The following is a 57671-nucleotide window of genomic DNA, read 5'->3' as shown; positions in this document are numbered from 1 at the left end:
TATTTGGTGAAATCGAAGTTGTCACCCACTGGGTTTTCTGAAAGTCGATTCACGATATTTACCCAGGTGTTCACACCGTTGTTTACGGTCGACGCAGCGTTACGGATAACAGAATGGACTCCTTGATCGTACTCCCGAGTGTACGGGATGCTTTTGCAGGACACGAGGAGGAGGGTGCCTTCAAACGAGCCAATTGCATCTATATCGGTCACGGCTTGGCCAGCGACTTTGAGCGTCCGTTGCCTAAGCTCGCGAATGTTGTCGTCGGCCCAGCGGGTTCGATCAATCCTTTGTTGAACGACATCTTCGAATTTTGTTGCCCGCTCGTTGGCGACTTTGCCTTGTGTCTTCGGGATGTTGAACCACGCCAAAAAACCCATAGAGGCCGCCCACATGTCGACACACATGTAGTCATTCGTTTTTCTGGCAGGAGCGCCATGAGCGGCAGGCCAAACTTCTCCCAAAAAGCTCAAGCAGCTAGAGCTGAATGCTTCGAAGCTTTCCGGCGCCTGGAACTGAGGTAGGTGCTGACGTACGTCATCGCAGACGGCGTCATACACTTTCTCCCCGAGCATGTTCCACTCGTTGAACGGCATGATGAAATAGCCGAGCTCCATAGTCCGCAGGATCGAGTAGCGGCTTCGCTGTAAGTAGCGTCCAGCGATCAAAAGTACCAAGAGGCAAAGCGAGGCGTTGGGCTCAATGGCTTGTTTTTCCAGTGCTGGCGCTCGATGCAGTTCAAAGATTCTCGCGAGATCAAGAGTGCTTGGGCGGAACCGAATCAAAACCTTTCCTGCGCTTCCGTAAGCAGCGGCTCGTGGGTGTCCTTTCAGGAACTCTTGGGGCGCAACCGCGATCTCGTCGCTTAATAGGCCCCAATACGCTTGTGCAAAATTCACCTCTGTATTGATGATCTTGTCAGCGGACTCATCATGGGCCAAGCCTGCCTGGTTCAAGGCGGCACCATGAAATGTACGACTATGGGAATCATGGCGCTGGTCATATATCCGAACCGCATTCTCCAATACCGGATCTGAAACGCGACTCGGGAGTCTCGTCGGTGCTGGGCTCGCCATCGGTCTGAAGGCGAGCGCTCCTTTTGTAAGCCTTCCGGGGGCGCGGTTACCTTCAGTTGGGAAGGTAAAGCTGTATTCCTTACTCGCTAACTTGAACCCAACCTGCAAGTCGTAAATGATGTTGATGAAGGCTATGAAGCGAGCAATATGCCTCAGTGTGCTTTCGTTGACAGGAAAGACAAAACCTTTGCTGCCGTACCCAGCTGACTCCAGCTTGACACTACGGTTTGCGTAGACCTCAGCTAATGCACGTGCATTAGGGCAGGTTGAAATCAAGTTTCCGGCGAAAACAGTGTTGGGTGTGCGTCGAAAGTAGTACATCCAGCGCATTGCTGAATAGGCGTTCAGATCGCGTGAATATGCCTCTTCCATGGCCTGGATCGCTTGAGTGAAGAACTCACCGCTCTCACGGGCGGTCAGCGTGCCCGCAGCTTTTGCAGATTGAAAGAATGGGAATTGCTTAATCCTGTCTTCAAGCTCAATTATAGAGCGAGTAATATCAGCCAAGAATTTTGGGTTGGTTGGGGCATGTTGAAGCAGGGTGCTCATAAAAACTCTGTCCTTAGAAAACCTTTAAGCCGTTGAAGTGTTGAAGCTGATGTGCCTTGCACTTGGCTGTTCTGAATCACATGCTTTTTTTCAGCGTTTCATACTCTTCGCTCGACATGTAGTCGTGTTCAATCATGTGATCTAGCATTGCGCGAACATAGCCGTCAAGCTCTCTAAAAAGATTCTCCCGTTCACTTCTGCTTTTGATCAGTTGCTCGAGCCGTGCCCCTATGTGAACAATATTGGTTCTGAGCCCAACCTCTTGCTTCGTCGTCTCGTCTTTCTTTCCAGTGAGCTCTCGAAATCTGTCCATTAATCGTTCGTGCTCCTTGGGACAGTTGGTCACATATTTTGAGACCACCTTTTTTATATCCTGAAATTTCATAAAATCATCTGGACATGCTAGGAACTCAATCAAGCTTAACGCTTGTACGAATTTTGACGTGGCTGATTGGGTCTGAAGCATTTGAGAATAGAGCGAAAGCCCATGAGCAGCGATCTTGCCGACCTCTCCGTACTGTGGGAACCGATCCCACTCCGGTTGACGTAAGTCGAGGCCAAGACCTTTCGTAGTTACATGTGTGAAGGCTGCGCCGGCCAGCAAAACGGAGTTCATCGCATCCGATTTCACCAAAAGCGCTGCCGACATCATTAAATTGGACATTAATTGTCCAGCATTTGCTGGCTTGGTTTCGCATGCAAGGTGTTCCAGCTTGCAGTTTTGGTAGTTGATTACGTCAAAACACAGACTGTCAGTTATTTCGGATATTCTGGCTATCATTTCCAGATGAGCGCTGTGACTGCCACGCTTAAGTTCCTCCCAAGAAAACTTTAGAGGTATCACAAGCAAAGGATGTTTATCCAGCTGTCCTAAACGCACATTGGATGCGCTTATCTGAGAATATGCAACCTTCGTTAACTGCTTGTTGTCAACGTGTATGCTCGCTAGATTTAATCTTCCTTGTGGATAGATCATAACTCCATATGGGAGAAATACTGAGCGATCAGTAACTAATCGAGAGAGTGGGAGTATTGCTAGATGGCAGTCTTCTTGGAAATATTTTTTGTATGCTTTACAAAGATCACCTTGGTCAATGCTTCTATATTTTTTTTCGTCATACCAGTGTTGATGAATTTCAGGGCAAGGGGTTTCCACCCCTATAGACTCGTTCGTTTCGGGAGGCGTATCTAGAGGCTCAGAAACACCAAGCCAGCATTCTAAGCAGTGCCGCTCGCAACCATTTTTGTAGTTGGTGGGTCTATAGAAGTAATGATCACGCCCCCCCGCATAATCTAATATGCTGTAGGCTCTGCTGCAGTCAGAGCAGATTCTAACAAGTTTCGTCTCGTAGGTGCTTAGTGTTAAGCCATCAATGCTAAGTTTCAAGTTGTTCTTCTCGATTAATTCACAGTGAGGTCACTGTTTCCTTCAGGGGACTGGTCTGCCGCGATTTTCTTCTGACTCTTGCGGGAAAGCATGCCGGATTCGGTGCGCGATCTCGAGACTAATGTTGCCACTAAGAATTTGAGTCGGAAAATTAATTGATTGCCCCCTGTTACAGATGATGGTGCTAGAGATAGCGTCTCGCCTCAGTCTGTGGCATATAGCCAGTAACATTGCGCTCGGCCAGGAAGCCAAGAGGCCAACAGACGCCAAGCTTAGGGAGAAGTGGATGTACCTTTCAGCGCTCTCGATCCGGAATTTCCGCCAGTTTGGCGATCTGACTCCAGGCTTTTTCATTCACTTCAATGAGGGCGTCACTGCGCTTGTAGGGGAGAATGATGCCGGCAAGACAGCGGTAATCGACGCCATCCGGCATGTCCTGCAGACCCGTGACTCCGACTTTCTGCGATTGGAGCTCGAAGACTTCCACGTCACGAGCAACGGCGAGCCTGCGACCGACATCACCTTGATTTGCACACTGTCGGGGCTATCCTCGTTAGAGCTCGGTGCCTTTGCTGAGTACGTAACATTCTCTCGCGGGGAAGGGGTGCTCCATGTGCACTGGTCAGCACGTCGACTCGCAATTCCGACAGCATCTCGTCGCTGGGTAGACATCCAAGTTCGTTGTGGCGAGCGCGGAGAAGGGCCCTTACTGGACGTCGGTGTGCGCCAGTTGCTGGCGACCGCTTACTTGAAGCCTTTGCGTGATGCTGAGCGGGAGATGTCACCGGGCCGTAACTCTCGATTGTCTCAAGTTCTGTCCAGCTTTCCGGGGATTGAAACCGGTGAGTCCTATGTCGATACCGCACCGCCGGCGTCAACAGCTGAGGCCTCTGATCTGAGTATTGCCGGCATGGGCGATTACATGCGTGAACTCGTTAGAGGACATGAAGCCATCAAGGTCGCCCAGGCGACGATCAATGACCGATACCTGGAGCCTCTCTCACTGGCTGGGCACCCGCTTCATAGCCATCTTGGCTTCGGCAATTCCGAAAGTGAGACCGCAAAGCTCAAGCTAATCCTTGAGCGGCTCGAATTGGGGCTGCTGGACAAGAGTTCAGGTCTTGCGAAGGGCAGTTATGGCCTGGGTTCAAACAATCTGCTGTTCATGGCCTGCGAGCTCCTCCTGCTTGGGAAGGAGCCGGACGGGCTGCCGCTACTGTTGATCGAAGAGCCTGAAGCGCATCTTCACCCGCAGCGCCAGCTCAGACTGATGGAGTTTCTGGTGAGCGCATCCCAGCCTGTAGCCCAGGCGCAGAGGCAACAGCAAGAGCCAGCGCAGACACGCCCCGTGCAGGTGATTCTTACCACGCACAGCCCCAACCTGAGCTCTAAGATTGCTCTGGAAAACCTGGTACTCATTCAAGGCCAGCGCGCGTTCTCCATGGCGCAGGAGCGCACCAAGCTCTCCGCTGATGACTATCGCTTCCTAAGCCGTTTTCTGGATGCCACAAAAGCCAGTCTGTTCTTTGCGAAGGGGCTGCTCATCGTAGAAGGGGATGCCGAGGCGATACTTATGCCGGCGTTGGCTCGGCTGCTAGAACGCGACCTGACAAAGCACGGCGTGTCGATCGTCAACGTGGGTGGAGTTGGCTTGCGTCGCTATGCGCACATCATGCAGCGCGCTGATATCTCCGAAGGCGAAATCCAGATTCCAACCGCCTGCATCACCGATATGGATGTAATGCCTGATTGCGCGCCGGCAATCATGGGACTGAACCCGAACAAGCTCACGGCTAGCGGCAAACGGGCCCCTCGTCGATGGCGGATGTTGAGCGACTTTGGTGCTACAGATGCGGAACGAGCGCGGAGGCTAGCGGCTCATAGAGAAAAACGTTCACGTGGTGATGGTCAGAATGTAAAAACCTTCGTGGCCACTCATTGGACGCTCGAATACGATCTGGCTGTCGAGGGACTCATGGAATGGGTGCATCGCGCTGCCACGTTGGCCGTACATGACGTGAAGCTGAATGAGCGCAAACTGACACGCGAGAAAGTCCTTGAGAAGGCGAGCAAGGCGCTGACGGTACTCAAGGATCGCTATCCCACCGATCAAGAGCGAGCCACTGAGATTTACCGTCTTGTGGATTCCGGCTCCAAGTCGATCACTGCTCAACACTTGGTCGACCTGCTGCAAATGGCATTTGATGAGGGTGAACTCGACCAGGCGAGCTTGCGTGCAGCGCTACCGATATACCTGGTTGAAGCGATAGAGTTTGCAACTGGAAGTCCAATTCTTTCTCAGACACCAGAACCACCTGCTGAGCCCGCCACTACGGCCCCTCCCCAGACAACTGAAGCGGGGGAATTTGTGTAATGCGGCTCCAAGATCTTGTTCCGCCAGTCACGGATGCAGACATCGAATGGGTGAGCGCCCTTATGTCGCTGCGCGACCTGGATGAGCGACGGAGGGAGTTTCTCAAGCGCCTCGATACGCTCGATGTGGCGGCATGCCCGGGTAGCGGCAAGACCACCTTGATAGTTGCCAAGCTCGCCATACTTGGGCGCCACTGGCGTAGTCGAACGCAGGGGATCTGCGTGCTGTCGCACACCAATGCGGCACGTGAGGAAATCGAGAGCCGGCTGGGCGCCACAGAGGTTGGCCAGAGACTATTGCGATACCCGCACTTCATCGACACCATCCATGGTTTTGTCATGCGGTTTCTCGCGTCGCCTTGGCTGCGCTCGAATGGCCACCCGTTGGTTATGATTGATGACGAGGCGACTGGACGTGCCAGGGGAAGGGCGTTGGGTGGTGAGCGAAGAAATATGGAGATCTTCCTTGGCAACAAGGACAAAACGCTTGCTGATCTTCGTCTTCAAACCGCTGACTTTTCTGATCCGCTTGGGGGCGCGCACTACATTTGTTCACCTAAAGCTCCGTCACACGGAAAGCTAGGCAGAGCCATGGGCGCTGCTGCGTCGGAAGGCTACTTTTGCTACGACGAGGTATTCACGCTCGGCCAGGCCATGATCGAGCAAGAACCGAATATTGCTCAGTCGCTGCAAGCTCGGTTCCCCTGCGTGCTCGTCGACGAGATGCAAGACACCGATGTGAAGCAGAGTCGCCTCTTGAACCACGTCTTTCCGCGCGATACTGCAAATACAGTCGTGGTGAGGGTGGGGGATCCCAATCAGCAGATCTTTGAGGGCGACGGCGAGTCCGATGGGGCCTTCCCTCATGGAGAGACGATTGATATCTCCACGAGCTTCCGATTCAACCAGGCCATTGCCTCTCAGGCGAACAGCTTTGCGGTAGCTCCAATTACCGGGGGGTTGATAGGTCGGGGCAGAACGGGAGTTGGCTGTCCAAACACAATATTTGTCTTCCCTGACGACAATGCAAGGGGTGTCCTCGGCGCATTTGCGAATTTGGTGTCCCGGTGTCTACCCGTTGCGGAGCGCAAGGATGGGGTGCATGCAATCGGCGCAGTGCATCGGCTGAAGGACTACAAGATCGAGCAATATCCAAAGGCCCTGGAGCATTATTGGAGCGCCTACCGCTCTGATGCTAGTACCTCTAGATACGCTCCTAAGACGTTCGTTGAAGGTGTTCGTAGGGCAAGGGCACACCTAGCCAATACCGGTCATGCTCACGAAAGCGTCGAGATGATTGCCAAGTGTCTGCTTCATCTCGCCGAACGTAGTGGGTTAAGAAAACCTGTCCAGATCAGGACGAGGCTTCACCGCTATATAGAGCGAAGCTTGGCGTCTAACACGAACCTTCTGAAAGCCTACCAACGATGTATCTACCTCTATTTGTTCTACTCGCATCCGCTAAGAGAGGAGCGGTGGGTTCATACGCATGTCGTGCTGCTTCGACGCCTGATCGCAGAACTGCATCCTGGGGAGGCCATATCAAACAGCTCCGAGGTAGAAGCCTACTTGGCGTGGACAGAACCAGGGGAAACGGTCGATGTCGAGTCCGAGGTACCACATAAAGCCATCAACACCTACCGATCCGAGGAGGGCGGAGACGACCCCGTCGACGTTCAGCTGGCGTCCATGCACTCTGTAAAGGGCAAGACTCATACGGCGACCCTGATTGTGGAAACATTCAGTGGACAGCGCTTCCTGGAAATGATGCTGCCCTGGCTGGAGGGTAAGCCTCTGGTGAAGAAAGAGCACAAAGTGACTTACCGGAAGAACAGGATGCTCATGTACGTAGGTATGACTAGGCCAACGCATCTGCTGTGCCTGGCTATTCGAAGCAGCGCGCTGGGCGAGAGGGAGGCGAGAGCTGTGCGAAAGGCAGCGCTGGAGGCGCAGGGGTGGGTGATCAATGAGCTCGATATGTAAGCGTAAGCTATCGGCAGATAGCCGAAGCGGTTTCCAAAGACCTGGGTGGAGCATCTTTCTCCAAGACTGAAGACATTTCTGCACTTGAAGAGCGAGTGATTGGACTGGCTCTAAAAAATTTTCAGCTCTCATCCCAACGGAAAATTGTTCTGCCCCTCACTCGTACGATCTTACTGAGGCTGCGCTCAACCTCGGTCACGTAAGCCCAAGCGCTTGACCGAGTGCGCACGCTCTTGATCATGTGAGTGGTAGTACGTGTTCTGAGTAGTACTGAGATTGCTATGACGCAGATCGACCTGCAGGTCTTTGGCATTCCGCAAGGGCGCGTCGAAGGTCGCAGAGGTATGGCGTAGCCAGTGCAGAGAAGCGACCTTTAAGCTTTCCATCTCGTGCACCGCACGACCCTCGATACGCATACTTTCAAGAGCCTTGTCGAAGACTACCTGGAGGAGGGCGCGTACCTGTCGATCCGACAGACCAGAACGTCCTCTGAGGGTCTTGATCAAAGGAGTGGTCTCGCCGATCTCAGGAAGTTCGGGCAGACCCAAGAACCGACGATAGCGCTTTAAATAGAGATTGATATATTCATCCCTGACGGCAATCTTTCCGATCTTGTTGCCTTTGCCTACGGCGTGATACCACCAGTTGCCCTCAGGGTCTTGGCGGAAGTCCCCCATAGAGGGCTTCCAGTTTTGTCGCCCGACAACATCAGACACGCGTAGATACATGGAAAACAATGTTGAAAGTATAAACAGTGTACGCTCATGCCGAGCAGGTTCGGACTCCGCCAGCTTTTCAGCCGTTTCAAGCACGTAGTTCCATTGCAGTGGCGTCAATGCACGCGTAACACCCTCGTCTTGAACATCATCGGTATAGCGACCTGACTTCTTGATCATTCGGAAGGGGTTTGCCGCCGCATAACCATCTTCAACCATAAATTCGAAAAAGCGACTGCAAATCGAGAAAACTTGATTTATGGTGCTGTTGGTTGCGCTGTATTTATTCTCGGTTATTCCTTGTTCTTGATCCTCGGAACCAATCAGCGGCTTCGACGATTTAATATTGAAAGGACGCCAGTTAGGATTAGGAATAACAGGGTCTACAAGCGCACTCTGCGCATCATTATTATTCAAAAAACGGCTACGAGTCACAGGCCCGATCCAGTCTCGAGGTGGATTACGGCAAAAAATCAAATAATCCTGGGCGTCCTGACGCTTAAGTTGATTCAGCGGCTTCTGGCTAATCATCAATGACCACAGCAGCAGCCGCTCAATATGAATGCGATACGAGCTGAAGGTCTGAGCATTATCGGAAAAAGCCCGCAGGAACGAGCGCACGGCCAGGTAGCCGCGCGGAGCCTCTAGCGCATGGGAAAATGAGGCAAGGTAAGCTTTGACGCATGGTGTAGTAGGCCCACTGCAACTGAAATCCTGATCAAGGAACGACTCGTATGTATTGAATAAGGGCTTCGGCGAGCGGGACATTCATGACCACCAGATACGTTAGTTAGTGCCATTAAGAGACTTCCAGTTATGACAGTAATCGGAAGTTGGAGACCTATTATCCATAATCAGTCTCCCTCTCATACAACTTTGGCTTAAGAAAGCCCGATGGTATCTCGCGCGCATCTATCGTGCAACTATGACTCATTACCTCCCAAACCTTCTGGGCTTATCTCAAGATTTCGTTAAATGGACAGTACTTGTCTCCCAATTATTCTTCAGGTATCGAGCCGGAGGCACTGATGTACGTATGAGCCCGCCATGCTGTCTCGTCATTACTGCGCGCACCTCCTGGTTATTCCTCGTAATTGCGTTAAAAAATTCGTTTTAGTCTCATAATTCCGTTCCCCGTCGTTGGCACGGGTAAATGTCGTGGAAACTTCACACTCACGCCGATACCCGGAATTTCTGGGTGGCGGGTAGCCAGGGGTGTAAGTCCACTGGTGATATCTCACGATTTCGTGCTGGGAAGCCAAAACCATAGCTCTAGGATGAGTCTAGTGCAGAGCAGTTCTCAGCCCAGTTTTTCCAAAAAATATTTTAGGAAAACTCGCGTCAGGCTTGATCTTCAACAATCCGAGCGGTGGATTGGCGCGGAATTCTGCCTATGCCGCCAGAGCGTTCGGGCCCAGAAGTGTCTCGTCAAATCTTCACCAAAAGCGCTGCGGGTTATGTCTCGCGATTTCTTCGAAATATAGCTAACTGATTGTTTTTATTGGAATTCATCTTAATTGCGCAAACGTGGATACGCGACGTTGTCTCACGATTGATTGATAGACTCTGAGCTAGTAACAAAATGATGGAATAGGCTGAAACCCTCGCAAATAAAGGCTTACAGGCCAACTGCCGGCTACACGGTAGTCTCATAATTACGTTGCTACAGTTGGTGAGGCCTGCACTACATTTTTCGTAATGCCCAGTAAAATCAATCTGTTAAGCGCTTTTTCGAAGCAACGTCTCTTTATTTCGCGATTGCCTCATCGTCCGCAGATTTGTGGAGTTGTATGACGGTTTGCGAAGTGGTGTGCGATGAACATATCCTTCATTTAACATAATATACATTATGCGAAGTGTCGTATGGGGAGCTTAGGGGCTCTGGAGGTCAGATTTGAAGACAGGCACTACCTTCTAATCAGCCCCCCAGGTCCAGCTTGCTGCCTTGCTATGTCACTGGCAATCCCAATGCCTCTTGTGCACCACGTTGCTGGTGATGATCCGCTACGTTGGCCAAAGACGATTTCAGTACCTTCATCAGCATCGCGTTGGATAGTTTCGCGCTGTTGGGCGCTCGTCAGTTCCAGCTGTGGCTGCTTTACCTTCCAGGCTGGTGAATTGGTTTATGGCGCTTACGTGCTTGGCCGTCGGCCTGGGTGTTCTGTTGTGTACGCAATGAAAACCTCCCGGGGTCTTACGATCGCCCTGGATCGCCGTGGTTACGGGTTCAACCATCCTGGGGCGTAGATCCGTCTTTGCCATCCGCAACGTCCAGCGTGTGTTGCCGTTCTGTGGCGGTCATGGCGCCGAGCCTGATTGATATGGACCTCGGTTCTTCGTACGAACGCTTATCCGTATTTGTTCTGCTGGTATGCACCTGAAGGCGCTGGAAGCCCTGTATTTCGGGCCTTTCGTGGTTTCGGCTGCTGTAGGAAATAGCAGTTTTTCGGCTTTTTTGACGATGTTGGCTATTTCCCTATTCCACAATTTCCGGGTTCGTTGTGCTGGTGATGATGGGGATTTACTGGATTTGCGCGTTATCGTTGATGTTCTTCGCGAGCGAGCTCGCTCATACATAATAGGGAGCATCTTCAGCGTTCATCCATTAAATGCGGGGTGTGCCCTGCCCTTGATATTCCTATAACTTATAACTCAACTAAAGGTCTATTTAGTTGAGTTATATATCAGTGGGCGTTGAGTCGCTTCCGATCACCCTACTCCACAGTTACTGATCTATGTCCGGTGCAGTTAGCGTTGTGCGGTTATCCTGACTACGCTTGAGTTCGGATCCCTATCGGAGTTTGGTTAATGAGCAAGAAGAAACAGGCGCTTGCGAAAGCGCAGCCTCCCGCGCCGCTCGGTCGCAAGGACTACGAGAAGCAACTTGCCGCCCTGCACGTCGAGCTGGTGAAGTTGCAGCAATGGGTGGTTGCCACGGGGGCCAAGGTGGTCATTGTGTTTGAAGGCCGTGATGGTGCGGGCAAAGGCGGCACGATCAAGGCGCTGACTGAGCGCGTGAGCCCGCGGATCTTTCGGGTGGTGGCCTTGCCTGCTCCGTCGGAGCGGGAAAAATCGCAGATGTACCTGCAGCGCTATATGCCGCACATGCCGTCCGCTGGCGAAGTGGTGATTTTCGACCGCAGTTGGTACAACCGCGCGGGTGTGGAACGGGTCATGGGGTTTTGCACCGAGGATCAGGCGCGCGGGTTCCTTGAGCTGACGCCGGGTTACGAGCGGCTGATGGTCAACTCCGGGATCCTGCTGTTCAAGTACTGGCTGGAGGTCAGTCCGGAGGAACAAAGCCGTCGCCTCAAGGAGCGCATCACCGACGGGCGCAAGACCTGGAAACTCTCGCCCATGGATATCAAGTCCTACAACCGTTGGGATGAATACACCCGTGCGCGCGACGAGATGTTCCAGGCTACCGATTCGGGGTGGGCGCCCTGGCATGTGGCCCGCTCGGAGAACAAGAAGTCGGTGCGGCTGAATGTGATCACTCACCTGCTGGAGCACATTCCCTACGAAGCTATCAAGCAACCGCGAGTCAGGCTGCCCAAGCGCAAGGTCGGCGAGTACAAGACTATCAACTATCCGTTCAAATACATCGCCGAACGGTTCTGAGCCCCAGGGCAAGTGATCCACCACAGGACCGGGCGCAGCTATGGGCAATGCGTGGAAATCGATGTGGTTGCTGGTGCTCGTCCTGTGCGGCTCGGTGTCCATTGCCGTAGCGGCAGACACCAGCCCAGCCAGCCTGGTGGCCAAGGCTGATCAGGCGACGTTCGTCGTTGCGCAGAATCAATTGCCGGGCTTGCAGGCCCGGCTCGACGGCCTCAAGCAGCAGGTGTCGCTGGCCGACACCCTGTCCGAACTGGTCAGCCTGCAGGATTTGATTCAGACCTACATCAACGACGTCGAGCGGCAGCAGTCGGCGCTGCTGCCGGTGCAGGCCCAGCTCCAGGCCCAATTGGGGGTGCTGGGCCCCGCCTCCGCTGACGAACAGGCGCCGGAAAATACCGACATTGCGATCCAGCGCATCCATATCATCGAGCAGAAAGACAAGCTCGACAGCAGTTTGAAAGCCCTGGCCGGGCTCAAGGCCAGTGCCACCGAGCTGACCACCCAGATTGCCGCCCTGCGCCGCAGTCTGCTGGAAAGCGAAGTGACGCAGCGTATCAACAGTATCCTCAGCCCGAATTTCTGGCGGCCGTTGATTGCTCCGCAAGCTACGGACCGGCAACGGCTCAGTGCGGTGTTGCAGGAGATTGGCGCCACCCTGGCCTCGGTGTGGCAGCCGGGCCAGCGCCTGGTCAGCAGTCTGTTGCTGCTGCTGGCACTGGCGGTCTGGACCCTGGGCCGCAGCGTCGCTGAGCGGGGGCTGTTCTGGGTGTGCATTCATCGCATGCCCGAAGGCCGGTTGCGCCGTAGTTCCCTGGCACTGGCGTCGATCCTGGCCACGTTGCTGACCGCTACCTGCGCCTTGCAGTTGCTGTTTTATGCGGTGACGCGGCAACTGCCATTGACCCCCATGCTGCAAAGCCTGGCCGAAGAAATCGAAAAGCTGGTGTACACCTGCGTGCTGATTACCGGCCTGAGCCGCGCCTTGCTTTCGACCCGCCATCCTTCCTGGCGACTGCCGGCGATTGCCGACCCTGTGGCCCTGGCGATGGAACACTTTCCGCAGATCCTGGCGGGCGTGCTGCTGGTCCTGGTGACGCTGTCGCAGATCGCCAACGTCAGCGGCATGAGCCCCCAGGCGGTGATTTTCGGGCGTGGGGTGACTGCGCTGATCGTGACCCTGATCCTTGCGATCCTGCTGTTGCGCACCAGCAAGATCCGCCGGGCCGTGGCCGCCAGCGGTGAGGCCCCGGAGGCCGGCACCACCCTGGCCGGGCTGATGTACGCGTTCGCCAGCCTGGCGATCGTGGTCTCCATGCTGGCGCTGTTGATTGGCTACATCTCGCTGGCTCGGTTCATCACCTATGAAATGGTCTGGATCTTCATTGTGTTCTCCGGTTTCTACCTGCTGATACAGCTGTTCAAGGACCTCTGCGAGTACCTGTTTTCCCCCAGGCAAGCCAGCGGCAAGGCGCTCAAGCAGTTGCTGGGGATTGGCGATGCACGCCTGGAGCAGGTTTCGACTGTGCTGTCGGGGGTTGGGCGCGCGAGCATGCTGTTGTTCGCCTTGATTGCGCTGCTGGTGGGCGGCGTTGGCACCACCTTCGGCCAACTGTTTGCCCAGGCCCTGGAGATTCTCGGCGGTGCGGGCTTGCGCAAACTGAACATCATTCCCGGGCACTTGCTCAACGCGGTGCTGGCGTTGTTGATTGGCATCTACCTGATCCGCTCACTGCGCCGCTGGCTGGACAACGAGTTCCTGCCCAAGACCGCGATGGACCCCGGCATGTGTGCGTCCCTGAGCACGCTGTTTGCCAATATCGGTTACGCCCTGGTGATTCTGCTCACCCTGTCATCGCTGGGCGTGCAGTGGACCAACCTGGCCTGGATCGTCAGCGCCTTGTCGGTGGGCATTGGTTTTGGTTTGCAGGAGATCGTCAAGAATTTCGTCTCCGGCTTGATCCTGCTGACCGAGCGCCCGGTCAAGGTCGGCGACCTGATCAGTATCAGTGGGGTCGAAGGCGACATTCGGCGGATCAATGTCAGGGCCACGGAAATCCAGCTCAGCGACCGCTCCATAGTGATCGTCCCCAATTCCCAGCTGATTTCCCAGAACCTGCGCAACGTGACCCTGGGCGGTAGCGCCCAGGGGGTGGCAACGCTGGAGCTGACCTTCGCGCTGGATATCGATCCCGAGCAGGTCAACGACCTGCTGTTCAACACCTACTGCGAGCACGAGAATATCCTCGACCACCCTGCCCCCTTCGTGCGCTTCAGCAAGTTGACGCCCGACGGCATCACCCTGACCGTCACCGGCTATGTCAGCAGCCCGAGAGTTGTCGGCAAGATCAAGAGCGACCTGCTGTTCGAGATCCTCAAGCGCCTGGGAGCCGCCGGCATCTCCCTGGCCAAACCGGCGGCAACGGAGTGACCACCGGCAGCGGCCACCCAGGTTTCAGCTGGTTGCTTGCTCGCGGATCAGCTTCTTGTTGATCTTGCCGACGCTGGTCTTGGGGATCTCGCTGACGAACTTGAATTGCTTGGGGATCGCCCACTTGTTGATCCGCCCAATGTCGACAAAGCTCTGCAAGTGCGCTTCGAGGATCTTGCGGTCGAGGTAATGCCCGGGCTCGCACACCACCAGGGCCATGGGCCGTTCACCCCACTGCTCGTCGACAATGCCCACCACTGCCACCGACATCACTGCCGTGTGCTCGCTGATCAGGCTTTCCAGTTCCAGGGAACTGATCCACTCCCCGCCCGTCTTGATCACATCCTTGATCCGGTCCTTGATTTCCACACCGCCCATGGCATCGATCGATGCCATGTCGCCAGTGTGCAGCCAACCGCCCTGCCACAGCTCGGCGCCCTTTTGCGGCTCCTTCAGATACCCCTGGGTCAACCAGGGTGCGCGCACCACGATTTCGCCCTGGGCTTCGCCGTCGTGGGGCACATCATTGCCTGCGGCATCGATGATTTTCAGGTCGACCATTGGCACCGGCACCCCGGTCTTGATGCGCGTGGCCAGTTGGTCCTGCATCGGTTGCTGCAGATCCTCGGTGCGCAGGTAGGTGGTGCAGAGCACCGGGCAGGTTTCCGACATGCCGTAGCCACTGTGCACCTGGATGCCCCTGGCGCTGGCTTCGCTGGCAATGCCCAGGGTCAGCGCACTGCCGCCGAGGAGCATCTTCCAGCCATCAAAACGACTGTGCTTGCCAGCCTCGCAGTTGAGGATCATCTGCAAAATGGTCGGCACACAGTGGGAAAACGTAACCTTTTCCTCACGGTACAACTGCACCAGGCGATTGGGCTCATAGCGCCCCGGGTACACCTGCTTGAGGCCCATGAGTGTGGCGACATAGGGCACGCCCCAGGCATGCACATGGAACATCGGGGTGATGGGCATGTACACATCATCGGAGCGCAATAGCGGCAGGCCTTGATAGACCCCCAGGGTGCCCACCGCATTGAGGGTGTGCAGCACCAGTTGGCGGTGGGTGAAATACACGCCTTTCGGGTCGCCGGTGGTGCCCGTGGTGTAGAACAGCGTCGCCACCGAGTTTTCATCGAAGTCGGGGAAGGCGTACTGGTCCGCGGCCTCGGCCAGCAGTTGCTCGTACTCCCCCACCACCGGCAGGCAGGTGTCGGCTGCCGTCTCGTCGGTCAGTTGCAGGTAACCTTTGACCGTCGTCAGTTGCCCTTGCAACTGTTCGACCAGGGGCAGGAAGTCGTCATGCACCAGCACCAGGTCATCCTCGGCGTGGTTCATGGTGAAGAGCACCTGCTCCGCCGACAGGCGAATGTTCACGGTGTGCAGTACCGCGCCGATCATCGGCACGGCAAAGAAACACTCCAGGTAGCGGTGGCTGTCCCAGTCGAGCAAGGCCACGGTGTCCCCGGCCTTGACGCCGGCGGCGGTCAAGGCGTTGGCCAGGCGGCGGATCCGCTTATTGAGGGTCTGGTAGCTGTAGCGCAGTTTGTCGGCGTAGACGATTTCCCGCCCTGGCTCGTAGCGCACCCCGGACAGCAGCAACTGCTTGATCAGCAGAGGATAGGCATAGGCGCCGGCGGCCGGAGGAATGATTTTTGTCGCGATCATGCTGGGGTTCCTTGTCCGTTCAATCAGAACTGCGCGGCTGGCAGTTCATACAGGCAGGCGCTACCAGCCCTGACCGAAGCGCTCAGTGAATGGATGCGCGGCAACAGGCGGGCGAAATAGAAACGCGCGGTGCAAAGCTTGCTGGCATAGAACTCGTCTTCATGGGCCTTGCCCATGGCCGCCTGGGCCATCAGCGCCCACATATAGGCGTAGGCGGTGTAGCCGAACACTTGCAGGTATTCCACCGAGGCCGCGCCGATTTCATTCGGGTTGTCCTGCGCCCGATCCAGCAGCCAGGCGGTCAGTTCATCGAGATTGTCGACGGCGGCGCCCAGCGGCTTGCAGAACTTGCCCATATCCGGCCCGGCATTGGCGATGAAGTGGCGTATTTCTGCAGCGAACAGGCGGTACAGCGCCCCGCCGCTGCCGACGATCTTGCGTCCGGCCAGATCCAGGGACTGAATGCCGTTGGTGCCTTCGTAGATCTGGGTGATCCGCACATCACGCACCAGTTGCTCCTGCCCCCACTCGCGGATGTAGCCGTGGCCGCCGAAGACCTGCTGGCCGTGCACCGTGGTTTCCAGGCCCATGTCGGTGAGGAACGCCTTGGCCACCGGCGTCAGCAAGGACACCAGCTCCTGGGCGCGAGTGCGGGTTGCCGAATCTTCGCTGTACTTGGCAGTGTCCAGTTGCAGCGCGACGTAGCTGGAAAAGGCCCGGCCACCCTCGTTGAGGGCTTTCATGGTCAGCAACATGCGTCGCACATCCGCATGCACGATGATCGGGTCGGCGACCTTGTCGGTAGCCTGCGGCCCCGTTGGTGCGCGGCTCTGCAAGCGATCGCGGGCATACTCGACCGCGTTCTGGTAGGAGCGTTCACCCAACGCCAGGCCCTGGATACCCACGCCTAGGCGCTCGTAGTTCATCATGGTGAACATCGCGGCCAGGCCCTTGTTCGGCGCATCGACTATCCAACCGGTGGCACCATCGAAGTTCATCACGCAGGTGGCGGAAGCCTTGATGCCCATCTTGTGCTCGATCGAGCCGCACGACAGCGCGTTGCTGGCGCCCAGTGAGCCGTCGTCGTTGACCAGCACCTTGGGCACCAGGAACAGGGAAATGCCCTTGGGCCCGGCGGGTGCATCCGGCAGTCGCGCCAGCACCAGGTGGATGATGTTCTCGGTCAGGTCGTGTTCACCGCCGGTGATGAAGATCTTGCTGCCGCTGATCCGGTAGCTGCCATCGGCTGCCGGCTCGGCGCGGGTGCGAATCAGCCCCAGGTCGGTGCCCGCATGGGCTTCGGTCAGGCACATCGAACCGGTCCAGGTGCCGGCGTACATGTTCGGCAGGTAGCGTTGCTTGAGCGCCTGGCTGGCATGGGCGTTGATCGACAGGCAAGCGCCGGCAGTCAGCATCGGGTACAGGCCAAACGACAGGCTGGCCGAGTTGACCATCTCCTCGACCTGGGCCGAAATCGCCTTGGGCATGCCCATGCCACCAAACTGCGGATCGCCGCCAACACCCACCCAGCCACCTTCGGCAAATGCCTGGTACGCCTCGGCGAACCCCTGGGGTGCAGTCACCTTGCCGTTGTCCCAGCCACAGCCTTGCTCGTCACTGCTGCGGTTGAGTGGCGCGATCACTTGCGCACTGATCTTGCCGGCCTCCTCGAGGATCGCTGCGGCTGTCTCTTGATCGATGACCTCGGCCAGGCCCGGCAATTGCGCCCATAACCTGGAGACCTGGAACACCTCATTGAGGACAAACTGCATGTCACGCAAAGGGGCTTTGTAATCAGACATAGTTGGCTTTCTCACAAGTTGTCAGTGCATCAGGTGTGCCCTGACGTTGGGATGTACCGGTTGCACCGGCGGGGGCCACGGGGTTTTCGGCTGCCAGCCGACGCTCCAGCGCCGGGTCTCGCAGCAGGAAGTACGACAGGGCCGGAATCAGGATCAGCGCACCCAGCATGTTCCACAGGAACATGAAGGTCAGCAGGATGCCCATGTCCGCCTGGAACTTGATCGGCGACCAGACCCAGCACACCACGCCGGCGGCCAGGGTGATGCCGACCAGGCCCACGACCCGGCCGGTGAACGACACGGCATTGCGGTAGGCCTGGGCCAATGGCAGGCCCTGGCGCTGGTACTGCAGTTGCACACTGAGCAGGTACAAGGCGTAGTCCACGCCGATCCCCACACCCAGGGCGATCACCGGCAGGGTCGCGACCTTGACGCCGATGCCCATGACCACCATCAGCGCTTCGCAAAGGATCGAGGTCAGTACCAAAGGCAGCAGCGCCACCAGGGTTGCCCGCCAACTGCGGAAGGTAATCAGGCAGAACAGCGTGACCGCCGCGTAGACATACAGCAGCATGCTGCGATTGGCTTCGCGTACCACGATATTGGTGGCCGCCTCGATCCCGGCGCTGCCGGCGGCCAGCAGGAACTGGCGATCTTCGCTGCTGTTGTCGCGGGCGAATTTATCGGCGATGGCCACCACCTCATCCAGGGTCTGGGCCTTGTGGTCCTTGAGGTAGGCAATCACCGGCATCAGCGAGCAATCGGTGTTGAACAACTCCGGGGAGTTGACCGAGGTCTGCTGGGCCGCATAGTTCAAGACGTCCTGGTTGCGCTGGATGCTGTTGAGCTTGGGGTTGCCCTCATAGGTGCCCGCAGTGATCTGGCGCACCGCATTGACCAGCGAGGTGGTCGCCTGCACGCCCGGTGACTGCTGCAGCTCCCAGGCCAGGCGGTCGGCGAGTACCAGGGTCTTGTAGTTCAGGCAGCCTTCGGGGGCGGTCTTGATCATCACTGCGAACTGGTCGCTGGACAGCGCGTAGTGCTGGGTGATGTAGGCGTTGTCGCGGTTGTAGCGAGAATCGGCGCGCAGCTCCGGGGCCCCGCTTTCCAGGTCGCCGATCTGCAGTTGCAGGCTGATCATGAAGCCGCCGATGCCCATCACCAGGGCCACCAGCACTGCGCCCGTGGCCCACTTGGCGCTGGTGAAACGGTCGAGCCAGTCCCACAGCTTGCCAAAACCCTTGTGGCCGTCGGCCCGGGTGTCGATCTTCAGGGCACGCTCGGCCGCCTTGCGGCCGACACCGACATAGGACAGCGCCACCGGCATCAACAACAAGGAGGTAAAGATCAACACCGCAACGCCAATGCTGGCGCTGATGGCCAGGTCCTTGATCACCGGGATGTCGATCAGCATCAGCACCGCGAACCCCACGGCGTCCGCCAGCAGTGCGGTGACCCCGGCAATGAACAGGCGGCGAAAGGTGTAGCGCGCGGCGATCAACTTGTGGGTGCCACGGGCGATGTCCTGCATGATCCCGTTCATTTTCTGCGCGGCATGGGACACGCCAATGGCGAAGATCAGGAACGGCACCAGCACTGAATAGGGGTCGATGGCATAACCCAGCCAGGCGACGATGCCCAGTTGCCAGACCACCGCGATCAGCGAGCAGCCAACCACCAGCAAGGTGCTGCGCACGCAACGGGTATAGAGGTAGATGATCAGCAGCGAGGTCACTACCGCCAGGCCGAAGAACATCATCACCTGGATCAGGCCATCGATCAGGTCGCCCATCAGCTTGGCGAAACCGATCACCCGGACCTTGTACGGGCCCTTGCCCTCCTCCCCGGACGCGTGGGCGGCCTTGTCGCCGGCATACTCGATCTTGTCGCGCAGTTGCTCTTCGAGCATCTGCGAGAACGCGTGGTAGTTGATCGGCTGGCCACCGGCGGCGGCCTTGTCCAGCAGCGGGATGATCAGCATGCTCGACTTGTAGTCACTGGCCACCAGGCTGCCGACGATGCCGGCCCGGGCGATGTTCTGGCGCAACTGCTCGATCTGCTCGGGCTTGCCCTCATAGGTATCGGGCATCACCGGACCACCCTGGAAGCCTTCCTCGGTGACTTCAGTCCAGCGCACGGCCGGGCTCCACAACGACTTCATCCAGGCGCGGTCGACGCCTTCGGTGAGGAACAACTGATCATTGACCTGCTTGAGCACGTCCAGGTAGGCCGGGTCGAAGATATCGCCCTCGGTGGTCTCGACCACCACCCGCACCGAATTGCCCAGGCCGCGCAGGGACTGGCGGTTCTCCAGGTAGTTCTGGATGTAGGGCTGGCTTTGCGGAATCATTTTTTCAAAGCTGGGGCGCAATTCCAGGCGCGTGGCGGCCATATAGCCCAGCACCAGGGTCGCCAGCGCCATCAACAACATGAACAGCGGCCGGTAGTTGAACACCAGGCGCTCCAGGCGGTTGCCGGAGCGTTGGTCGAAGTCACGCACGTCGCGGATGACCGGCATGGTGTCTTGCTTGATATTGCCCATGTCTGGGTTCTCGCTCTAAGGATTCGAGGTCTTATTCGGCGGCCAGCGCCCGTGCACCACGGCTGCCCACTACCACCAGCGCGCCGTTGACGGCCTGGGTGGCGCCGGTCACCGGTGTGGGTGCGGCTTGCGGCACCAGGTGCAACTGCGCGCCAGGCCCCTGGCTCAGCAGCACCTGCCCGCCCTGGGTGAACAAGTGGTACTGGCCCTTGCTGTCGAGCAGGCCGGCGGTGATGCTGGTGTGCAGGCCCGTGTCCAGCGGCGTCCAGCTCAGGCCGCCATCGACACTGCGCAGCACGTTGCCGCGCAAACCGTAGGCAAGCACCTCGCCGGGTTTGCCGAGCACCCCGAAAAAGCTGCCCTGGTAAGGCGTAGTCAAGGCCACGAAGCGTTGCCCGGCCTCATCCCAGCGCAGCATCAAGCCCTGCTCGCCGGCGATGTACAGCGCATCGCCGGTGGAGGCGATGGCGTTCAGGTGAAAGCCCTGGGGGTTGTCGGTGCGGTCCTGGAACGGCGTCCAGGTCAAGCCACCGTCCTCGGTGCGCAGGATCAGGTTGAACACGCCGACCACATAACCGAGTTGGTCGTTGGCGAACCAGACGTCGAGCAACGGCTTGTCGGCGCCCTGCTCCACCATGCGCTGGCCTTCGTCTGCCAGTTGCGCCCAGCGCTCGTCACCCGGCTCGGCCCTGGCCAGGTCGCCGTAATGTTTGACCAGCAAGGCGCCGATCTGGCGTCCGTCGAGTTGTCTGGTCCAGCTCGCCCCAGCATCGCTGCTGTGCAACACCACGCCGTCGTTACCCACCGCCCAGCCTTGCGCTGGCGATGGAAAACTCACCGCGTTGAGATCCGCGCTCACCGGCACCACGGCTTGTTGCCAGTGGGTGCCGCTGTCGTCGGAATACAGAATATGGCCACGCTGGCCGACCGCGATCAGTCGCTCGCCGGCCCGCGCCATGCCTGACAACGGGCTGCGCACCGCCAGCGGGCTGACCTTGGCTGGCAGGTCCAGGACATCGACGTAGCCAGCGGCCAATGTCAGGCCCTGGCCAACGGCAAGCACGGCGCCCAGCGCCCATTGCAGGTACTTTTTGTACGAACCCATACCGCGTCCTCTTCGAAAAACTGCGCCAGGCCACACAACCGTGTGGCCTGGCGTTGACACCTGGCGTCCTTGCCGATCAGCGAATGCCCGAACCTGCCAGGGACTCCGGCGACCACTGCGCCTTGGAGAGTGGCTCGATGTACTTGATGCCGCCGTACGGGCCGACCACACCGTTGATGTTGTAGGAGCCACCGACCAGGTCGTAGATCATGAAAGGCGTGGAATCCGGGATCTGCTTGTCATAGCTCTGGCTGAGAAACGCGAAGGAGCCGCGATACAGTTGGCCACGGGCGTCGTACTGGTCTGAGGCCAGAGCGGTCCAGCTGTCTTCATCGAGGTAGAAGCGGCGTTTCTGGTAGATGTGCCGGGCGCCGGCCTTGAGGTTGCCCTCGACCACCCACACCCGGTGTTTTTCCCAGCGTACATAGTCCGGGGCCAGGTGATTGGGGGTCGCCAGCGCCTTCGGATCCTGGGCGTAGGTCAGCTTGTAGGTGTTGTAGGGCACGATCATTTCCTGCTTGCCCACCAGCTTCCAGTCGTAGCGGTCCAGCGCCCCGTTGAACACGAACACATCGTCGTAGGTGCCCGCGCCGGCGGTACCTGGGTTCGGTGTGTCATAGGCCAGGTTCGGGGCCAGCTTGACGCGACGCTGGCCAGGCAGGTATTGCCAGGCGCGACGTGGTTGTTGCAGCGGGTTGGCGGCGTCCTTGAGCATGATCGCTTCGCCGGCCCGGCGTGCAGGACCGGTGTACGACAGCTTCATCTGGTAGTACACGTCGGCACTGCTGATGGGCTGCGCGAGGTTTTCGTAGATCGGGTAGGAAATCATTGCCTGGCCGGTGATCGCCAGGCTCGCCACGCCGGCGGAGTCGACGTTCCAGGAGTCGTACTTGGAGTTGATGTTGACCCCCTGGTAGCGCAGCAGGAAGTTCCACATCGCCTCATTGCCCGACTGCGGGATCGGGAACGGTACGCCGGGCAGCACGTTGTCGATGGCCAGGCCGCCGTCCAGGGACTTGGCGCCGGTGGCGTTCTTCAGGCCATTGTCCAGCACGGCCTTGGGCAAGGTGACGGTGCGGTGGGTTGGGTAGACGTTGACGTGAAAGGTCGGGAAACGCTTGGCCAGCTCCAGGGTGGTCGCCGTCAGCGCGCCCTTGTACTGCTCGGCATTCTTGCCGTCGATCACCAGCACCGGCTTCTCATCGGCAAAAGGGTCCGGACGCATGCTGTCGCCGGCCTTGAAGCTGGCCGGTGGCGTGGTCAGGCCGCCGCTGTAGGCGGGAATCGAGCCATCGGCATTGCCGGCCTTTTCTGCCCCGACCAGGGTCAGGCTGCTGCCCAGTTTGGCGGCTTCCTGGGCGGAGACGGCGGCTTGGGCCTGGCCGGCTATGACCAGGGCCAGTGAGGCGGCCAACACGGTGTGCACGAATTTCATCTTGTTATTCTCCTGCTGATTCGAGTCAGCGATTCGTGAGTTAAAACGTGGTTTTCATCGTCAGGTACAGGGCACCACGGTCTTGGGTAGTGGCTCCGCCACCGGAAAAGGCTGAGTAGCCCCCGCCATAGCAGGCGTAGTTTTCGTTACCGCTGAAGGCGTTCGGGGTCGAGCCGTCGCCGCTGCCGGCATTGGCTGCGCCGGTGCTCGAACCGCTGTTGTCACACTTGTCGGACTTGCCGAAGGAATCGACGTACTTGAGGTCGACAAAATATTTGTTGTACGCCACGGCGCCGAAGCCGACCGCGTAGTTGCCGGTGTCCTTGGCGCCCCCGCCGGAGACTGGCGAGACACCGTCCAGACCGACGTTGACCGACAGCGGCATGTTCAGGTCGACGCCCGGGAATACCTGGTACCAGGTCGGCGTGAAGTTGACGGCAATGCCCCAGTTGTCGCGGGTTGGCGCGTCGATCCCGCGATAGCTGCCGTTGCCCTTGTACAGCGCCTCGTTTTTGTCATCGAGCTTGAGCAGGTTGCTGTAGTACAGCTCGGCGAGCAGGTTGGCCGAGTCGTACAGCGGGGTTTTCGGCAGGCTCACCAGGCCGTTGAGGGTCCAGTGCAAGGTGTCGCCCGTGGCGCTCATGCTGTCGCCCCGGCTAGGGGTGTCATAGACCACACCGGTGGCGGCAGTACGGGCCGGCAACAGGCCAAGGCCGGCGCCCAGGCCCAGCGGCCCGGAAGAACTGACAATCGCCGGAATGCTCGCCAGCGGCATGTTGTGGCGGATGTTCAGGTCCGAGCCGACGCTCACCCCGCCGACGTCCTTGGACAGGCTCAGGCCAAACACCTGGATGTTGTCGGCATAGGCCAGTTGGTAGGTGCTGGTGCTCAACGAGTTGAGGGTGTTGATCACGGCCGGCACTTGCCCGGTCGGCGGGGTGCCGCTGGGGTTGGCCGAGCTCAGCCCGGTGGCGTTCAACCAGGCTTGCGGCAGGATGTCCGAGGTGTTGCGGTAGTAGACGCCGAGGGTGCCGTCCAGCCAGGCCGGAGACCATTTGGCCATCACGCCCCAATCACCGCTGCTGCCCGGCGTCAGGTCATGCCCACGACGCACGTTGGTCAAGCCGTTGCACGGTGCCAGGCCACAGCCCAGCGGGCTGCCCGGGACCACGGAGTTGGTGTTGCCGAGCAGGAAGGATTGCGCGCCGAAGCCCACGAGGTCGGAGCCGCCATAGTAGGTGCCGGCTTCCGGCAGGCGCGCGGCGTCCCAGTCGAGGAAGTACTGGGCGCCGACGGTCAGCTCCGGATTCACGGTGAACGACATCGACAGCTGGTTACGCGGAACGAACAGCTCCTTGGCTTCAGTGCCCGGCGACGCCGCCAGCTTGGCCAGGTCCAGGCCCGATTGGCCGTAGCTGACCGAGTGCACCGGGTTGAGCAGGGTTTCGCCCCAGAACACATTGTGCTGGCCGGCCTTGACGCTGAGCAACGACTCCTCGCCCACTTCGGTGCTGTAGAACACGAACGCGTCGAGGATTTCCCCGGACGGCCCGGTGTAGTAACGCTGGGCGTAGTTGCTCAGGTGCGGGCTGCCGTTGCCGACATTGTCGCCCGTGACACCCGCCAGGCGTGGGTCATTGGCCACCAGGCCGGAGCGCGCATCGTTGCCGTTGACGAACGGATTGGAGTTCGAGCCAGCGTTCTCATAGGCCTTGTCGTACCAGCTGGCGGCGCTGACCCGAAAGCCCATGCTGTTCTTGTAGACCACGTCCATCTCGGTCAACAGGTCGATACGGTTGCTGATGTTGGTACCGGCCTTGCGAAAGTTGTAGTCGCCATCGTTGTTGTTGGGTGTCGCCAACATGCGTTTGTCGGCGCTTTCAGTGCGTACCCCGTAGTTGTACTTGACGGTGTTGTCCAGGCGCGCGGTCCAGTCCGGATTCCCCGTGTCGAGTTCAAAACCGTGGGCCACCGGCATGCTGGCGGCGAGGATGGCCGAGGCCAGCAAGGTGTAACGCGATGGGGTGAAACCGTGACTCTTATTGTTGTGCATTAACGTGTCTCCGCCTTTTTGTAGTTGTTTTAAGCGCAGCCGCCCTCTCGTCACCCCTTGTTCCAGGGGTTGACGCTGATCAGCAATGAGGGCAATAGCCGGTTGACTCGGGGTCTTGCGGTGCCTGGACTAACGATCCAGTTCCTGGATCAGGGTGTAGGCCTGTGGCCAGGGGCCGAAGCCCGCGGCCGGGTTGAGATGACCGACCGCGCCGACGTTGCGCAGTTCGGCGCCCCAGCCCTGGGCCATGCGTTGCACGGCTTGTAGGCTGGCCAGGTGATCATTGGTGCTGGCGGCGACCAGGCTGCGGAACGGCAGAGGGCCATTGGGTAGCGGGTCCCAACCTTGGGTGCGCAAGGTTTCAGGGGATGGGTAGCCTTGCGGCCAGGCGGCATCGAGGTCGGGTGGCGCGGCCAACAGGGCGCCCTTGATCGCACGTGTGTGGCGGGCGGCCCAGTGCGCGACCATCAGCACACCGGCACTGTGGGCCACCAGGATCACCGGCCCGTCGATCTGCTCCAGCGCGTGCTGGATCGCCTCGACGCGCTTGGCGCAGTCCAGTTTGTCGGTGGTCAGTGGGGGAACGCTGCGCACCTTGCAAAGTTGCTCGGCCAGCAACGTTTGCCAATGCTCGGCAACGTGCTCGCGCAAGCCCGGTACGATCAGAACGGTTGCGGCAGTCTGCAATTTGTCCACTTCAACACCTACGCTTTCTCGATGACTCGACTGGCTCTATCGCCAGAAGCTTTTTGTAGTGCTGACATTAAAGAGCGCCTACCCCCGGTGCTTTTCATTAGACGTCAGTGACTTTTCTTTTGATGACAAATTTGCCGCCGGGGCGTTGGCACGACCGCTGGTCAAAAAACTCGACGGTTGCGCGCCAGCCCACTGTAATCAATGGGTGGACGCCGATGGCGGGTGTCAGCGTGCCTGCCCCGGAGCACAATCGGCGGCAGACTAGTGCTGACTTCACAACTGTTCAATTGATCAGGTGCTGGATATAGTCGCCCCGCTCGCTTCCATCGCAATCGGCTCAGGAAAGACTTCCGCATGACCAAGCTTGTTCGCGCCGCCGTCTTGACCAACTACCTGGAAGTCACCCAGTACCTGGGGTTCAACCCACGCGATGTGATGGCCGGGGTCGGCCTCAGCCGCGCCCAGTTGCTCGCCCCGGAACAGCGCATCCCGATCGATGCCGCCGTGCGCCTGCTGGAAGACTCGGCCCTGGCCAGTGGCTGCCAGACCTTCGGCCTGAGCATGGCCGAGTCGCGCCAACTCTCGGATTTCGGTGTGGTCAGCCTGTTGCTCAGCCACCAGCGGACCTTGCGCGATGCCTTGCAGGTGGTGGTGCACTACCGGCACCTGATGAACGATTCGCTGGCGATTTTCATCGAAGAAGCCGGCAAGATGGTGATCATTCGCGAAGAAGTGGTCACCGAGACGCCCATGTCCTCACGCCAGGCCACTGAGCTGGCAATCGGGGTGATGTTCCGCCTGTGCGCCGCCTTGCTCGGCAGCCATTGGCATCCTTACCGCGTGCATTTCACCCACCAGCCTCCCGACAACCTGCAACTGCATCGGCGGCTGTTTGGCTGCACCCTGGAGTTCGGCAGTGAGTTCAACGGCATTGTCTGTTCCGATGCCAGCCTGGACATGACCAACCCCCATGCCGACCCGGCCATGGCCCGCTATGCACAGAGCTACCTGGACTCGTTGCTGAGCCACGAGGGCGCCTCGATGTTGTTTGAGGTGCGCAAGGCCATCTATCTGTTGCTGCCCATGGGGCGCGCGACCATCGAGCAGATCGCCCAGACCCAGGGCATGAACGTGCGCACCCTGCAGCGCCGGCTCAAGGAAGATGGCTGCGCCTTCAACGACCTGGTCAACGAGGTCCGGCGCGACCTGGTGCTGCGCTACCTGGACAACCCCAACTACACCCTGGGACGCATCGCCGACATGCTTGGCTACTCCATGGCCAGCTCCTTTACCCGCTGGTTCATCACCCAGTTCGGCATGCCCCCGGCAGCCTGGCGCAGCGCGCAAAAGCAGGGCAGCAAACAGCCAATCGACCTGCCTCCCCTCCCCGGCGAACTGTAGGCGCCGATACGGGCTGAGTACGCTCTGGACCGTCATCGCGGGCAAGCCCGCTCCCACAGGTATGAGCCCCCGTGGAGCGGGCTTGCCCGCGATGGGCATAGGTATCTACACAAGGTTGTAGCGGCCTGTGGCGAGGGAGCTTGCTCGTGTGGCGGCCTCTGGGGGGTGGATTAGGCGGAGTACATATCCATTTCTTCGGTAACGGCCACCTATGGTTCCGCCTGACGGCGGCTCACTTTTGAACAGCGCAAAAGTAAGCAAAACGCTCTTTCCCCACCACTCGGTGCCTCGCTTAGGCTCGGCATGCCCGTACTCCGACATTGATTTGGGGGCCGCCGCAATGGGCCCTCCCTGGCCCAGTGCGGCTAAACCGGCGTCCTGCCGGTTTACCCCTCAAATCAATATCGAACTCCGGCCAGCGTGGTTAACGGGCGCCCAGGATCAAAAACAACGCGAGGCGGCCTAAAAGCCGACCTGATCGCTAGGGCATGCGCGGTGTAGCTTCTACTTCCTAAGACGCTGACGAAGTCAGCAATCTTTTGATCTCGCTCTGGCTCTGGCTCTGGCTCTGGCTTTGGCTTTTGATCCTGGGCGCCCCGTTAACCACGCTGGCCGAACGCAGGCTTGAAGCCGTGGGTAACCCGGCAGGACGCCGGGTTAGCCGCCCCGCGCCATGGATGGCGCGTGGCGGCCCACGGATTCAAGCCGGAGTGAGGGCACACCGAGCCCAAGCGAGGTGCCAAGTGGTGGGGCAAGAGCCTTTTGCTTACTTTTGCGCTCCACCAAAAGTGAGCCGCCGTCAGGCGGAACCATAGGAGGCCGTTACCGCAAAAATGGATATGTACTCGGTCTAATCCAACACCCTGGTGCAACGTCGCACCACAGTTGTGTAGATACCGATGCCGCGATGGGGCCAGCACAGCCAACATAGTTGGATATCTGGGCAAAAAAAAGCGGCAACTGCTGGCACAGTCACCGTGAAAAAGGCCGGCGCTTGTGGCACCGGCCGAGAGCTTTGTGGAGGGGTTACAGCCCCCAGTGCAGCAACAACAGCACCAGCACCACCAGGAATACTGTCTCCCCGACCATCAGCAGGATCGGCTTGATCCCCACCGCAGCCAGCTCCTTGAGCTGGGTCTTCATCCCCAGGGCGCTGATGGACACCACCAGGCACCAGCGTGACAGCTCGTTGACCGTGCCCTGCACCACCGGGGCGACCCAGCCGGTGCTGTTGATGCAGGCCAGCAGCAGGAAACCCACGGCAAACCAGGGCAGTAACGGCGGGCGCTTGCCCGTCGTATCGGCGCCCTGCATGCGCGTGACCATCGCCGCACAGACGATCACCGGCAGGAGCATGGCCACCCGCATCAACTTGATCACCGTGGCGGTATCCCCGGTCTCGGTCGACATGCTGTAGCCGGCCCCCACCACCTGGGCGACATCGTGGATGGTCGCGCCAAGGAACACCCCGGCCACTTGCGGCGACAACTCCAGCCAATTGGCGATCATCGGGTACAGGATCATCGCCAGGGTCGACAACGCCGAGACCCCGATCACCGTGAACAGCGTGGCCCGTTCTTTTTGCGGGTGGTTGGGCAAGGCCGCCGCCAGTGCGAGGGCCGCCGAGGCGCCACAGATCGCAGTGGCGCCACCGGTGAGCATGCCGAACAGGCGCTGGAACCCCAGGGCCTTGGCGGCAATCACCGAGACACCGATGGTCACCACTACCAGGATCACCACCAGGGCCACCGGCTTCCAGCCCAGCGCGGCAATCTGTTCCAGGGTGATGCGCATGCCCAGCAAGGCCACGCCAATGCGCAATACGGTGCGCGCCGTGAACTCGATGCCGGCCTTGCAGGTGCCTTCGCCGGCGAGGAAGTTCAGGGCCATGCCCAGCAGCAAGGCGAACAACATGACCGGCGCACCGTAGTGCTCGGACAAAAACGACGCCGCCGCCGCGACGATCAGGCTGACTACAAACCCCGGCGCCAGTTCGCGGGTGCGGCTATGAATACGGGTAAGAGCGATGGCGCTCATGGCGCGGACTCCTCGCAAGGGAAAACGATAAATGCCTGGTCGTCGATGACCTCGACCGGATACTGGGCAACCTTGAGTGCGGTGGAATTGAGCAGGTAGCCCGTGCGCAGATCGAAGCGCAGGCCGTGGGCGCAGCATTGAATCACTCGCCCCTCCAGGCGCCCGCCACACAACGACGAGCCCTGATGGGGACAGCTGTCGTCGATCACCAGCAGTTCGCCGTCGACGTTGAACAGCGCCAGGCTTTTACCTTCCAGATCCAGCAGTGCGCGACCGCCTGCCTGCGGGAGTTTTCCGGCAGGCACAGGGACCCGCCGGTTCATGCCGGTTGCCGCTCACGCTGGCTTTCCAGCAGGGCTTCGCGCATCGCGCTCAACAGGGCTTCGGCCGGCTGCGCGCCGACCACCGTCAGGCGTCGATCGAACTGAAAACACGGCACTCCGCTGGCGGCGCCAGCGCCATTGCCGACAAACTCCTGGCCATCGCCGCGCAGACAATCCTCCAGCGCCGCGACCTCGAACCCGCAGTCCTGGGCGATGGCCAGCAGGGTCTGCCGGCATCCCAGGTCCTCGCCCTGCTGGAAATAGGCACCATACAAACGTTCCAGCAAGGCATCACGCTGCTCTGGCGAGCCCAGTTGGTTGGCCCGCTCCAGCAAACGGTGGGCATCGGCGGTATTGGGCATGGTCGCGATGCGGCTGAAATCGATGCTCACCCCCACCGCGTTCGCCGCCTGCTGCACCTGGGACTGGCGTTGGCTGACGGCTTCGGCACTGCCCAGGCGGCGACTGTAGAACTCGGCGAAGGGCTGCCCGCCGACCGGCATGTGCGGCAACAACTGCACGCCGTGCCACTGGGTAATGATTTGCACCCCGGGTTGCTGGCTGAGCAGCAACGCCTGGGCCCGCTCCAGCTGGCGCTTGCCGATCAGGCACCAGGGGCAGATGAAATCGAAAAACACATCAATCTGTAAACGAGCACTCACACTTTCACCTCTACAACCGCGTGGCCAACCGAATCGTTGACCTGTTCGCCCTGAAGCCGGGCAATATCCTTGTGGTAGTGACACTTGGCGTAAAAGAACACCGCGGCCGCCGCGATGCTCACCAGTGGCACCAGTTGAAACGCCGCCTGCAGGCCGATCACATCCGACACCTTGCCGGTGATGAATGGGCCCGGGGCCAGGCCGAGCAAGTTGTTGGCCAGGGTCAATGTGGCAAAGGCCGTACCGTGCACCGAGTAGTGGGTCAGGTTGGCAACCATGGCCCCGGCAGGACCGGTCGTCCCTGCCGCAATCAGCATCCCCAGGCAAATCAGCAGCAACTGCGCAGGGCCTGGCGGCAAGGCGAACGCTGCCGACAGCAGTAGGCAACTGCCCAGGCAATAGGCGATTGCCAGGGACACCTTGCGCTGGGCCGATTGCCGACACAGGCGGTCGCTGAGGATGCCGCACAGAATCATCCCGGCGCCGCTGCACAACACGATGATCGCTGCGACGCCGCCGGCCTTGCCGGTGGCCATGTCGTAGTAACGGTTGAGGTAGCTGGGCATCCACACAATCACCGTGCCGCCCACGAACAACTGCAAGCCACTGCCGATATAGGCGGCAATCACCGAAGGGCTGGAACACAGGGTACGCAGCGGCCGCTTGACCGCCGCGGCGACCTTGTTCGCGGCCTGGCTGGCCCGCTGCGGAGCAATGCGAGCCTCCTTGACGATGATCGGGTACAGCACCGCCAGCAGCAGGCCAAACAACGCCATGCCGGCGAACGACCAGCGCCAGCCGAGCTTGGCCGCGATCGCGCCGCCCAGGGCCATGCCCAGCACGGAACCGAACATGCCGCCGGCCATGAACGCACTGGTCAGGGTGGCCCGCAGGTGCTTGGGAAACACCGAGATCACCACGGCAATACCCACGCTGCCGTAGGCGGCCTCGCCCACGCCCACCATGAAGCGGGCAATGAACATCTGCTGGTAATCCTGGGCCAGCGCGCAGCCCAGGGTGGCCAGGCTCCACAGCAGCGCCATCAACGCCAGGCTCTTGACCCGACCGAAGCGGTCCGCCAGCAACGACAAAGGGAAGGTCAGCAAGCCAACCATCAGCGCGACGATGCCGCTGAGCAGGCCCAACTGGCCGTCACTCAGCGCCCACTCGCCCTTGAGCATCGGAAAGACCGCGTTTAGCACCTGGCGCGACATGTAATCGGAAATCAACAGGCCGAACGTCAGGGCAAAGACGATCCAGGCATATTTGCGCGCAACACCGACACCACTGGCGTCATCATCGTCTGCGGCAATGGGGTGAAAGGCCATGCAGCCTCCTCGAAACATTGTTGTAATTGTTGTTATCGAGCTTGTAGCAACGCAGCGCGGGGGAAGCCTTGAACTTCCCCCGCGTCAGCGATCAGCCGCGTTGCGGCACACCTTTCTCGCCCACCTTGCGGTTGGGGGCCATACCATTGGCCAACAGGGTTTCTTCGATACTCTGGTACTGCACACCGATTCGGTAGATCTCGCGGGCTTCTTTGCCGCTGGCGATCTCGCGACCCAGTTCATGAGCGATGCGCACGGTTTGCTGGATCTGCGCAACCGAGCTGAACCGATCGCCCTTGTGATCAATGATAGTGTCTTCATTGCCCACGCGCGGGTGCATGCCCATGGCCATCGACATGGTGTTGAACGGCATGACGTTCTTGAGCAGCGATTCGGAGGTCAGGGTGCAACCGTTCGGCGCGCGGTGGATGAAGTTGAAGAAGTTGAACGGGTTCGGGCCGTCGAAGCCGCCGCCGATACCGATCCAGGTCAGGTTCAACGGGCCCATGTAGATACCCTTGCGCACCAGACGTTCGAGGGTTTCCAGGGCGTGCATGCCGGTCAGCTGGAAGTGCGGCTGCACACCGGCTGCGGTCAGGCGGCGCAAGTGCTCGGCGACCCAGGCCGGGCCGGCCGGCACGGTCATTTCGCTATACGCAGCCTGGATACCCGGGTTGGCCAGGGAAGTGCCCTCCAGATACTCCGGATACAGCAGCTCCATGATGTTCATCTGGGTGGTGTTGATTGCTACCGTGACCTGGTCTGGCGTGGGCTGCAGATCAGCCAGCATGTGCCGGGTGTCGTCCGACAGCCACTTGGCCGCTTCGCCATCACTTTCCGGGGCAAAGGAAATCGAGCCGCCGACCTGGATGATCATGTCTGGCACGGCTTCACGTACGCCGGCAATCAGTTCGTTGAACTTGGACAGGCGCTTGGAGCCCTTGCCGTCCAACTCGCGTACATGCAAGTGCAGGACCGTGGCACCTGCCTCATAACAATCGACCGCCTTTTGCACCTGTTCATCCATGGTCAGGGGGATGTCTTCCGGGAAGTCTTCGGGCATCCACTCCGGGCCGTAAGGGGCCACGGTGATGACCACCTTCTCCATGTTTTCCGGGTGCAGGGAATCGTCAAAGAATTGCATGAGTTACTCCTTTTATTATGGTTGTTCGCGCACCTGGGATCGTGCCCGGGCAGCGCTTGTACGAGTGCGAATGCCGTTGCGGTGTTTCAGTAGGTCTTGTCGCCGATGATCCCGGCCCGCTCCATCTTGCGATGGCACGGTGGGTAGTCCATGACGGCGTAATGCTGGGTGCTGCGGTTGTCCCAGATGGCGATGCTGTTGGGCTGCCAGCGCCAGCGCACCTGGTACTCGGGGATATAGGCCTGGCTGATCAGGTAGCGCAGCAGTTCGCTGGCGCCCGGATTGGCGTCCTGGCCGAAACGCACCCGCTCGGGGGTGTGGTAGTTGCTCAAGTGGGTGGTGAAGGCGTTGACGAACAACACCTTTTCGCCGGTTTCCGGGTGGGTCCGTACGACCGGGTGCTCGGCATCCGGGTACATGGCCTTGAGCGCCAGGCGTTTTTCGATCGGCATGGCGGCGCCGAAGCTGGCTTCGATGCTGTGGCGTGCACGCAGCTCGGCAATCTTCAGCTTCACGTCTTCCGGCAGTCGTGCGTAGGCCTCCACCATATTCGACCACATCGTGTCGCCACCCACTGGCGGGCACTCCACGCAGCGCAACACGCAGCCCATGGGCGGTGCTTCACGCCAGGTGGCGTCGGTGTGCCAGGCGTTTTCGTAACGGTCCATCGGCTGGTCGGGATTCTTGTAGATGCGCACCAGGCCCGGGTGGTCCGGGTCGCTGCCGGCCACCGGGTGATCCTCCAGCTCGCCGAAGCGGCGAGCGAAGGCCACATGCTCGGCGCGGCTGATGTCCTGGTTACGCAGGAACACCACCCGGTGCTTGAGCAACTGGGCACGAATCTCGGCAAAAAGACCGTCGTCGTGGACCGCATCGGCGAGGCTGACGCCGATCAGTTCCGCGCCGATGCTGCAGGTCAATTGTTCGACTCTCATGGCAGGCGGCTCCCTTAGATGACGAAAATCGACGAGCCCGTGGTCTTGCGTGACTCCAGGTCCCGATGGGCCTGGACGGCGTCCTGCAAGGCGTAGTGCTGGTTGATCTCGATCTTGATCTGGCCGCTGCCGACCAGCTCGAACAGTTCACCGGCCAGGGCGGCCTTCTCTGCCGGGTCCGAGATGTAGTCCGCCAGCGCCGGGCGGGTCATGAACAACGAGCCCTTCATCGCCAGCAGCACTGGGTCGAATGGCGGGATCGGACCGGAAGCGGTACCGACACACACCAGCAGGCCACGACGCTTGAGGGAATCGAGGGAGCCCATGAAGGTGTTTTTGCCAACGCTGTCGAACACCACGTTGACCCCTACCCCATCGGTCAATTCACGCACCCGCAGGGCAACGTCTTCGTGGCTGTAGTTGATCACGTGGTCGCAACCGTGGGCGCGGGCAACTTCGGCCTTGGCCTCGGTCGACACGGTGCCGATCACCGTCAGGCCCAGCAGCTTGGCCCATTGCGAAACGATCAGGCCCACGCCACCGGCGGCTGCGTGCAGCAGAATACTGTCACCGGGTTTGAAGTCATAGATGCGGCGCATCAGGTACGAGGCTGTCAGGCCACGCATGGTCATGGCGGCGGCGGTTTCGAAACTGATGGTTTCCGGCAGCTTGATCAGCGGCGCGGCCGGGATCAGGCGCTCGGTGCTGTAGGCCCCCAGGGTGTTGAGAAAGCCGGTGTAGGTGACACGGTCGCCAACCTGTACGTTGCTGACCCCTTCGCCAATGGCCTGGACCACCCCGGAAGCTTCCACGCCCATGCCGTTGGGCATTGGGATCGGGTAGGTGCCATTGCGAAAGTAGGTGTCGGCATAGTTCAGGCCGACCGCCACATGACGAAGACGAACCTGGCCGGGACCGGGTTCGCCGACTTCGACGTCTTCAAGGCGAAGGACATCGGGACCACCGGGTTCGTAAAAGCGGACGGCTTTGGCCATGTTTTCTTATTCTCCATTGCAAGATAGGCATGCGGCATCGAATTGTGCTGATTGGACTGTAGGACTCAGCCTGCGGCACCGCTTCTCATCAGACGACAATGGCTTTTCATTTCGTGACAATCGAGCGCGCCGGATCAACGGCTTCAAGGTCCCGTGGATGACTTATCCCAGGCCTCTGGGTAACCTTGGCCGCAAGCCACTTCAGCCCAACCCCAACCTCCTGTAGACGAGCGTGCAATGAAATCCCCCTCTGGCTTGCTGCTGTCGGGCATCGTGCTGGACCGCACCAGCTCCATACCGCTGTACCGCCAGCTGTATTTGCAGATTCGCAAGCAGATCCTCAACGGCCGGATCCAGGGCGGTGTGCGGCTGCCGTCGACCCGCACGTTGAGCAAAGAACTGGGACTGTCGCGCATTACCCTGCTCAACGCGTTTGACCAACTGCTGGCCGAGGGTTTCCTGGCCTCGCGCACCGGGGCGGGCACCTACGTCGGCACCGAGTGGGAAAACCGCAGCACCAACGCCCCGGACGCCCTGCCCCAGCCGCCGCGCCTGTCTGACCTCAGTCACTCGGTATTGTCTTTACGCAGCAGCCATTTCCAGGGCATCAGCTATGCCGACTGGGCGCCCGGCAGCCCGACTTCCTTCCTGCCCAGCCACAGTGCCTACGATGCATTTCCCCAGGCGGTGTGGAAGCGCCTGATGAACCGCCACCTGCACAAACCGAGCAAGGCGATGCTCGGCTATGGCGAACTGCAAGGCGTACAGGCCCTTCGCACGGCGATCGCGCACTACGTGTTCGATGCTCGCGGGATCGACTGTTCTGCCGAGCAGGTAGTGATCGTGTCCGGGGCCCAGCAAGCGTTCAACCTGCTGGGCATGCTCCTGCTCAACCCCCAGGACCGGGTGTGGATGGAGGATCCGGGGCATATCGCCGCGCGCATCGCCCTGCAGGCCCAGGGTGGTCACGTGGTGCCCTTGCCCATCGACGACCAGGGCATCGACGTGCAGTACGGCCTGGCCAGTTGTCCCGACGCTCGCCTGGTGTTTACCACCCCCTCGCGCCAGCACCCTCTGGGGGTGACCATGAGCTACGCGCGGCGCCAGGAACTCATCGACTGGGCCGAGCAGCAGCAAAGCTGGATCATCGAAGATGACTGCGACAGTGAGTTCCGCTACCACGGCCGCCCCCTGCCCGCGCTCTATGCCATGGACCAGGGGGCACGGGTGATCTATGTCGGCACGTTCAGCAAGGTGTTGTTTCCCTCCCTGCGGCTGGGCTACGTGATTTTGCCCCAAGCCTTGATCGAGCCGTTTTGCACCCTGCGCGCGGTCATGGATCGCAGCCCGCCGACCCTGCTGCAGACAGTGACTGCCGATTTCATGGTCGAGGGCCACTTTCTCGGCCACATTCGCCGCATGCGCGCACTGTACCAGGCCCGCCAGCAGGCGCTGGTCGAGCAATTGCAGCAACAGCTGGGGAGCTTTTTCCAGGTCACGCCCGTGGATGCCGGCATGCACCTGATCGCCTGGTTGCCCGTGCAGCTGGATGACCAGCTCATCGCCCGGGAGCTGACGTTGCGCCATATCTACACCTATGCCCTGAGCGACTACTGCATCGAGCACCGCCAGCCACCGGCGTTGCTGATCGGCTTCGCCAGCACCCCCGAGGACCAGGCGCAGCCGCGAGTCGCCGCACTCGCCCAGGCCCTGCAGGACATGGGGTGCCTGCCAGCGGCAAGCTGAGGCCTGGCAAGTGGTCTTATGATTTAACCGATAATGGATCTATCGAGAGTTCCTGACTGGCGCGATAAAGGTTGCGCCGGTAGACCCGGTGTCTGAACCAGGAACCACTCGAATGAACAATAAGATCCAACAACGCTTCAGCGCCTTGCTCAGTCACAAGGCCGGCGCCGCCCAAGCGCCCGCAACACTGACCCCGGAACTGGCGCGCCAGTTGCTCGACCGCCTGGGCCAACTGCGCCTGTTTGCCCACGCCTATCCCCTGTTGACCAACCTCACCCACGGCCGTGTCACCCCCGCCGACCTCCTGGACTTTGCCTATCGCCACGAGCTGCAGGGCTTGAGCCTGCACCTGCTGGACGGCGAGGCCAACAGCCTGAGCCAGATGAGCGCCCCACAGTTGCAGGCGTTTGCAGACAAGGCCCGGGCCCTGGGCCTGGAGGTGCACCTGGAAATCAGCAGCACTCGCCAAGCCGATGTCGATCAAGTGGTCGCCATCGCCCGCGCCCTGGGCGTGCGCAACATCCGCGTGTACTCACGCTACGAAGGTTCACTGTCACAGGTCATGGACCTGATCGAAAACGACCTGCGCTACCTCGCGCAACAGGCCGATGCCCATGACCTGTACTTCGATTTCGAGCAACACGAGGAACTCAAGAGCGCCGAGATCGCCCAGTTGCTCAGCCGCCTCAACCACCCCCGGCTGCATGCCCTGTTCGACTTCGGCAACATGATCAATGCCTGTGAACAGCCGCTGCAGGCCCTGCACAACCTCGCGCCGCACATTCGCCAGGTCCACCTCAAGGGCGTGCAAATCGTCCCTGAGCACAGTGGTTTTGGCCATTACGGCGTGCTGCAAGGCAGTGACGAAGACGACTTGCCCAGTGCCCGCATGCTGTTCGAGTTGCTGATGCTGGGCGAGTCCAGCCCCCAGGTGATCGCCTTCATCCTCGAGCAGGAAAACCACTACGTAGCCCCGGCGTTTCGCCAGACCAACGAGTCCGCCGACCCGTTCATTGCCTACCGGGAAATGAGTGATACGCCGTTGCCAGCGGGTTACTCGCTGGAACGCATGCTGGCCGATGAACACCGCTGGGCCAACAACCAGGTCGCTTACGTGCGCGGCCTGCTGGCCGAGTTGCGCACCTTGGCCGAATTGACCCTGGCCTCCTGCACACCCGCTTGAACCCGACGCGACACACTGACGACGCTTGGAGAATAACAATGACAACTCGTGACAAGGCCAAATGGCTCAGATTCCTGATCCTGATCCTCGGTGGCGGCACCATCTATAAACTGGCGAACCTCAAGGACGCCTTCTACATCCCCATGCAAGAGTTCATGGGTTTGACCCACACTGAAATCGGCCTGCTGCTCAGCGCCAACGCGATCATTGCGACCGCGCTGTTTGTAGTCGGCGGAATGCTCGCCGACCGTTACGACACGCGCAAGCTGATTCCCCTGGGCTTGCTGGGTACCGGCGGCCTGGGCCTGTACCTCGCGACCTTCCCGCCCTTCAGCAACCTGCTGATTGTCTTCAGCCTGCTGGCGGTGTGCGCCGACTGCCTGTTCTGGCCGTCACTGCTCAAGGCCATCCGCAACCTGGGCGACGACCAGGAACAAGGACGCCTGTTCGGGCTGCTGGAAGGTGGCCGGGGCGTGGTCGATACCCTGGTGGCTTTTTCTGCGCTGGGGGTCTTCGTCGCCATGGGGTCGGGTGAAACGGGGCTGAAATCGGCGATCCTGTTCTACTCGGTGATCGACATCCTGGCCGGGACACTGACCTGGTTCCTGCTCAAGGGCGGCACCACGTCGACCACCGTGCAGGCAAAAAACGGCCTGTCGAACCTGTTGGAAGCCATCAAGGTCCCGGGGATCTGGCTGGTCAGCCTCAACGTGTTCATGGTCTATATCGTGTACTGCGGCCTGACCTACTTCATTCCCTACCTCAAGGACATGTACCAACTGCCAGTGGCGCTGGTCGGTGCCTACGGCATCATCAACCAGTACTGCCTGAAAATCCTTGGCGGACCTGCCGGTGGCTTCATTGCCGACAAGCAGTTCAAGAGCACCAGCCGCTACCTGAAATGGGCTTTCCTGGCGCTGTTGCCGTTGATGGGCGTGATCATGCTGATTCCAAAAAGCCCGAGTTACATCTACGCCGGCATGGCCGCCACCCTGTCTTTTGCGCTGATCGTGTTTTCCATGCGCGGGGTGTTCTGGGCGCCCATGGGCGAAGTCGGCATTCCCCAGCACATCACCGGCTCAGCCTTTGGCATCGGCTGCCTGATCGGTTATGCACCGGGCATGTTCGCCTACGTCATCTACGGCTCGATCCTCGACCACTTCCCGGGCGAGCAAGGCTACAACTATGTGTTTAGCCTGATGAGCCTGCTGGCCATTGTTGGCTTCCTGGTCTCCAGCCTGCTGTACCAGGCCGTGCGCAAGAACGCCCGAGCCACCGCCGGGGCTGACGTCGCGCCCGCCTGAACCTGCGGGTTACTGCTCTTCATTCACCGGCAAACATCGGCACCCGTCGCTCCAGCATGGCGCGGGTGCCTTCGGCAACGTCAGCTCTGACGATCCGCCATTCGTGCTCCCCTCCTTCGCGGCCCAAGGCCTGACCGGATTGTACGGCCAGGCCTTGGCGTACCGTTTCGGCACCAGCAATGCGCAACGCGACACCCGTTAATCCCCAATCAACTTCGGATGGCACTCAACCTGCAACTCCTGCGGAGCCAGGGCATTTGCAGCGGGCTTTTATGCGTGTGGTACGTACCATGTATTTACATACTAGATATACGAAATCCCACACTGCTGAAAACGCTGTTTATAAGATGGAATAATTGAGCGTTATCGAATCTAATAGGCAAAAATCCTGTTGTTGGATGCCGCAGCAATACGTTTGCGTCCGGAGAGCTGTGAATGAACAAGGTCGATCGCTACCTCAAGGCCGGTACCCGGGAGAACACCCGGCGCAGTTACCGTGCCGCGGTGGAGCACTTCGAAGTGACCTGGGGCGGGTTCTTGCCGGCGACGGGCGACAGCATCGTGCGCTACCTGGCCGACTACGCCGATCAACTGGCGATCAGCACCTTGAAGCAACGCCTGGCCGCCCTCGCCCAGTGGCACATCACCCAGGGGTTTCCCGACCCGACCAAGACGCCGACGGTGCGGCAGATGATCAAGGGCATCCGCACCTTGCATCCGGCGCAGGAGAAGCAGGCGGCGCCCCTGTTGCTGCAACACCTGGAGCAGGCCATCGACTGGCTGGAACACCAGGCAACGCTGGCCGCCCAGCAGCAGGACTGGCCCACCGTGCTGCGCTGTCGGCGGGATGCCGCGTTGGTGCTGATCGGATTCTGGCGTGGCTTTCGCGGCGATGAGCTGTCTCGCCTGCGGGTTGAACACACCGAGCTGCAAGCGGGGGTCGGGATCAGCTTCTACCTGCCCCACAGTAAAGGCGATCGCCAGCACCTGGGGACCCGCTTCCAGACCCCGGCCCTGAAAAAGCTCTGCCCGGTGCAGGCCTATGGCAATTGGATCACGGCCGCCGGCATTGCCTATGGGCCGGTGTTCCGGCGCCTGGACCGCTGGGGCAACCTGGCGCCGGACGGTTTGCACGCCAACAGCCTGATCCCCTTGCTGCGCCGCCTGTTTCGCCGAGCCGGGGTGCCCGCCGAGCTGTACACCAGCCACTCCCTGCGCCGCGGCTTTGCCACCTGGGCGACCGCCAACGGCTGGGATATCAAGTCCCTGATGAGCTACGTCGGCTGGAAAGACATCAAGTCGGCGATGCGCTACGTCGACGCTTCCCACAGCTTTGGTGGCTTGGCGGAAAAACCGCTGGTGGCGGGCATCACTCCGCGCGCCCTCGAATGATCCGCCGCCCTGCCCGGCCTGACGCTCAAGAAACCTGGGCCTGCCCCGCCAGCAAGACCTCGAAGAACGATGAAATCAGCCGGCTGGAGCGTCGCTCCGCCAGGCAATAGAGGTAGGTTTCGGTGTACAGCGGATCGCCCTCCAGACGGATCGCGCGGATCCGTGGGTCGGCAATGAATTCGGCTTCGGACACCGCCCCCAGGCCAATCCCGCGGACCACGGCTTCGCGCAGGGCTTCACGGCTGCCGATCTCCATGGCGATTCGCGGCACCACGCCCGCGGCCAGCAGCGCCGCGTCGAGGACCGCGCGGGTGGTGGAACCGGGCTCGCGTTGCAGCAGCGCCTGGCCCTCCAGTTCTTCGAGACGCACCGAGCCGCGAGCAGCCAGGGGATGGGCATGGTGGGCGAACAGGATGATCGCGTGGCGCGCGTAATGCACGGCACACAGCGCCGGATCGTCGTGCCGCCCGGCCAGCACCGCGATGTCGGTCACGTAGCGTTCGAGATCGGCCAGGACCTCTGCCGAGTTGCCGACCCGGATCGACACATCGATCCGTGGATGACGCTGCAGATAGTGGTCGACCATCTCGATCACATGAAACGGCCCCACCGCCCCCAACCGCAACTCGCCGCTGTCGAGCCGGCCGGAATCGCGCAGCAGGTTGTGCGCGTCCAGATCCAGGGCCGCCATCGCCTGGGCGATCGGCAGCAGTTGCCGGCCGACATCCGACAACTCGATGCGCCGCCCACGGCGGTGAAACAACTCCAGGTTGTATTGCCGTTCCATGGCTTGCACCTGGGTGGTCAGGGTCGGCTGGCTGAGGCCGATCGCCCGTGCCCCGGCACTGAAACTGCCGTGGCGGGCCACGGCGAGGAACGCTCGCATCTTTGCGCTGGACATCCATAGACTCCATCAATAGTTAACTGCCCGAAGCCATATTGAATTGATCGAATGACTGTCACGTGACACTTCTAGCCTGAGGCAACTCCAAACCACTCCCTGGATTGCCATGAAACCTCTTCGCTCATTCCTGCGTGTTGCCAGCATCGCCCTCGCCCTGACCGCCGCCGGCCTGGCCAGCGCCAAAGACCAACTGACCATTGGCCTGATCCCGTCCGAAGACTCGCAGGCGATGATCGAAGCCAGCAAACAGGTGCTCGATACCCTGCAAACCCGGTTGGGCATGCCGGTGGTGCCCTTTGTCGCGACCGACTACAACGGCATCATCGAAGCGCTGCGCGCCGGCAAGCTCGACGTCGCGTACCTGGGGCCATTCTCCTACGTCCTCGCCACCTCGGTGGCCGAGGTCGAAGCCTTCGCGGTCGCCGTCACCCGCAAAACCGGGCAAAGCGCCTACAAGAGCGTGATTGTCGCGCGCAAGGACAGCGGCATCCGCGAGCTGGCCGACCTCAAGGGCCGCACCTTCGCCTTTGTCGACCCCAGCTCGGCGTCCGGCCACCTGTTCCCCAAGGCCGGCCTGGAACAAGCCGGGTTCGTCCCGGCGCAGCTGTTTTCCCGGGTGATTTTCTCCGGCTCCCACGATGCCAGCATCCTCGCCGTGGAAAACCACAAGGTGGATGCCGCTGCGGTAGCCGACCGGATTTTTGCCAGCGCGGTGAGCAAGGGCCTGGTCAAGCAGGACGAATTCCAGGTGGTCTGGAGTTCGCGGCCGATTCCCGAGTCGCCGATGGTCTGGCGCAAGGACCTGGACCCGGCCCTGCAACAGAAGGTCGCCAGTGCCCTGGCCTCGATCAAGGATGTGCCGTGGGGTGACCAGGGCGTGCTCGACGGCTTCCAGCCCACCAGCGACGCCGCCTACGACGTGGTTCGCGACACCGCCAAGGTGCTCGATCTGGATTTGCGGAGCATGAAATGATCAGCATCCGCCAATTGACCAAGCACTACGGAAGCAACCCGGTGCTGCGCGGTATCGACCTGGACGTTGGTCAAGGCGAGTTCGTGGTGATCCTGGGGCAATCCGGCGCGGGCAAATCGACCTTGCTGCGCTGTATCAACCGCCTGGTCCAGGCCGACTCCGGCACCCTGCAGGTGGCCGGCATCGATGCCCGCTCCTGCCGCGATCCGCGGACGCTGCGCCGCCAGGTGGCGATGATCTTCCAGCACCACAACGTGGTGCCGCGCCTGAGCGTGCTGAAGAATGTCCTGACCGGACGCCTGGGCGCCGTGTCCACCTTCAGCTCGGTGCTGCAGCTGTTCCGCCGGGCGGATGTCGCCCTGGCCAGGCAATGCCTGCAACGGGTGGAGCTGGAGCACAAGGCCAACGAACGCACCGACGCCCTCTCCGGCGGGCAGATGCAACGGGTCGGCATCGCCCGCGCCCTGGCCCAGTGTCCCCAGGTGATCCTGGCGGACGAACCGGTGGCCAGCCTCGACCCCAAGACCGCACGCCTGGTGTTGCAGTACCTGCGCGATGCATCGCGGGAACTGGGGATCACCGTGCTGTGCAACCTGCACCAGGTCGACTACGCCCGTGAGTTTGGCGACCGGATTGTCGGCCTGGCCCACGGCCGCCTGGTGTTCGACGGCCACCCGGCGAGCATGGGCGAGGCTGACCTGCAACGCATCTACCCTGGCCAGGAACCAGCACCTGAAGTGCCACCGACGACCAGCGCGCTGGCGCTGGTGCCGTGCAGCGAATCGAGGGCTTGAGCATGCAACCGAACAACTACCTGTGGACCGTCGACCGGCCGCGCAGCGCGCGGAGCTGGCTGACTACCGCGGCGCTGGTGCTGGCGGTGGTGCTGACCCTGCATTGGAGCGCCGAGGGCGCGCAGCTCAGCGTCGCGGAACTGGCCGGCGGCCTGCCGCAAATCGGCGACTTCCTCGCCCGCACCATGCCCCCCGATATGAGCATTCTCCCGCGTTTGCTGGCACCGGCCATCGAAACCCTGCAGATCGCGATCTGGGGCACCCTGCTCGGCGTGCTGCTGGCGATTCCGTTGTCGTTCCTGGCGGCGCGCAACCTCAGTCGCAACCGCCTGGTATTCCACGCCACGCGACAGTTTCTCAACGTCACCCGCAGCATCAACGAACTGATCCTCGCCCTGATCTTTGTCTCGGCGGTGGGTTTGGGGCCCTTTCCCGGTGTGCTCGCGTTGGCGCTGCATGGCATGGGCATGCTCGGCAAGTTCTTCGCCGAAAGCATCGAGGAAATCGACCAGGGACCCATCGAGGCCCTGCAGGCCACCGGGGCACGGCCGTTGCAGGTGATTGTGTTTGGCGTCCTGCCGCAGGTGATTACCGCCTGGATCGCGGTGATCCTCTACCGCTTCGAGGTCAACCTGCGCTCGGCCACCGTGCTCGGCATGGTCGGCGCCGGCGGCCTGGGGTTCGAGCTGGTAAGCAGCCTGAAGCTGTTCAAGTACGAACAAACCGCCACCTGCATCATCGTCATTACCTTGATGGTGGTCATCGCCGACGCGGTGTCCGGCAGGCTGCGCAATGCGATCCAGCGCGGTTCCAACCATTAAACCGCGCTAGCCGCACCTTCGGCTGCCGGTTGTTATCGGTCCAGCCGATTCAAACCTGCGATTTATCGATTTGAGCTGTTGGCGAGTGCCCCTGAGTATGGGGCCACTTCGCCAACAACAATAAGGAACTCCCTGATGACCGCCCGATTCCACAACCCGGTAGACACTCGTTTCGGCTGGGGCAGCCTGCAACAGTTGGCCGCGATTACCGAACAGCACAAGGTCGCCCTGGTGACATTCCCCGAAGCGCGCGGGCTAGGCCTGGTGGCACGGATCGAAGAGCTGCTGGGTGATCGCCTGGTCTATGTGATCGAAGACGTGCAGCCCAATCCCGACGTGGCGCACCTGCGCGACACCTATGAACGCTTCTGGGCCGAAGCCGGCGACTGCGCCATGGTCATCGCCGTGGGCGGAGGCAGCGCCATCGACACCGCCAAGGCGCTGATTGTCGGTACCGAATCGGGGAGCTTCGACGAGTTGCTGACCCTGCTGGCAACCGGCAAGCCCTTTGTCCCGGCCCGCAGCAAATTGCTGATTGCCGCACCTACCACCGCCGGCACCGGCAGCGAAGTCACGCCCTGGGCGACCATCTGGGACAGCGCCAGCCTGAAGAAATACTCACTGCACCTGGACTGCACCTGGCCCAAAGTGGCGATCATCGACCCGCAACTGATGTTGACGGTGCCAGCCAGCGTCACCGTTTCCACCGGCCTGGACGCCTTGTCCCATGCCCTGGAGGCAATCTGGAACGTCAACGCCAACCCGATTTCCGACACCTTCGCCGTGGCGGCCATCGAGGACATCCTCGAATGCCTGCCTCGGTTGCTGCGCGACCTGTCCAGCCAGGAACTGCGCTCGCGCATGGCCCTGGCCGCCCTCAAGGCGGGCATGGCGTTCTCCAACACCAAGACCGCACTGGCCCACTCCATTTCCTATGAAATGACCCTGCGCCACGGCCTGCCCCATGGCATCGCCTGCTCCTTCACCCTGCCCCTGGTGCTGGGCCTGGCCTGGGGTCACGACCAGGAGCGCGACCAGACCCTGCAGCGGGTTTTCGGCACCGACTTGGCCAAGGCCCAGGCCCAGTTGCGCGACCTGTTGCACAGCGTCGGGGTGAAGACCGAGTTTGCCGACTACGGCGTCACCGCCCAGGACGCCGAGGCCATCATCCAGTTCGCCCTGCAGGGCGCGCGCGGCAAGAACTTCATCGGTTGCCAAGCGGCCTAGATCCAGCTTTTACCTCAACACGCACTGCCTGCGGCGCCACCGGCCGCGGCGATTTCCTGCGGCACCGGTAAATCGGTGTCACCCTCGGGCGATGGCTCGGGGGGCGAACAATAATAAGGAAAAGATCATGAATCGTGCCCAAACCCTGCCTGGTATCGCTACCCACACGGCCTCGTTCCGCGTCGCCCAGTGGCGCATGTTGCTGGCGGCGATGTTCTGTTACCTGTTTTTCTACACCGGCCGGCAAACCTTCGGTTTTGCCATTCCAGGGATCCAGGCCGAGTTTGGCCTGAGCAAGGAAACCCTGGGCTGGGTGTCGGCCGCCATGCTCTGGGCCTACGCCATCGGCCAGGCCATCAATGGCAACCTTGCCGACAAGTTCGGTGGCCGGCGGATCATGACCCTGGGCGCCGTGCTGTCCTGCGGCGCCAACTGGGTGACCAGCTTCTCTGCCGGGTTTGCCAGCCTGATCCTGCCCTGGGGCATCAACGGTTACTTCCAGGCATTGGGCTGGGCGCCGGGCAGCCGGCTGATCTCCAACTGGTGGAGCGCTGGCGAGCGCGGCAAGGTCTACGGCTTTTATGTGTTTGCTGCCGGGTGTGCCTCAGTGCTGTCCTACGTGACCTCGATCGTGGTGCTGGAGGTGCTGCAACTGGAGTGGCGCTGGATCTTCCGTCTGCCGGTGTTGCTGATGCTCGCCGGCGGTATCCTGTTCTACTTGATTGCCCGTGAACGCCCGCAAGACCTGGGCTTCGAACCGCTGGCCGACACCGGTGTGGCCAATGCCGCCGACAAACAGCATGAGGTGGCGCAAGGCGAGGTCGAAACTTCCGCGCAGCGCTACAAGGCAGTCCTGAAAAATGCCCGGCTGATCATCGCCGCGGTGTCCCTGGGCTTCCAGAACGCCGCCCGCTACGGCCTGATCGTCTGGGTGCCGGTGCATTTTCTCGGTGCCGACTGGAAAAGTGGCGACAGCCTGGTGGATCCGAAGTGGATCACCGTGGCCCTGCCCGTGGGCATGGCGATCGGCGCGCTGACCAATGGCTGGGTGTCGGACAAGCTGTTCGGCTCCAAGCGTTACCTGGCGATCATGCTCTACATGTTCCTCGGCGCGGCGACCAGCCTGTGGATGTGGAGCCTGCCGCCCCACAGCATGATCGGCCTGGTGGCGCTGTTCCTCTGCGGGTTCTTCGTCTATGGCCCGGCCTCCAGCTTCTGGGCGCTGTGCCCGGATCTGGTCGGCGCCAAGCGGGCGGGCACGGCCACTGGGGTGATGAACTTTTCCTCCTATCTGTTCGCTGGCCTGGCGGAACCCCTGATCGGCAGTATGCTCGACAGTACCGGCAATACCTCGCTGATCTTCATCGTGGTCACCTCGGCCTGCCTGTGCAGTGCGCTGGTCGCGCTGTTCATCAGGCGTTGATGGCTCGGCACCCAGTTTCGACTCACAGGCAGGCGCACTCATGTACCAGTACCACAAGTGGCTCCGTTCCTTTCACGCCGTGGCCAAGACCGGCAGCTTCACCCTGGCGGCCGAATACCTGTGCATCGGCCAGCCAACGGTCAGCGAGCAGGTCAACGCCCTGGAGAAGAAGTTCTCGGTGGAACTGTTCCACCGCCGTGGTCGCTTTATCGACATGAGTTCGGCCGGGCACCAGCTCTACGGGATTACCCAGGGCCTGTTCGGCCAGGAGGACGAAGCCGTGCAACTGCTGCACAGTTTCAAGCAACGCAAGACTGGCATGTTGCGCCTGGGGGCTGTTTCGCCGCCTATCGCGATGAACCTGACCTATGAACTGATGCAGCAGCATCCGGACATCGAGCTGGAAACCTCCTTCAGCCCGGAAAAGGAGACCCTGGCGCGACTGTTCAATTTCGACATCGACGTGGCGATCCTTGCCCTGTCCGAGTTCGATCAGCGCTTCGACACCCAGCTGTACCGGCGCTACCCGATCATCGCGGTGGTCCGTGACGACCATCCCTGGGCACAGCAGGAACAGGTGCATGTCGAGCAGATCAGTGCCGAGAAGTGGGTGCTGCGCGAGAAGAGTTCGCGGACCCGGCAACTGGTGGAGGAAAGCTGCACGCGGTTGAACGTCGAACTCAACTGCGTGATGCAATTGAACAGCCGCGAAGCCATTGTCCACGCCATCGCCAAGGGCATCGGCATTGGTTTTGTCTCGGCTGTCGAGTACGCCCAGACCCCGGGCACCAAACCCATCACCTTCGTCGATCACCCGTTCGCCATCGATTACCACCTGTGCTGCCTGGGCATCCGCCGCAACCGGCCAATGATCGCCGAGCTGTTCGACTCAAGCCCGATACCGACCACCTGACAACACCGTACCCATTGACCTTTGCGCCCTACTTCCTTGCACGAAGGACGGCCGCCCCCTACCCACACACTGGAGATCTACCATGCACTATCAACAACCGCGCCACCTGCAAGCCGTGGTCCTGGACTGGGCCGGCACCGTCGTCGACTTCGGCTCCTTTGCCCCCACGCAGATTTTCGTCGAAGCCTTTGCCGAGTTCGGCGTTGCCGTGTCCCTGGAAGAGGCCCGTGGCCCGATGGGCATGGGCAAGTGGGACCACATCCGCACGCTGTGCAATCAACCGCAGATTGCCGAACGTTACCGTGCCGTGTTCGACCGCCTGCCGACCGATGCAGACGTCACTGCACTCTATGAACGATTCATGCCGCTGCAGATCGACAAAATCGCCCTGCACTCAGCCCTGATCCCAGGCGCCCTGGAGGCCATCGCCGCGCTACGCGAGCAGGGGCTGAAAATCGGATCCTGCTCCGGCTATCCGGCGGTGGTGATGGCCAAGGTGGTAGAGCTGGCCCGGGCCAACGGTTACGTCGCCGACCATGTGGTAGCCACCGACGAAGTGCCCAACGGCCGTCCGTATCCGGCACAGGCCCTGGCTAACGTGATCGCCCTGGGAATCAGCGACGTCGCCGCATGCGTCAAGGTCGACGACACCTGGCCGGGTATCCTCGAAGGCCGCAGCGCCGGCATGTGGACAGTCGCCCTGACCTGCTCCGGCAACGCCCTGGGCTTGACCTACGAACAGTTCCAGGCACTGAGCCCCGAGCAACTGGCCGAAGCACACGCCCGCATCAGCCAAACCTTCGAAGGTTCCCGCCCGCACTACCTGATCGACACCATTGCCGAGTTGCCGGCAGTGATCGAGCAGATCAACGCCCGCCTGGCACTGGGTGAAACGCCGCAAGGTGCGTGAGGCACGCAAATACCTCAAGCGCGCTGGGCGCTTGAGGTGGATAGGGCTTTGCCGCTCAAGGTTACTGACCCTGGCAAACCGCCTGCGTTTGTGTCCGTTGGACTTTGTCATTAGTGTGGGAATTATCTGCAGGGAAGCATCAAGATGAATCTCATGACAAAAGCGATTTGCCGTTATCTTTTTCCCGCACTAGAAGCCCCATTCCGCCTGTCTATTAGCCAATTTGCCTGCGCCTTGGGGAAATGGCCGCAGCGTGTTTTCATGGCAACAATGCTACTTGGCTTGTTGACGACGGCAGCGTTTGCCAGCGCTCAACCGAGCAATCTTGGGGATGAACAGGTTTTTCAGACAAACACCGAATTGCAGCGCGCTAATACCCAGGTGATTGCGGCGTCCACCTACGCCGAACAACATCCGCGTGATACCGATGCACAGTATGCGCTGGCCGTGGCGCTGGATCGCATGGGTGACCTGCAAACCCTGAGAGCGAAGCAGCTGTTTCCGTACAACGCAGGATACAGGGCCGCTCTGGAGCTGGCCCGGAACAACCTGAAGGCCCACCCATACACCAGTAAGCTCATGCCCAAGGTGCAACGCCTGGAACCTGGCGCGGCAGCAGACTCGGAGCAAATACTCTGGAGCTACCGTGACGCTGCCCGACGTTATTTCACCAGGGCCCGAATCGTTTACCAACAACTGGTCGCCTTGCAGCCCAACAACAGCAAGTGGCAACAAGCACTCGCGGTGAACTACACAAGAACCAACCCGGGCCATGTGGGGGTCGAAGAAGTCAGGGCCTACTATCAGCCGGCCCTGGATATTCTGCTGCGCCTGGCAAAGTCAGCGCCTGGTAACCAGCAGTTGCAACGCGATCTCGCGGCAACCTACGAGGAAATTGCGGACCGGGTGAATTCAATGACCGGCACCTTGCCCGCTGAATACCATGAGGCCCTGGCAATACGCATAAAAGTGCTCAGGAGCAATGAAACCAATCCACTGTTCGTCCGCGAGTTGGCAGTGACCTTCGGCAAGATCGGCGAAGCCCTGGTAATGCGGGGGAAATGGGCAGCAGCACGTGACGCCGTGACCGATCAATTTGGCTTGTACCAGGATTTGGCTGCCTTGGACCCTGGCAACAACCAATGGCAACGCGAACTTGCAGTGGCGCACATGGATTTTGCAGCGATTAAAAACGACAACAATGGGCCAGGCGCAAAACTAGAGGCAGAAGTGCTGAATCATTATTCCCAAGCGTTGGTAATACGAACCCGGCTGATTCAAGTGGAGCCGAGCAATGCGCAGTGGCAGATGGACTTGGTCGCCAGCCACGAAACTATGGCCAGGTTTTACGATGACCGAGGGTTGGACGAAAAAACCCTGGCCTCCTACATCGAGGCGCAACGACAAATGGCCAAGTTCGCACAGCGTTACCCCAACGATCGCGGTTGGCTCTTCTACCAACTCTATTTCTATTTCAGCATCGGTTCCGAGTACCGGGCAATACAGAGCTGGGCCGCGCCACACTCACTTGGGGGGAAATTTCCCGAACCTGGGAAATTCAAAGCCGCTGCAGACGCCCAGGATGAGGTGTTTGAAAACATGCGCAAGATAATCGATACCTTGGTCCGCATGACCGATGCCCCTGTGAGGCCAGCGTAGAAAAATGAACACATTGCAGTGGCCCACAATGATTTTCTTACTCAGCGTGCTAACAGCAGGCTGTAGCAGTGTCATTTATCCCGACCTGATCCCGGCCACCGCTGAAACGGTGAAAACAGCACCTGACACGGATGCTAAAAAAATCATTTCAGCGCAGTGGATGAACAGCGATTTTTCTGCCGAAATCCAAAACCTGCCCAGTGGAGATGTATCAGGGCTTCTTATAAAAACAGAGGGCTACGCGCCGGGAGAACAAATCACCGTTGAGCTCGATGATAAAAACAGCAATGACGATGGTGGTAGCTACACGCTAACCAAAAAAATAACCGGCGTCGTGGATAAGCACGGTGAAGTCAGAGTGCTGATTAAAAGTTAGATACGTTCCAACGCCTCAGTTCCGGCTAAGTTTGCCTGCGTAGCCTGTCCCTTGCGCCACTTACGGCGCAACCCAGGAGACGCCACGAGATGAATCCCCCGCTAGCCGGCTGGCTGAACAAAGTACCGGAAGTGACGCTGTCCTTCTGGTTGATCAAGATCCTTTCCACCACCGTCGGCGAAACCGCGGCCGACTTCCTCGCTGTCGATGCCGGTCTGGGCGCAGGGCCTACCACCCTCGGCATGTTGCTCCTGCTCTCAATCGCCCTTTATACCCAATTGCGCACTCGCGCCTACACGCCTTGGATCTACTGGCTGAGCGTGGTGCTGGTGAGCATCGTAGGTACGCAGATCACCGATGTCCTCACCGACATGCTCGACGTCAGCCTGTACACCAGTACTGCAGTCTTCACGGTACTGTTGGCAGGCACCTTTGCCGTCTGGTACCGGGTTGAACACAACCTATCGATCCGCGCGATCCTCACCCCGCGACGCGAACTGTTTTACTGGGCAACCGTACTCTGCACCTTTGCGTTGGGCACAGCAGCCGGCGACCTTGCCACTGAAGCGCTTGGCCTGGGCTTTACCCTCGGCGCGGGGATTTTCGGCGCATTGATTGCCTTGACTCTCATCGCCTGGCGTCTGGGCGCCAACGGGGTGCTGAGCTTCTGGGTCGCCTACATCCTTACCCGGCCGTTCGGTGCTTCCCTCGGTGATCTGCTGACTCAGGCCAAGACCTATGGTGGCCTCGGCATGGGCGCCGCCTGGACCAGTGCGATCTTCCTCTGCGTGATCGTCATGTTGGTGGGCGTTGCCCAGATCAATCTTGGCAACCGTAAAAGCCTCACTCAATAACGCCCCCAAACTCTTCGAGGAATCTTCATGCGAGCTATACACGTCACTGCTCTGGTCTTTTCTATCACCCTATTGGGCCTGACTGCCGGCTGTTCGAAATCTGCCGAGCCGGTATCACCCACCAGTCCTTCCGGCGCACCCGCGGCGCAAGCGGCCATGGGCTCTAAATTGGGCGACCTGTCGTCGTTTCGCAGCATTGCCGACGATGTCGCAGGGACGGTCGCCCAGCATCAACTGGCGGCCGCCAAAGCCCGGGCCCGCGACCTGGAAAGTGCCTGGGACGCCGCAGAAGCTGGGCTCAAGCCGCGGGACGCCAGCGACTGGCATGTACTGGACAAGGCCATCGATCATGCACTCGACGCCTTGCGTGCCAGCAACCCGGACCAGAGCGCTTGCCAGGCAGCCATGGATCACCTGCTCAAGGTGTTCGACTCAATGAAATAGCGAATGTCGTCGGGCCTGTTGCTGGGATGGGGTAGTGCTGAGTCGGTCCGGGTGCTTCAATGGTCAATCAACAGTGGTTCGCTTGAGGGAAATGCCATGCGGGTTTTGCTGGTCGAAGACGATCCGATGATCGGGGCTGCGGTCGAGGCCGCACTCAAGGATGCCAGCTATGCCACCGATTGGGTCCAGGACGGTATCAGCGCACTGGCGACCCTGCAGGCCCAGCACTATGACCTGGTGCTGCTGGACCTCGGCCTGCCCGGCAAGGACGGCTTGGACGTACTGACCCGCACTCGTGCCGCGAACAACCCGGTGCCAGTGCTGATCATCACCGCCCGCGATCCCCTGGAAGACCGCGTGCGCGGGCTGGATGGCGGGGCCGACGACTATCTGCTCAAGCCCTTCGAGATCAGCGAACTGCTGGCCCGCATGCGCGCCGTACTGCGGCGCAAGGGCGGTAACGCCCTACCCTTGCTCGGCAATGGCGTGGTGTCGCTGGACCTGTTGTCCAAAGAAGCCCGGACCGGGCAGACTACCGCCGTGCAACTGTCCAGCCGCGAATTCGCCTTGCTGCAAGCGCTGTTGATCCGCCCCGGCGCCATCCTCTCGCGCAGCGAGCTGGAAGATCGCATCTACGGCTGGGGCAATGAAGTGGAAAGCAACGCCGTAGAGTTCCTGATCCATGGCTTGCGCCGCAAACTCGGAAGCCAAGTGATCAAGAACGTCAGGGGGCTGGGATGGATGGTTGGCAAAAACGCCTGAAGGAATCGATCCAGCTGCGGCTGTCGCTGGCCCTGTCGCTGGCGATTTTGCTGGTGGCGGTAATGGCCGCAGCCTTTGCGTTCATCTCCGCCCTGGACGAAGCCCACGAGATGCAGGACGACGCCCTGCGCCAGGTAGCCCTGCTGGTAGATCGACAACAGATGAACCTGCACTACCCCAAGGGCTTGCTCCCCGCGGGCGACGATGAAGAGACGCGCTTGATCGTGCAGTACCTGGCCGACGGTAGCCAGGCGGCCGGCAACGACGACCGGATGCTCCCCCTGCCGTTCCCGACCACCCTGGCCGACGGTATCGCGACCTTGACGGTCGGCGGCGAGGCGTTTCGGGTACTGGTCAGGACCACCACTGGCGGCGAACGGATAGTGGTCGCCCAGGAAGTCGGTGCACGGGACAAGGACGCCCGCGAAAGTGCGTGGCGTAGCTTGCTGCCGTTTTTGATTCTGTTCCCGGTCCTGTTGTTGGTTGTTAGCGACCTGGTGCACAAAGTGTTCCGGCCGATCGCCGTGCTCTCCCAGGAAATCGATCAGCGAGCCGAACAGGAACTGCACCCGCTGGATGAGCGTTCCCTGCCCACGGAGATCAGGCCCTTTGTGGTCGCCATCAATCGCTTGCTGGAACGAGTGGCCAACGCCATGGAAGCCCAGCGCCGTTTTGTCGCCGACTCGGCCCACGAACTGCGCTCGCCCCTGACGGCGCTGTCACTGCAGGTCGAACACCTGGCGGCGGCGCCCATGTCGCCCTTGGCCCATGAGCGCCTGATGCCGTTACGTCGCGGCATCGAGCGTGGCAGAAAACTGCTCGATCAACTGCTGGCTCTGGCCAGGGCCCAGGCCGGCCCCCCGCTGCCCAGCAGCCCATTGTCGGTCCACGCGGTCTATCGACGGGTCCTGGAAGACCTGTTGCCACTGGCCGAAGCCAAGCATATCGATATTGGCGTCGAAGGCGCACAGGACCTGCTGGTGCAAATGCAGGAAGTCGACCTGGTCACCCTGGTCAAGAATCTGGTGGACAATGCTATTCGTTATACCCCTGAGGGTGGGCGGATCGACCTGTGCCTGGACCTCGATCAAGGTGCTGCGCGGCTGTCGGTCAAAGATTCGGGACCCGGGATCCCGACCGAGGAACAGCAGCGGGTATTCGACCCGTTCTTTCGTGGCCTGGGTAGTCAGCAGGTGGGCTCCGGTCTGGGCTTATCCATTGTCAAAGCGATCACCGAACGTGTCGGGGCACGGATCGCCCTGAGTGTCGCTGACCCAGAGCAGCAACGCGGGCTGTGTATCGCGGTATGGTTACCGCGGGTCAAGCCCTGAGTCCACAGGTTCAGGGCTCACGCAATACGGTCTTGACGCAGCCACTCGATGAACAGCGCAAACAACTCGGACTGGGAGTTGATCGCCAACTTCAGGTACAGGTTCTTGCGGTGCATGCGCACGGTTTCTGCGGCGATCCGCAGTTCGTTGGCCGTCGACTTGACCGAGTGGCCGCGCAGCACCATGTACGCCACTTCACGCTCCCGCTCGGTCAGCACCTCACAACCGAAATGCTCGAAGGCGTGCTGGATACTCGGTTTGAGATCGACCGTCGCCGGCACCGCAGCAGCGTCCAGTTGGGTGATCAGCCGGTTGCACTGGGCAAACTGGCGGATGAACTGGCGGACCATAGGCTCGACTGCGCGCAGCAGGTCCAGTTGCCCGGTGCTCAAGGCCTGGCCGCCAAAGCCCTGGAACAGGCTCAGGGACACCTTGCTCTGATTGCCGACATCGACAATGAAATAACTGTCTTCCGAACAACCGCCCTTGAGGTAGTAGGCCTTGTAGTAGTCGCTGTCGAAAAAGTCGTCCGGGGCGATTTCTTCCAGGTGATAGAAGCCTTCCGCCAGGCCCTGCTCCACCGCCAGGCAGAACGGGTCGAGCAGGTAACCACCGGAGAAATAGCGTTCGATCACCGACTCCCGGTACTGCTCGGGAATGCCTTGCAGGTACAAGGATTGGGGTGGTTGGTCCTTGCGCTCCAGGCTGATCATCACCGATTCCACCGACACCAGGTGTCCCAAGGCCTGCGCCAGGCAGCGCAACGCATCCGCCGTATCGATCCGGGTAAAGGCGTGCGCCAGCCCGGCGTGCCATTGATGCAGGGCACGCCAGGGCATGGCGATCAGTGTGTGGTCCTGGGCTTTGCTCATGCCGCGCAGTCTAGCCGGTGAGCCAGGACCGCGCATAGGCAGGCCGCGGCTGCTCATCGCCCGGCGTACAGGTCCAGGGCCTGGAGTTCGGCGGCGACCTCGAGGATGCACGCGCGCAGGGTCTCGACGATTTCGTCGACCTGGGCATGGGTGATGATCAGCGGCGGCGACATTACGTTCAGGTGCATGATCGGCCGCACCAGCAACCCCTTGGCCTGGGCCCGCAGATGAATCCGCTCGCCGATGTTGACCTCGTCGGCAAACAGCGCCTTGCTGGCCTTGTCGGCCACGAACTCGACGCAGGCCATGAGTTTCTCGCAGCGCACATCGCCCACCAGCGGCAAACCACGCAGGGTTGCCAGGCGTTGTTCCAGGTAGCTGCCCACCTCCTGCACGTGGGCCAGCAGGTTCTCGCGCTCGATGATCTCGATGTTCTTCAGCGCCGCGGTGCAGCACACCGGATGGCCACTGTAGGTGAAACCGTGGGTGAAGCAGCGCCCTTGGCCGGGCTCGGCGATCACGTCCCAGATCCGCGTCGAGAAAATGCACGCCCCCAGCGGCAGGTAGGCCGAGGTCAGGCCTTTGGCGGTGGTGATGATGTCCGGCTGCACGCCGAACAGCTCGCTGGAGGCGAACCACTTGCCCAGGCGGCCGAACGAGGTCACCACTTCATCGGCGACAAACAGGATGTCGTGGGCCTGGCACACCTGCCACATGCGCTGCAGATAACCTTCAGGGGGAATGATCACCCCGCCGGAGCCCATGATCGGCTCGGCAAAAAACGCCGCGACCCGGTCGGCACCGATGCTGTGGATCTTGTCTTCGAACTCCTGGACCAGGAACTCGAGGAACTGCGCCTCGTCCATGCCATCCGGGGCACGGTACGGGTTGGGGTTGGAGACGTGGTGGATCAGCTCATGGGCGTAATCGAACTCCGGCACCCGGTCAGCGGCCTTGTTGCCGATCGACATCGTCAGGCAGGTCGAGCCGTGATAGGCGTTGTAGCGGGCAATGATGTGTTTTTTCTGCGGTTTGCCACGGCAGTTCTGGTAGTACTGGATCAGTCGATAGGCGGTGTCGACCGCGGTCGAGCCACCGGTGGTGAGGAACACGTGGTTGAGATCGCCGGGGGCCAGGCTGGCAAGTTTTTCGCAGAGCTCGATTGCCACCGCATTGGCCATGTCGGAGAACGGATTGGCGTACGCCAGTTGCCGGACCTGATCGGCAATCGCCAGGGCCATTTCCTCGCGGCCCAGGCCGATGTTGGTGCACCACATGCCGCCCACCGCATCGAGAAAGCGCTGGCCTTCACTGTCGTAGATATACGCGCCGTCGCCGGCGACGATGTTCAGCGCGCCGTTTTGCCGGTGCTCATCGAACACGTGGTAGCCGTGCATGTGGTGGGCCTTGTCGGCCTTGACCAGTTGGGCGTTATCGAACTTGTTGAAGAACTCGGCGTTGGGTGTGGTCATGGCAAAGGTCTCGAAGGTGATGATCAATCAGCTGGGATAATCAAGGTGGGAGCGAGCCGACACTGACTCAGAGCCCGGTCTTTACCGTGCTCCAGACCCGGGTGATGGCGCGCATGTCCTTGGCATCCTGGGTCTTCTGCGCAAACAGCCGCTCACGCGTGGCCGCGTCGGGGTAGATCGCCTGGTTGTCACGCACCTCGGGCAGCAGCAACGCGGTGGCGGCCTGGTTGCTGTTGGCGTAGTGGATGTAGTTGCTGACGTCGGCCATTACCTGGGGTTGCAACAGGTACTGGAGGAACTTGTGGGCGTTGGCCACGTGGGGCGCGTCACTGGGGATGTACATATTGTCGAACCAGATCAGCGAGCCTTCCTTGGGCACGAAGTACGCCAGGTTGATCTTCAGCTTGGCCTCCTCCGCCCGGGCCTGGGCGGTGGCGTAATCGCCGGACCAGGTCATCGCCATGCAGACATCGCCATTGGGCAGGCTGGTGAGGTAGTTCACCGAGTCGAACTTCTTGATGTAGGGTCGCACCGACAGCAGCAGATCCTGGGCGGCCTTTAGGTCGGCCGGCGCGGCACTGCGGGGGTCACGGCCCAGGTAGGTCAATGCCAGGGGGATGACTTCGGTGGGCGCATCGATCAGGGTCACGCCGCAGTCGGCGAAGCGCGAGACAATCTTGGGATCGAAGATCATCGCCAGCGAACCGATAGGGGCATCGGGCATGCGGGCCTTGATCATGTCGACGTTGTAGGTCACGCCATTGCTGCCCCAGGTGTAGGGCGCCGAATAGGCCACGCCGGCATCGTAGCCCTGCAGGTCGTGCAGCACCTTGGGGTCCAGGTTGCTCCAGCCCGGCAGTTGCTGCTTGTCCAGGGGTTGGAACACCTTGGCCTTGATCAGCGGCGGCACCAGGGAGGCATTGAGCACCACCAGGTCGTAACCGGAGTGGCCGGTGAGCAGCTTGGCCTGCACCGTCTCGTAGGCATCGAAGGTGTCGTAGATGACCTTGATCCCCGTGGCCTGTTCAAAGTCGGCCAGGGTCCTTTCACCGATGTAGTCCGCCCAGTTGTACAGCCGCAGCGTGTGGGCATCGTTCACCTCGGCGGCATGCACCGCCCAGGACAAGGGAGCTAGCAACAGACTGGAAAACACGTGTAGTGCCTTGCGCATTGCACATTCCACCTTATAAGCAGACTCGGCTCTGGATGAGCGGACGTGCTTACTATTGGCGGATTGACGCAACGGCACCATACCCCGAATGGGGGTGGACGACCGCCCCCCAAACGCAGAACCGTAGCAGCTGTCGAGCAGCGCGAGGCTGCGTCAACGACCGCACGACGTTCATTCAACTCGGCAATACATCCGCTGGGGGTCGCTACGCAACCCAACGCAGCCTTCGGCAGCGGCTACAGGGATATCCGTCAGACTGCCAGCACGCTGCAGGACGCCTGGTACAGCAGATGCTCGGTGGTGCTGCCGATGAGTTTTTCCAGGCCCCGAGACTGATTGCGCCCCAGCACCAGTACATCCACCTGGTTCTGATGGGCGAATTCGGCCAGCACCTGGACTGGATCACCCTTGATGAAGTGCCGGTGCTCCGGCGCTACGCCAAAATGCTCGGCGGTATTGAGGAAGGCGTTTTCCAGGTCCTGGCGCAATTGCCGGGTCAAGTCGCTCAACGCCAACCCGGCGGCGCCCAGGTCACCCAGAAAATCGGCGGTTATGTCGCAGGCTGTGACCAGGTGCAGTTCGGCATCGCATTGCAACGCCAGGCGTTCGGCCTGCTTGAGGATCCGCTCGTTGAGCTTTTGATTCTGTGGCTGGTCATTGGCGCTGTCGATTGCCGCAACGATCTTGCGCGGCAAGGCCTGGGCCTGGTCGCCCACCAGGTAGGTCGGCACCGGGCAATAGCGCAGCAGGTGCCAGTCCATCGGGGTGAAGAAGGTGCGCTTGAGCAACGGTTCCTGCTGCACTTGCTTGATCAGCAGGTCCGGTTGCAGTTCGCTGACGTGCTGCAGGATGTCGCTCCTGACGTCTTCGGACCACGTGGT

General features: G+C 60.5%; 45 protein-coding genes (2 of these 45 running past the window's edge). 22 read left to right on the top strand and 23 right to left on the bottom strand.

Annotated features, from left to right (window positions below; genetic code table 11):
- Positions 1–1625: the 5' portion of a hypothetical protein gene (locus QMK50_RS00670; protein ID WP_320332205.1), read on the bottom strand. The gene continues 133 nt to the left of window position 1, outside the view; the window shows 1625 of its 1758 coding nt (coding positions 1–1625); its start codon is at positions 1623–1625; the stop codon falls past the left edge of the window.
- A 76-nt stretch (positions 1626–1701) separates the two neighbouring features.
- A complete protein-coding gene (locus QMK50_RS00665) occupies positions 1702–3012 on the bottom strand; it encodes a hypothetical protein (protein ID WP_320332204.1) in 1311 nt (436 codons plus the stop codon).
- A 286-nt stretch (positions 3013–3298) separates the two neighbouring features.
- On the opposite strand from QMK50_RS00665, the gene QMK50_RS00660 reads away from it, so the two are divergent.
- Positions 3299–5386 (top strand): ATP-dependent nuclease, encoded by a 2088-nt coding sequence (locus QMK50_RS00660; protein WP_320332203.1) that lies wholly within the window; start codon positions 3299–3301, stop codon positions 5384–5386.
- Positions 5386–7368, top strand: coding sequence for a UvrD-helicase domain-containing protein (locus QMK50_RS00655; protein WP_213028693.1), 1983 nt, complete (start codon positions 5386–5388; stop codon positions 7366–7368). The genes QMK50_RS00660 and QMK50_RS00655 overlap by 1 nt, the downstream gene beginning before the upstream one ends.
- Positions 7369–7553: 185 nt before the next feature.
- On the opposite strand, the gene QMK50_RS00650 is transcribed toward QMK50_RS00655, so the two are convergent.
- Positions 7554–8852, bottom strand: coding sequence for a site-specific integrase (locus tag QMK50_RS00650; RefSeq protein WP_320332202.1), 1299 nt, complete (start codon positions 8850–8852; stop codon positions 7554–7556).
- A 2040-nt stretch (positions 8853–10892) separates the two neighbouring features.
- Between QMK50_RS00650 and ppk2 the strand changes: the two genes are divergently transcribed.
- Together ppk2 and QMK50_RS00640 are read left to right on the top strand one after the other, a co-directional pair.
- Entirely contained in the window at positions 10893–11705 is an 813-nt protein-coding gene (ppk2, locus tag QMK50_RS00645; protein ID WP_095170084.1) for a polyphosphate kinase 2, read from the top strand.
- Between the two features lie 40 nt (positions 11706–11745).
- Positions 11746–14133 (top strand): DUF3772 domain-containing protein, encoded by a 2388-nt coding sequence (locus tag QMK50_RS00640; protein WP_320332201.1) that lies wholly within the window; start codon positions 11746–11748, stop codon positions 14131–14133.
- A gap of 24 nt (positions 14134–14157) precedes the next feature.
- Here the strand turns inward: QMK50_RS00640 and QMK50_RS00635 are convergent, their stop codons facing one another.
- From QMK50_RS00635 to QMK50_RS00605, 7 genes are all read right to left on the bottom strand, one after another.
- Positions 14158–15801 carry a fatty acid--CoA ligase gene (locus QMK50_RS00635; protein ID WP_159995976.1) on the bottom strand — a complete coding sequence of 548 codons (1644 nt, stop codon included), beginning with the start codon at positions 15799–15801 and terminating at the stop codon, positions 14158–14160.
- Between the two features lie 23 nt (positions 15802–15824).
- Positions 15825–17603: an acyl-CoA dehydrogenase C-terminal domain-containing protein gene (locus QMK50_RS00630; protein WP_320332200.1), complete on the bottom strand. Its 1779-nt coding sequence runs from the start codon at positions 17601–17603 to the stop codon at positions 15825–15827.
- Complete coding sequence (locus tag QMK50_RS00625; protein ID WP_320332199.1) at positions 17596–20145, bottom strand: efflux RND transporter permease subunit; 2550 nt, start codon at positions 20143–20145, stop codon at positions 17596–17598. The genes QMK50_RS00630 and QMK50_RS00625 overlap by 8 nt, the downstream gene beginning before the upstream one ends.
- Positions 20146–20176: 31 nt before the next feature.
- A complete protein-coding gene (locus tag QMK50_RS00620; protein ID WP_320332198.1) occupies positions 20177–21250 on the bottom strand; it encodes a WD40/YVTN/BNR-like repeat-containing protein in 1074 nt (357 codons plus the stop codon).
- Between the two features lie 76 nt (positions 21251–21326).
- A complete protein-coding gene (locus QMK50_RS00615) occupies positions 21327–22685 on the bottom strand; it encodes a DUF1329 domain-containing protein (protein ID WP_095170090.1) in 1359 nt (452 codons plus the stop codon).
- A gap of 40 nt (positions 22686–22725) precedes the next feature.
- Positions 22726–24738, bottom strand: a complete 2013-nt coding sequence (locus tag QMK50_RS00610; RefSeq protein ID WP_320332197.1) for a DUF1302 domain-containing protein — start codon at positions 24736–24738, stop codon at positions 22726–22728.
- A 129-nt stretch (positions 24739–24867) separates the two neighbouring features.
- Positions 24868–25434 (bottom strand): RBBP9/YdeN family alpha/beta hydrolase, encoded by a 567-nt coding sequence (locus QMK50_RS00605; RefSeq protein ID WP_159995968.1) that lies wholly within the window; start codon positions 25432–25434, stop codon positions 24868–24870.
- Positions 25435–25788: 354 nt separating this feature from the next.
- Here QMK50_RS00605 and QMK50_RS00600 point away from each other — a divergent pair, with 354 nt between their 5' ends.
- Entirely contained in the window at positions 25789–26835 is a 1047-nt protein-coding gene (locus tag QMK50_RS00600; RefSeq protein WP_320332196.1) for an AraC family transcriptional regulator, read from the top strand.
- Positions 26836–27861: 1026 nt separating this feature from the next.
- Here the strand turns inward: QMK50_RS00600 and QMK50_RS00595 are convergent.
- From QMK50_RS00595 to QMK50_RS00565, 7 genes are all read right to left on the bottom strand, one after another.
- Positions 27862–28872 (bottom strand): YeiH family protein, encoded by a 1011-nt coding sequence (locus tag QMK50_RS00595; RefSeq protein ID WP_159995964.1) that lies wholly within the window; start codon positions 28870–28872, stop codon positions 27862–27864.
- Entirely contained in the window at positions 28869–29195 is a 327-nt protein-coding gene (locus QMK50_RS00590; RefSeq protein WP_095170294.1) for a Rieske (2Fe-2S) protein, read from the bottom strand. Before QMK50_RS00590 ends, QMK50_RS00595 begins: the two co-directional genes overlap by 4 nt.
- Positions 29192–29857, bottom strand: a complete 666-nt coding sequence (locus QMK50_RS00585; RefSeq protein ID WP_320332195.1) for a DsbA family oxidoreductase — start codon at positions 29855–29857, stop codon at positions 29192–29194. The genes QMK50_RS00590 and QMK50_RS00585 overlap by 4 nt, the downstream gene beginning before the upstream one ends.
- Positions 29854–31185, bottom strand: a complete 1332-nt coding sequence (locus QMK50_RS00580) for an MFS transporter (RefSeq protein ID WP_095170292.1) — start codon at positions 31183–31185, stop codon at positions 29854–29856. Before QMK50_RS00580 ends, QMK50_RS00585 begins: the two co-directional genes overlap by 4 nt.
- Before the next feature lie 91 nt (positions 31186–31276).
- Positions 31277–32329, bottom strand: coding sequence for a 3-keto-5-aminohexanoate cleavage protein (locus QMK50_RS00575; RefSeq protein WP_095170291.1), 1053 nt, complete (start codon positions 32327–32329; stop codon positions 31277–31279).
- 86 nt (positions 32330–32415) lie between these two features.
- On the bottom strand, positions 32416–33264 hold the full coding sequence (locus QMK50_RS00570; protein WP_320332194.1) for a TauD/TfdA dioxygenase family protein: 849 nt from the start codon (positions 33262–33264) through the stop codon (positions 32416–32418).
- Positions 33265–33278: 14 nt separating this feature from the next.
- Positions 33279–34259 (bottom strand): quinone oxidoreductase family protein, encoded by a 981-nt coding sequence (locus QMK50_RS00565; protein ID WP_095170289.1) that lies wholly within the window; start codon positions 34257–34259, stop codon positions 33279–33281.
- Between the two features lie 237 nt (positions 34260–34496).
- Here QMK50_RS00565 and QMK50_RS00560 point away from each other — a divergent pair, with 237 nt between their 5' ends.
- The 3 genes from QMK50_RS00560 to QMK50_RS00550 all read left to right on the top strand — a co-directional run bounded on the left by QMK50_RS00560 (position 34497) and on the right by QMK50_RS00550 (position 38492).
- On the top strand, positions 34497–36005 hold the full coding sequence (locus tag QMK50_RS00560; protein ID WP_320332193.1) for a PLP-dependent aminotransferase family protein: 1509 nt from the start codon (positions 34497–34499) through the stop codon (positions 36003–36005).
- Positions 36006–36117: 112 nt separating this feature from the next.
- Positions 36118–37188, top strand: coding sequence for a sugar phosphate isomerase/epimerase family protein (locus QMK50_RS00555; RefSeq protein ID WP_159995958.1), 1071 nt, complete (start codon positions 36118–36120; stop codon positions 37186–37188).
- Positions 37189–37226: 38 nt separating this feature from the next.
- Complete coding sequence (locus tag QMK50_RS00550) at positions 37227–38492, top strand: MFS transporter (RefSeq protein ID WP_320332192.1); 1266 nt, start codon at positions 37227–37229, stop codon at positions 38490–38492.
- A 19-nt stretch (positions 38493–38511) separates the two neighbouring features.
- Here the strand turns inward: QMK50_RS00550 and QMK50_RS00545 are convergent, their stop codons facing one another.
- A complete protein-coding gene (locus QMK50_RS00545) occupies positions 38512–38718 on the bottom strand; it encodes a hypothetical protein (protein WP_320332191.1) in 207 nt (68 codons plus the stop codon).
- Positions 38719–38927: 209 nt separating this feature from the next.
- Between QMK50_RS00545 and QMK50_RS00540 the strand changes: the two genes are divergently transcribed.
- On the top strand, positions 38928–39884 hold the full coding sequence (locus tag QMK50_RS00540; protein ID WP_320332190.1) for a site-specific integrase: 957 nt from the start codon (positions 38928–38930) through the stop codon (positions 39882–39884).
- Between the two features lie 25 nt (positions 39885–39909).
- Here QMK50_RS00540 and QMK50_RS00535 read toward each other — a convergent pair whose 3' ends face one another.
- On the bottom strand, positions 39910–40785 hold the full coding sequence (locus QMK50_RS00535) for a LysR substrate-binding domain-containing protein (protein ID WP_320332189.1): 876 nt from the start codon (positions 40783–40785) through the stop codon (positions 39910–39912).
- 109 nt (positions 40786–40894) lie between these two features.
- Between QMK50_RS00535 and QMK50_RS00530 the strand changes: the two genes are divergently transcribed.
- The 13 genes from QMK50_RS00530 (at position 40895) to QMK50_RS00470 (ending at position 53275) form a co-directional block, all read left to right on the top strand.
- On the top strand, positions 40895–41761 hold the full coding sequence (locus QMK50_RS00530; RefSeq protein ID WP_159995948.1) for a phosphate/phosphite/phosphonate ABC transporter substrate-binding protein: 867 nt from the start codon (positions 40895–40897) through the stop codon (positions 41759–41761).
- Positions 41758–42555 (top strand): phosphonate ABC transporter ATP-binding protein, encoded by a 798-nt coding sequence (gene phnC, locus QMK50_RS00525; RefSeq protein WP_320332188.1) that lies wholly within the window; start codon positions 41758–41760, stop codon positions 42553–42555. Before QMK50_RS00530 ends, phnC begins: the two co-directional genes overlap by 4 nt.
- A 2-nt stretch (positions 42556–42557) precedes the next feature.
- On the top strand, positions 42558–43376 hold the full coding sequence (gene phnE / locus QMK50_RS00520; RefSeq protein ID WP_095170281.1) for a phosphonate ABC transporter, permease protein PhnE: 819 nt from the start codon (positions 42558–42560) through the stop codon (positions 43374–43376).
- 135 nt (positions 43377–43511) lie between these two features.
- Positions 43512–44603, top strand: coding sequence for an iron-containing alcohol dehydrogenase PsrA (gene psrA / locus QMK50_RS00515; protein ID WP_095170280.1), 1092 nt, complete (start codon positions 43512–43514; stop codon positions 44601–44603).
- Positions 44604–44730: 127 nt separating this feature from the next.
- Entirely contained in the window at positions 44731–46026 is a 1296-nt protein-coding gene (locus QMK50_RS00510; RefSeq protein WP_095170279.1) for an MFS transporter, read from the top strand.
- Positions 46027–46066: 40 nt separating this feature from the next.
- Complete coding sequence (locus QMK50_RS00505) at positions 46067–46939, top strand: LysR substrate-binding domain-containing protein (protein ID WP_095170278.1); 873 nt, start codon at positions 46067–46069, stop codon at positions 46937–46939.
- Between the two features lie 82 nt (positions 46940–47021).
- Entirely contained in the window at positions 47022–47849 is an 828-nt protein-coding gene (gene phnX / locus QMK50_RS00500; protein WP_320332187.1) for a phosphonoacetaldehyde hydrolase, read from the top strand.
- A gap of 144 nt (positions 47850–47993) precedes the next feature.
- Positions 47994–49508 carry a hypothetical protein gene (locus tag QMK50_RS00495; protein WP_320332186.1) on the top strand — a complete coding sequence of 505 codons (1515 nt, stop codon included), beginning with the start codon at positions 47994–47996 and terminating at the stop codon, positions 49506–49508.
- 4 nt (positions 49509–49512) lie between these two features.
- On the top strand, positions 49513–49884 hold the full coding sequence (locus QMK50_RS00490) for a hypothetical protein (protein ID WP_159995936.1): 372 nt from the start codon (positions 49513–49515) through the stop codon (positions 49882–49884).
- An 89-nt stretch (positions 49885–49973) separates the two neighbouring features.
- Entirely contained in the window at positions 49974–50738 is a 765-nt protein-coding gene (locus QMK50_RS00485) for a hypothetical protein (protein WP_320332185.1), read from the top strand.
- A gap of 27 nt (positions 50739–50765) precedes the next feature.
- The gene (locus tag QMK50_RS00480; RefSeq protein WP_320332184.1) at positions 50766–51182 is read left to right on the top strand and encodes a hypothetical protein; all 417 of its coding nucleotides are present in this window, start codon (positions 50766–50768) and stop codon (positions 51180–51182) included.
- 96 nt (positions 51183–51278) lie between these two features.
- Positions 51279–51944, top strand: a complete 666-nt coding sequence (locus QMK50_RS00475) for a response regulator transcription factor (RefSeq protein WP_320332183.1) — start codon at positions 51279–51281, stop codon at positions 51942–51944.
- A complete protein-coding gene (locus QMK50_RS00470) occupies positions 51920–53275 on the top strand; it encodes a sensor histidine kinase (protein ID WP_320332182.1) in 1356 nt (451 codons plus the stop codon). The genes QMK50_RS00475 and QMK50_RS00470 overlap by 25 nt, the downstream gene beginning before the upstream one ends.
- Positions 53276–53292: 17 nt before the next feature.
- On the opposite strand, the gene QMK50_RS00465 is transcribed toward QMK50_RS00470, so the two are convergent.
- The 4 genes from QMK50_RS00465 to QMK50_RS00450 form a co-directional block, all read right to left on the bottom strand.
- Complete coding sequence (locus QMK50_RS00465) at positions 53293–54147, bottom strand: helix-turn-helix transcriptional regulator (RefSeq protein WP_320332181.1); 855 nt, start codon at positions 54145–54147, stop codon at positions 53293–53295.
- Between the two features lie 53 nt (positions 54148–54200).
- Positions 54201–55619, bottom strand: a complete 1419-nt coding sequence (locus QMK50_RS00460) for an aminotransferase (protein WP_320332180.1) — start codon at positions 55617–55619, stop codon at positions 54201–54203.
- Positions 55620–55686: 67 nt separating this feature from the next.
- The gene (locus QMK50_RS00455; RefSeq protein ID WP_320332179.1) at positions 55687–56790 is read right to left on the bottom strand and encodes a polyamine ABC transporter substrate-binding protein; all 1104 of its coding nucleotides are present in this window, start codon (positions 56788–56790) and stop codon (positions 55687–55689) included.
- Between the two features lie 251 nt (positions 56791–57041).
- Positions 57042–57671, bottom strand: partial view of a universal stress protein gene (locus tag QMK50_RS00450; protein WP_095170271.1) — the 3' portion only. Its footprint extends 261 nt past the window's final position; the window shows 630 of its 891 coding nt (coding positions 262–891); the start codon falls outside the window, past its right edge — the gene reads right to left on this strand; it ends in the stop codon at positions 57042–57044.

The sequence above is a fragment of the Pseudomonas sp. P5_152 genome (assembly GCF_033989915.1).
GTDB lineage: Bacteria > Pseudomonadota > Gammaproteobacteria > Pseudomonadales > Pseudomonadaceae > Aquipseudomonas.
This window is presented reverse-complemented; position numbering and strand designations above follow the sequence as displayed.

Excerpts from the sequence above, each read along its gene's own strand:
- QMK50_RS00660 (WP_320332203.1), top strand. The coding sequence starts at position 3,299 with ATGTACCTTTCAGCGCTCTCGATCCGGAATTTCCGCCAGTTTGGCGAT.
- QMK50_RS00655 (WP_213028693.1), top strand. The coding sequence starts at position 5,386 with ATGCGGCTCCAAGATCTTGTTCCGCCAGTCACGGATGCAGACATCGAA.
- QMK50_RS00650 (WP_320332202.1), bottom strand. The coding sequence starts at position 8,852 with ATGTCCCGCTCGCCGAAGCCCTTATTCAATACATACGAGTCGTTCCTT.
- ppk2 (WP_095170084.1), top strand. The coding sequence starts at position 10,893 with ATGAGCAAGAAGAAACAGGCGCTTGCGAAAGCGCAGCCTCCCGCGCCG.
- QMK50_RS00640 (WP_320332201.1), top strand. The coding sequence starts at position 11,746 with ATGGGCAATGCGTGGAAATCGATGTGGTTGCTGGTGCTCGTCCTGTGC.
- QMK50_RS00635 (WP_159995976.1), bottom strand. The coding sequence starts at position 15,801 with ATGATCGCGACAAAAATCATTCCTCCGGCCGCCGGCGCCTATGCCTAT.
- QMK50_RS00630 (WP_320332200.1), bottom strand. The coding sequence starts at position 17,603 with ATGTCTGATTACAAAGCCCCTTTGCGTGACATGCAGTTTGTCCTCAAT.
- QMK50_RS00625 (WP_320332199.1), bottom strand. The coding sequence starts at position 20,145 with ATGGGCAATATCAAGCAAGACACCATGCCGGTCATCCGCGACGTGCGT.
- QMK50_RS00620 (WP_320332198.1), bottom strand. The coding sequence starts at position 21,250 with ATGGGTTCGTACAAAAAGTACCTGCAATGGGCGCTGGGCGCCGTGCTT.
- QMK50_RS00615 (WP_095170090.1), bottom strand. The coding sequence starts at position 22,685 with ATGAAATTCGTGCACACCGTGTTGGCCGCCTCACTGGCCCTGGTCATA.
- QMK50_RS00610 (WP_320332197.1), bottom strand. The coding sequence starts at position 24,738 with ATGCACAACAATAAGAGTCACGGTTTCACCCCATCGCGTTACACCTTG.
- QMK50_RS00600 (WP_320332196.1), top strand. The coding sequence starts at position 25,789 with ATGACCAAGCTTGTTCGCGCCGCCGTCTTGACCAACTACCTGGAAGTC.
- QMK50_RS00595 (WP_159995964.1), bottom strand. The coding sequence starts at position 28,872 with ATGAGCGCCATCGCTCTTACCCGTATTCATAGCCGCACCCGCGAACTG.
- QMK50_RS00590 (WP_095170294.1), bottom strand. The coding sequence starts at position 29,195 with ATGAACCGGCGGGTCCCTGTGCCTGCCGGAAAACTCCCGCAGGCAGGC.
- QMK50_RS00580 (WP_095170292.1), bottom strand. The coding sequence starts at position 31,185 with ATGGCCTTTCACCCCATTGCCGCAGACGATGATGACGCCAGTGGTGTC.
- QMK50_RS00575 (WP_095170291.1), bottom strand. The coding sequence starts at position 32,329 with ATGCAATTCTTTGACGATTCCCTGCACCCGGAAAACATGGAGAAGGTG.
- QMK50_RS00570 (WP_320332194.1), bottom strand. The coding sequence starts at position 33,264 with ATGAGAGTCGAACAATTGACCTGCAGCATCGGCGCGGAACTGATCGGC.
- QMK50_RS00565 (WP_095170289.1), bottom strand. The coding sequence starts at position 34,259 with ATGGCCAAAGCCGTCCGCTTTTACGAACCCGGTGGTCCCGATGTCCTT.
- QMK50_RS00560 (WP_320332193.1), top strand. The coding sequence starts at position 34,497 with ATGAAATCCCCCTCTGGCTTGCTGCTGTCGGGCATCGTGCTGGACCGC.
- QMK50_RS00555 (WP_159995958.1), top strand. The coding sequence starts at position 36,118 with ATGAACAATAAGATCCAACAACGCTTCAGCGCCTTGCTCAGTCACAAG.
- QMK50_RS00550 (WP_320332192.1), top strand. The coding sequence starts at position 37,227 with ATGACAACTCGTGACAAGGCCAAATGGCTCAGATTCCTGATCCTGATC.
- QMK50_RS00540 (WP_320332190.1), top strand. The coding sequence starts at position 38,928 with ATGAACAAGGTCGATCGCTACCTCAAGGCCGGTACCCGGGAGAACACC.
- QMK50_RS00535 (WP_320332189.1), bottom strand. The coding sequence starts at position 40,785 with ATGTCCAGCGCAAAGATGCGAGCGTTCCTCGCCGTGGCCCGCCACGGC.
- QMK50_RS00530 (WP_159995948.1), top strand. The coding sequence starts at position 40,895 with ATGAAACCTCTTCGCTCATTCCTGCGTGTTGCCAGCATCGCCCTCGCC.
- phnC (WP_320332188.1), top strand. The coding sequence starts at position 41,758 with ATGATCAGCATCCGCCAATTGACCAAGCACTACGGAAGCAACCCGGTG.
- phnE (WP_095170281.1), top strand. The coding sequence starts at position 42,558 with ATGCAACCGAACAACTACCTGTGGACCGTCGACCGGCCGCGCAGCGCG.
- psrA (WP_095170280.1), top strand. The coding sequence starts at position 43,512 with ATGACCGCCCGATTCCACAACCCGGTAGACACTCGTTTCGGCTGGGGC.
- QMK50_RS00510 (WP_095170279.1), top strand. The coding sequence starts at position 44,731 with ATGAATCGTGCCCAAACCCTGCCTGGTATCGCTACCCACACGGCCTCG.
- QMK50_RS00505 (WP_095170278.1), top strand. The coding sequence starts at position 46,067 with ATGTACCAGTACCACAAGTGGCTCCGTTCCTTTCACGCCGTGGCCAAG.
- phnX (WP_320332187.1), top strand. The coding sequence starts at position 47,022 with ATGCACTATCAACAACCGCGCCACCTGCAAGCCGTGGTCCTGGACTGG.
- QMK50_RS00495 (WP_320332186.1), top strand. The coding sequence starts at position 47,994 with ATGAATCTCATGACAAAAGCGATTTGCCGTTATCTTTTTCCCGCACTA.
- QMK50_RS00490 (WP_159995936.1), top strand. The coding sequence starts at position 49,513 with ATGAACACATTGCAGTGGCCCACAATGATTTTCTTACTCAGCGTGCTA.
- QMK50_RS00485 (WP_320332185.1), top strand. The coding sequence starts at position 49,974 with ATGAATCCCCCGCTAGCCGGCTGGCTGAACAAAGTACCGGAAGTGACG.
- QMK50_RS00480 (WP_320332184.1), top strand. The coding sequence starts at position 50,766 with ATGCGAGCTATACACGTCACTGCTCTGGTCTTTTCTATCACCCTATTG.
- QMK50_RS00475 (WP_320332183.1), top strand. The coding sequence starts at position 51,279 with ATGCGGGTTTTGCTGGTCGAAGACGATCCGATGATCGGGGCTGCGGTC.
- QMK50_RS00470 (WP_320332182.1), top strand. The coding sequence starts at position 51,920 with ATGGATGGTTGGCAAAAACGCCTGAAGGAATCGATCCAGCTGCGGCTG.
- QMK50_RS00465 (WP_320332181.1), bottom strand. The coding sequence starts at position 54,147 with ATGAGCAAAGCCCAGGACCACACACTGATCGCCATGCCCTGGCGTGCC.
- QMK50_RS00460 (WP_320332180.1), bottom strand. The coding sequence starts at position 55,619 with ATGACCACACCCAACGCCGAGTTCTTCAACAAGTTCGATAACGCCCAA.
- QMK50_RS00455 (WP_320332179.1), bottom strand. The coding sequence starts at position 56,790 with ATGCGCAAGGCACTACACGTGTTTTCCAGTCTGTTGCTAGCTCCCTTG.